At 72.0% G+C, this 55,916-nt stretch carries 50 protein-coding genes (2 of these 50 running past the window's edge); 33 read left to right on the top strand and 17 right to left on the bottom strand.

The window, feature by feature from the left end; all coding sequences use genetic code 11:
• The 5 genes in view from I3V78_RS28010 to hisIE are tightly spaced (at most 3 nt apart) and all read left to right on the top strand, a layout consistent with a single transcriptional unit that may run on beyond the window.
• Positions 1–305 carry the final stretch of a 1-(5-phosphoribosyl)-5-[(5-phosphoribosylamino)methylideneamino]imidazole-4-carboxamide isomerase gene (locus I3V78_RS28010; RefSeq protein ID WP_204491872.1) on the top strand. It extends 409 nt beyond the left edge of the window, so 305 of the gene's 714 nt are visible here — the last part of the coding sequence; the start codon falls outside the window, past its left edge; the stop codon is at positions 303–305.
• Positions 302–838, top strand: coding sequence for an imidazoleglycerol-phosphate dehydratase (locus I3V78_RS28005; RefSeq protein ID WP_204491870.1), 537 nt, complete (start codon positions 302–304; stop codon positions 836–838). The genes I3V78_RS28010 and I3V78_RS28005 overlap by 4 nt, the downstream gene beginning before the upstream one ends.
• Position 839: 1 nt before the next feature.
• Positions 840–1,598 carry an imidazole glycerol phosphate synthase subunit HisF gene (gene hisF / locus I3V78_RS28000; protein WP_204491868.1) on the top strand — a complete coding sequence of 253 codons (759 nt, stop codon included), beginning with the start codon at positions 840–842 and terminating at the stop codon, positions 1,596–1,598.
• A gap of 3 nt (positions 1,599–1,601) precedes the next feature.
• Entirely contained in the window at positions 1,602–2,378 is a 777-nt protein-coding gene (gene hisN, locus I3V78_RS27995) for a histidinol-phosphatase (RefSeq protein WP_204491866.1), read from the top strand.
• Complete coding sequence (hisIE, locus tag I3V78_RS27990) at positions 2,378–3,013, top strand: bifunctional phosphoribosyl-AMP cyclohydrolase/phosphoribosyl-ATP diphosphatase HisIE (protein ID WP_204491863.1); 636 nt, start codon at positions 2,378–2,380, stop codon at positions 3,011–3,013. The genes hisN and hisIE overlap by 1 nt, the downstream gene beginning before the upstream one ends.
• On the opposite strand, the gene I3V78_RS27985 is transcribed toward hisIE, so the two are convergent.
• Both I3V78_RS27985 and I3V78_RS27980 read right to left on the bottom strand, forming a co-directional pair.
• Positions 3,000–3,566, bottom strand: a complete 567-nt coding sequence (locus I3V78_RS27985; protein ID WP_204491861.1) for an imm11 family protein — start codon at positions 3,564–3,566, stop codon at positions 3,000–3,002. The genes hisIE and I3V78_RS27985 overlap by 14 nt on opposite strands.
• A gap of 11 nt (positions 3,567–3,577) precedes the next feature.
• Positions 3,578–4,939 (bottom strand): AHH domain-containing protein, encoded by a 1,362-nt coding sequence (locus I3V78_RS27980; protein WP_476756500.1) that lies wholly within the window; start codon positions 4,937–4,939, stop codon positions 3,578–3,580.
• A 126-nt stretch (positions 4,940–5,065) separates the two neighbouring features.
• On the opposite strand from I3V78_RS27980, the gene I3V78_RS27975 reads away from it, so the two are divergent.
• Positions 5,066–7,429 (top strand): carboxypeptidase-like regulatory domain-containing protein, encoded by a 2,364-nt coding sequence (locus I3V78_RS27975; protein ID WP_204491857.1) that lies wholly within the window; start codon positions 5,066–5,068, stop codon positions 7,427–7,429.
• A gap of 18 nt (positions 7,430–7,447) precedes the next feature.
• Here the strand turns inward: I3V78_RS27975 and I3V78_RS27970 are convergent, their stop codons facing one another.
• The gene (locus I3V78_RS27970; RefSeq protein WP_239576664.1) at positions 7,448–8,284 is read right to left on the bottom strand and encodes a hypothetical protein; all 837 of its coding nucleotides are present in this window, start codon (positions 8,282–8,284) and stop codon (positions 7,448–7,450) included.
• On the opposite strand from I3V78_RS27970, the gene I3V78_RS39505 reads away from it, so the two are divergent.
• On the top strand, positions 8,265–8,474 hold the full coding sequence (locus I3V78_RS39505; protein WP_239576663.1) for a hypothetical protein: 210 nt from the start codon (positions 8,265–8,267) through the stop codon (positions 8,472–8,474). The two genes, I3V78_RS27970 and I3V78_RS39505, sit on opposite strands and share 20 nt — an antisense overlap.
• 87 nt (positions 8,475–8,561) lie before the next feature.
• Here the strand turns inward: I3V78_RS39505 and I3V78_RS27965 are convergent, their stop codons facing one another.
• Positions 8,562–9,563: a WYL domain-containing protein gene (locus I3V78_RS27965; protein ID WP_204491853.1), complete on the bottom strand. Its 1,002-nt coding sequence runs from the start codon at positions 9,561–9,563 to the stop codon at positions 8,562–8,564.
• A gap of 117 nt (positions 9,564–9,680) precedes the next feature.
• On the opposite strand from I3V78_RS27965, the gene I3V78_RS27960 reads away from it, so the two are divergent.
• On the top strand, positions 9,681–10,055 hold the full coding sequence (locus tag I3V78_RS27960) for a GIY-YIG nuclease family protein (protein WP_204491851.1): 375 nt from the start codon (positions 9,681–9,683) through the stop codon (positions 10,053–10,055).
• A 169-nt stretch (positions 10,056–10,224) separates the two neighbouring features.
• Positions 10,225–12,399 (top strand): carboxypeptidase regulatory-like domain-containing protein, encoded by a 2,175-nt coding sequence (locus tag I3V78_RS27955; protein WP_204491849.1) that lies wholly within the window; start codon positions 10,225–10,227, stop codon positions 12,397–12,399.
• A gap of 3 nt (positions 12,400–12,402) precedes the next feature.
• Here I3V78_RS27955 and I3V78_RS27950 read toward each other — a convergent pair whose 3' ends face one another.
• The 3 genes from I3V78_RS27950 to I3V78_RS27940 are packed head-to-tail and all read right to left on the bottom strand — an operon-like array spanning position 12,403 to position 16,258.
• Complete coding sequence (locus I3V78_RS27950; protein WP_204491847.1) at positions 12,403–14,298, bottom strand: ribonuclease R family protein; 1,896 nt, start codon at positions 14,296–14,298, stop codon at positions 12,403–12,405.
• A gap of 13 nt (positions 14,299–14,311) precedes the next feature.
• Complete coding sequence (locus tag I3V78_RS27945; RefSeq protein ID WP_204491845.1) at positions 14,312–15,124, bottom strand: hypothetical protein; 813 nt, start codon at positions 15,122–15,124, stop codon at positions 14,312–14,314.
• 24 nt (positions 15,125–15,148) lie between these two features.
• A complete protein-coding gene (locus I3V78_RS27940; protein ID WP_204491843.1) occupies positions 15,149–16,258 on the bottom strand; it encodes a hypothetical protein in 1,110 nt (369 codons plus the stop codon).
• Between the two features lie 75 nt (positions 16,259–16,333).
• Here I3V78_RS27940 and lpdA point away from each other — a divergent pair, with 75 nt between their 5' ends.
• The 5 genes from lpdA to lipB all read left to right on the top strand — a co-directional run bounded on the left by lpdA (position 16,334) and on the right by lipB (position 22,635).
• A complete protein-coding gene (gene lpdA / locus I3V78_RS27935; RefSeq protein ID WP_204491841.1) occupies positions 16,334–17,731 on the top strand; it encodes a dihydrolipoyl dehydrogenase in 1,398 nt (465 codons plus the stop codon).
• A 246-nt stretch (positions 17,732–17,977) separates the two neighbouring features.
• Positions 17,978–18,913 carry a lipoyl synthase gene (gene lipA / locus I3V78_RS27930; RefSeq protein ID WP_204491839.1) on the top strand — a complete coding sequence of 312 codons (936 nt, stop codon included), beginning with the start codon at positions 17,978–17,980 and terminating at the stop codon, positions 18,911–18,913.
• Between the two features lie 27 nt (positions 18,914–18,940).
• Entirely contained in the window at positions 18,941–20,212 is a 1,272-nt protein-coding gene (locus I3V78_RS27925) for a dihydrolipoamide acetyltransferase family protein (protein ID WP_204491837.1), read from the top strand.
• Between the two features lie 21 nt (positions 20,213–20,233).
• Positions 20,234–21,559: a ClpX C4-type zinc finger protein gene (locus I3V78_RS27920; RefSeq protein WP_204491835.1), complete on the top strand. Its 1,326-nt coding sequence runs from the start codon at positions 20,234–20,236 to the stop codon at positions 21,557–21,559.
• On the top strand, positions 21,556–22,635 hold the full coding sequence (gene lipB / locus I3V78_RS27915; RefSeq protein ID WP_204491832.1) for a lipoyl(octanoyl) transferase LipB: 1,080 nt from the start codon (positions 21,556–21,558) through the stop codon (positions 22,633–22,635). The genes I3V78_RS27920 and lipB overlap by 4 nt, the downstream gene beginning before the upstream one ends.
• On the opposite strand, the gene I3V78_RS27910 is transcribed toward lipB, so the two are convergent.
• From I3V78_RS27910 to I3V78_RS27900, 3 genes are all read right to left on the bottom strand, one after another.
• Positions 22,625–23,464: an MBL fold metallo-hydrolase gene (locus I3V78_RS27910; protein WP_338023770.1), complete on the bottom strand. Its 840-nt coding sequence runs from the start codon at positions 23,462–23,464 to the stop codon at positions 22,625–22,627. The two genes, lipB and I3V78_RS27910, sit on opposite strands and share 11 nt — an antisense overlap.
• Before the next feature lie 25 nt (positions 23,465–23,489).
• A complete protein-coding gene (ribA, locus tag I3V78_RS27905) occupies positions 23,490–24,164 on the bottom strand; it encodes a GTP cyclohydrolase II (RefSeq protein WP_204491829.1) in 675 nt (224 codons plus the stop codon).
• A 69-nt stretch (positions 24,165–24,233) separates the two neighbouring features.
• Positions 24,234–25,460: a molybdopterin molybdotransferase MoeA gene (locus I3V78_RS27900; protein WP_204491827.1), complete on the bottom strand. Its 1,227-nt coding sequence runs from the start codon at positions 25,458–25,460 to the stop codon at positions 24,234–24,236.
• A 199-nt stretch (positions 25,461–25,659) separates the two neighbouring features.
• Between I3V78_RS27900 and I3V78_RS27895 the strand changes: the two genes are divergently transcribed.
• A complete protein-coding gene (locus tag I3V78_RS27895; RefSeq protein ID WP_204491825.1) occupies positions 25,660–27,051 on the top strand; it encodes a protease inhibitor I42 family protein in 1,392 nt (463 codons plus the stop codon).
• Between the two features lie 139 nt (positions 27,052–27,190).
• A complete protein-coding gene (rnr, locus tag I3V78_RS27890) occupies positions 27,191–30,457 on the top strand; it encodes a ribonuclease R (protein ID WP_338023769.1) in 3,267 nt (1,088 codons plus the stop codon).
• A 75-nt stretch (positions 30,458–30,532) separates the two neighbouring features.
• Here rnr and I3V78_RS27885 read toward each other — a convergent pair whose 3' ends face one another.
• The gene (locus I3V78_RS27885) at positions 30,533–31,288 is read right to left on the bottom strand and encodes a YceI family protein (protein WP_204491821.1); all 756 of its coding nucleotides are present in this window, start codon (positions 31,286–31,288) and stop codon (positions 30,533–30,535) included.
• 143 nt (positions 31,289–31,431) lie between these two features.
• Here I3V78_RS27885 and I3V78_RS27880 point away from each other — a divergent pair, with 143 nt between their 5' ends.
• The 8 genes from I3V78_RS27880 (at position 31,432) to I3V78_RS27845 (ending at position 42,724) form a co-directional block, all read left to right on the top strand.
• Positions 31,432–32,730 carry an MBL fold metallo-hydrolase gene (locus I3V78_RS27880; protein WP_239576659.1) on the top strand — a complete coding sequence of 433 codons (1,299 nt, stop codon included), beginning with the start codon at positions 31,432–31,434 and terminating at the stop codon, positions 32,728–32,730.
• 51 nt (positions 32,731–32,781) lie between these two features.
• Complete coding sequence (locus I3V78_RS27875) at positions 32,782–33,798, top strand: hypothetical protein (protein WP_204491819.1); 1,017 nt, start codon at positions 32,782–32,784, stop codon at positions 33,796–33,798.
• Positions 33,795–35,189: a cytochrome P450 gene (locus I3V78_RS27870; protein WP_204491817.1), complete on the top strand. Its 1,395-nt coding sequence runs from the start codon at positions 33,795–33,797 to the stop codon at positions 35,187–35,189. Before I3V78_RS27875 ends, I3V78_RS27870 begins: the two co-directional genes overlap by 4 nt.
• A gap of 72 nt (positions 35,190–35,261) precedes the next feature.
• The gene (locus I3V78_RS27865) at positions 35,262–36,485 is read left to right on the top strand and encodes a TolC family protein (protein WP_204491814.1); all 1,224 of its coding nucleotides are present in this window, start codon (positions 35,262–35,264) and stop codon (positions 36,483–36,485) included.
• The gene (locus I3V78_RS27860; protein ID WP_204491812.1) at positions 36,482–37,570 is read left to right on the top strand and encodes an efflux RND transporter periplasmic adaptor subunit; all 1,089 of its coding nucleotides are present in this window, start codon (positions 36,482–36,484) and stop codon (positions 37,568–37,570) included. The genes I3V78_RS27865 and I3V78_RS27860 overlap by 4 nt, the downstream gene beginning before the upstream one ends.
• Positions 37,567–40,668 carry an efflux RND transporter permease subunit gene (locus tag I3V78_RS27855; protein WP_204491810.1) on the top strand — a complete coding sequence of 1,034 codons (3,102 nt, stop codon included), beginning with the start codon at positions 37,567–37,569 and terminating at the stop codon, positions 40,666–40,668. The genes I3V78_RS27860 and I3V78_RS27855 overlap by 4 nt, the downstream gene beginning before the upstream one ends.
• Positions 40,665–41,345, top strand: coding sequence for a response regulator (locus tag I3V78_RS27850; protein ID WP_204491808.1), 681 nt, complete (start codon positions 40,665–40,667; stop codon positions 41,343–41,345). Before I3V78_RS27855 ends, I3V78_RS27850 begins: the two co-directional genes overlap by 4 nt.
• Positions 41,342–42,724: an ATP-binding protein gene (locus I3V78_RS27845; RefSeq protein ID WP_204491805.1), complete on the top strand. Its 1,383-nt coding sequence runs from the start codon at positions 41,342–41,344 to the stop codon at positions 42,722–42,724. Before I3V78_RS27850 ends, I3V78_RS27845 begins: the two co-directional genes overlap by 4 nt.
• Positions 42,725–42,731: 7 nt before the next feature.
• Here I3V78_RS27845 and I3V78_RS27840 read toward each other — a convergent pair whose 3' ends face one another.
• Together I3V78_RS27840 and I3V78_RS27835 are read right to left on the bottom strand one after the other, a co-directional pair.
• The gene (locus tag I3V78_RS27840; RefSeq protein WP_204491803.1) at positions 42,732–43,088 is read right to left on the bottom strand and encodes a hypothetical protein; all 357 of its coding nucleotides are present in this window, start codon (positions 43,086–43,088) and stop codon (positions 42,732–42,734) included.
• 71 nt (positions 43,089–43,159) lie between these two features.
• Positions 43,160–45,562 (bottom strand): endonuclease MutS2, encoded by a 2,403-nt coding sequence (locus tag I3V78_RS27835; RefSeq protein WP_204491801.1) that lies wholly within the window; start codon positions 45,560–45,562, stop codon positions 43,160–43,162.
• A gap of 78 nt (positions 45,563–45,640) precedes the next feature.
• Between I3V78_RS27835 and I3V78_RS27830 the strand changes: the two genes are divergently transcribed.
• The 8 genes from I3V78_RS27830 to I3V78_RS27795 all read left to right on the top strand — a co-directional run bounded on the left by I3V78_RS27830 (position 45,641) and on the right by I3V78_RS27795 (position 51,658).
• Positions 45,641–46,342, top strand: coding sequence for a tetratricopeptide repeat protein (locus I3V78_RS27830; RefSeq protein ID WP_239576657.1), 702 nt, complete (start codon positions 45,641–45,643; stop codon positions 46,340–46,342).
• A 60-nt stretch (positions 46,343–46,402) separates the two neighbouring features.
• Positions 46,403–47,614 carry an adenylate/guanylate cyclase domain-containing protein gene (locus I3V78_RS27825; RefSeq protein WP_204491799.1) on the top strand — a complete coding sequence of 404 codons (1,212 nt, stop codon included), beginning with the start codon at positions 46,403–46,405 and terminating at the stop codon, positions 47,612–47,614.
• A gap of 11 nt (positions 47,615–47,625) precedes the next feature.
• Positions 47,626–48,819 carry an exo-beta-N-acetylmuramidase NamZ family protein gene (locus tag I3V78_RS27820; protein ID WP_204491796.1) on the top strand — a complete coding sequence of 398 codons (1,194 nt, stop codon included), beginning with the start codon at positions 47,626–47,628 and terminating at the stop codon, positions 48,817–48,819.
• The gene (locus tag I3V78_RS27815; protein ID WP_204491794.1) at positions 48,816–49,499 is read left to right on the top strand and encodes a hypothetical protein; all 684 of its coding nucleotides are present in this window, start codon (positions 48,816–48,818) and stop codon (positions 49,497–49,499) included. Before I3V78_RS27820 ends, I3V78_RS27815 begins: the two co-directional genes overlap by 4 nt.
• The gene (nadD, locus tag I3V78_RS27810) at positions 49,496–50,068 is read left to right on the top strand and encodes a nicotinate (nicotinamide) nucleotide adenylyltransferase (RefSeq protein WP_204491792.1); all 573 of its coding nucleotides are present in this window, start codon (positions 49,496–49,498) and stop codon (positions 50,066–50,068) included. The genes I3V78_RS27815 and nadD overlap by 4 nt, the downstream gene beginning before the upstream one ends.
• A gap of 95 nt (positions 50,069–50,163) precedes the next feature.
• Positions 50,164–50,679 (top strand): RNA polymerase sigma factor, encoded by a 516-nt coding sequence (locus I3V78_RS27805; protein ID WP_420840431.1) that lies wholly within the window; start codon positions 50,164–50,166, stop codon positions 50,677–50,679.
• Positions 50,679–51,338, top strand: coding sequence for a DUF1109 domain-containing protein (locus tag I3V78_RS27800; RefSeq protein ID WP_204491787.1), 660 nt, complete (start codon positions 50,679–50,681; stop codon positions 51,336–51,338). The genes I3V78_RS27805 and I3V78_RS27800 overlap by 1 nt, the downstream gene beginning before the upstream one ends.
• Positions 51,335–51,658 carry a Carotenogenesis protein CarS gene (locus I3V78_RS27795; RefSeq protein WP_204491784.1) on the top strand — a complete coding sequence of 108 codons (324 nt, stop codon included), beginning with the start codon at positions 51,335–51,337 and terminating at the stop codon, positions 51,656–51,658. Before I3V78_RS27800 ends, I3V78_RS27795 begins: the two co-directional genes overlap by 4 nt.
• Before the next feature lies 1 nt (position 51,659).
• Here I3V78_RS27795 and I3V78_RS39995 read toward each other — a convergent pair whose 3' ends face one another.
• Positions 51,660–53,282 (bottom strand): CotH kinase family protein, encoded by a 1,623-nt coding sequence (locus I3V78_RS39995; RefSeq protein ID WP_204491782.1) that lies wholly within the window; start codon positions 53,280–53,282, stop codon positions 51,660–51,662.
• A 225-nt stretch (positions 53,283–53,507) separates the two neighbouring features.
• Between I3V78_RS39995 and I3V78_RS27785 the strand changes: the two genes are divergently transcribed.
• Entirely contained in the window at positions 53,508–54,134 is a 627-nt protein-coding gene (locus tag I3V78_RS27785) for a DUF47 domain-containing protein (RefSeq protein ID WP_204491779.1), read from the top strand.
• A 29-nt stretch (positions 54,135–54,163) separates the two neighbouring features.
• Here the strand turns inward: I3V78_RS27785 and I3V78_RS27780 are convergent, their stop codons facing one another.
• From I3V78_RS27780 to I3V78_RS27770, 3 genes are all read right to left on the bottom strand, one after another.
• On the bottom strand, positions 54,164–55,342 hold the full coding sequence (locus I3V78_RS27780) for a hypothetical protein (protein ID WP_204491776.1): 1,179 nt from the start codon (positions 55,340–55,342) through the stop codon (positions 54,164–54,166).
• Positions 55,339–55,785 carry a PIN domain-containing protein gene (locus tag I3V78_RS27775; RefSeq protein WP_338023768.1) on the bottom strand — a complete coding sequence of 149 codons (447 nt, stop codon included), beginning with the start codon at positions 55,783–55,785 and terminating at the stop codon, positions 55,339–55,341. Before I3V78_RS27775 ends, I3V78_RS27780 begins: the two co-directional genes overlap by 4 nt.
• Before the next feature lie 95 nt (positions 55,786–55,880).
• Positions 55,881–55,916 carry the end of a bifunctional metallophosphatase/5'-nucleotidase gene (locus I3V78_RS27770; RefSeq protein WP_204491774.1) on the bottom strand. The gene runs 1,560 nt beyond the window's last position, so only the last 36 of its 1,596 coding nucleotides appear in the window; its start codon lies beyond the right edge, outside the window — the gene reads right to left on this strand; it ends in the stop codon at positions 55,881–55,883.

Genomic DNA, 55,916 nt, shown 5'->3' with positions numbered 1-55,916 from the left:
CGCGCGGTTGGACGGCGGGCAGCGCGCGCGACATCGTCGCCGTGCTGGAGTCCCTGGAGCCCCTGCCGCTGCGTGGCCTGCTGGTGACGGCCGTGCACAAGGAGGGACAGATGGAGGGGGTGGACCTGCCCCTCATGGAGACGGTGTGCCGCGCGAGCCGCCACCCGCTGTTCGCCTCCGGCGGCGTGACGACGGTGGAGGATCTGCGGGCACTCGGGGGCGTGGGCGCCGCGGGCGCCGTCATCGGCATGGCGTTGTACACGGGCAGATTGGACGCGGGCCTCGTCGCCCAGGAGTTCGCATGACCACCATCGTTCGGGAAACCAAGGAAACCAAGGTCACGGTGCAGCTCGCCATCGGCAAGGGCGTGGCCCAGGTGGACACGGGGCAGCCCTTCTTCGATCACATGCTCGGCACCTTCGCGCGCTACGCGGGGCTGGACCTGACCCTGCACGCGCGGGGCGATCTGCGCCACCACCTCATGGAGGACGTGGCCATCACCCTGGGCACGGCCGTGCAGAAGATCATCCCCGCCACCGCCGCGCGCTACGGCGAGCGCACGCTGCCCATGGATGACGCGCTCGTGCAGGCGTGCCTCGACGTCGGCGGGCGCTTCTATTACCGGGGCCCGCTCAAGAACAAACTCTACGAGCACGTGATGCGCTCGTTCTGCGAGCACGCCAAGGTGACGCTGCACCTGCGCATCCTCCGGGGCAAGGACAGCCACCACGTGACGGAGGCGGCCTTCAAGGCGCTCGGCTTCGCGCTGCGCGATGCGCTGGTGGACTCGGGCGTGGTGTTCAGCACCAAGGGCGCCGTCGCCCTGGAGGTGACGTGACATGCTCACGCGGCGGCTGATCGTCTGTCTGGACGTGAAGGGCGGGCGCGTGGTCAAGGGCGTCCAGTTCGAGGGCCTGCGCGACGTGGGCGACCCGGTGGAACTGGCGCTGCGCTACGAGGACGCCGGGGCGGACGAGGTGACGTTCCTCGACATCTCCGCCACCCAGGAGGAGCGGGGCACGCTGTGGGACCTGGTGCACCGCACCGCCGAGCGGCTGTTCATCCCGCTCACGGTGGGCGGTGGGGTGCGCACGGTGGACGACGTGGGGCGGGCCCTGCGCGCGGGCGCGGACAAGGTGAGCCTCAACTCGGCCGCGGTGGCCCGGCCCGAGGTCCTCACCGAGTGCGCCGAGCGCTTCGGGGCCCAGTGCGTGGTGGCGAGCATCGACGCCAAGCGCGACGGCGCGGGCTGGCGTGTCTTCACGCACGGCGGCAAGAAGCCCACGGAGCTGGAGGCCCTCGCCTGGGCGCGCGAGTGCGTGCGCCGGGGCGCGGGGGAGATCCTCCTCACGAGCATCGATCGCGACGGGGCCCGTTCGGGATATGACCTGGAGCTGACCCGGGCCGTGGCCGAGGCGGTCCAGGTCCCCGTCATCGCCTCGGGAGGCGCGGGCAGCGCGGAGCATGTCCGGGCCGCGCTGAGCGAGGGGAAGGCGGAGGCGGCGCTCGTCGCGGGCATCCTCCACGACGGCGTGACCACGGTGCGGTCCATCAAGACGCTGCTGCAGGGCAGCGGCCTCGACATCAGGAGCCTCTAGCAAATGGATGCACGGTCATTGATGCAGGCGGCGGAGGAAGTGGCTCGCAAGTCGGGCGACGTGGCGCTGGGCTTCTTCCGCCAGGGCGTCCAGGTGCACACCAAGGGGGACGGCTCCCCCGTGACGGTGGCGGATCAGACGGCCGAGCGCACGGCGCGCGAGTGGATCGAGTCCCGCTTCCCCGAGGACGGCATCCTCGGCGAGGAGTTCGGCGAGACGCGGCCCGGGGCCCGGCGCCGGTGGATCCTCGATCCCATCGACGGCACCAAGACGTTCATCCGGGGCGTGCCGCTGTGGGGCACGCTGGTGGCGGTGATGGAGGGCGACACCATCCTCGCGGGCGCGGCGTACTTCCCGCCCGTGGGGGACATGCTGGTGGCGGCGCCGGGGCAGGGCTGCTGGTGGAACGGCAAGCTCACGTGGGTGTCCGCCGAGGCCGAGCTGTCGCGCTCGCTCGTGCTCGTCACCGACGAGCGCTTCCAGACGCACCCCGAGCGGGGCACGGGCTGGCGCGCCCTGTCGGCGAAGTCCTCCGTGGCCCGGACATGGGGGGACTGCTACGGCTACCTCCTGGTGGCCACGGGCCGCGCCGAGGTCATGGCGGACGAGCTGATGTCGCCCTGGGACGCGGCGGCGCTCTTGCCCATCATCGAGGAGGCGGGTGGGGTGTTCACGGACTGGAGCGGCAAGCGCACGGCGTTTGGCGGCAGCGCCATCGCCACCAACGCCGTGCTGGCGGAGTCGGTGCGCCAGGTGCTCGGCGCCACGAAGGGGCCGTGATGTTGGATCTCTCGACGCTGGACTTCGGCAAGGGCAACGGGCTCGTCACGGTGGTGACGCAGGACGCGCACACGGGCGACGTGCTCATGGTGGCGCACGCGGATCGCGAGGCGCTGGAGAAGACGCTGGCGACGGGCGAGATGCACTACCGCTCGCGCACGCGGGGGCTGTGGCACAAGGGCGGCACGAGCGGCAACGTGCAGCGCGTGGTGTCCCTGACGGCCGACTGCGACGCGGACGCGGTGCTCGCGCGGGTGGAGAAGGCGGGCCCGGCGTGCCACACCGGCGCGGAGACGTGCTTCGGCGTGGGGCCCGTGGATGCGCTCGTGGCGCTGGATCGCACCCTCACCGAGCGGGCCGCGACCGCACCCGCGCCAGGCGAGAAGCCCAGCTACACGCGGCGGCTGCTGGAGGACCGCAACCTGCGCCTCAAGAAGATTGGCGAGGAGGCGGCGGAGCTGGTCACGGCGTGCGCGGATGGGGACAAGGCGCGCGCGGTGGAGGAGGCCGCCGACGTGCTCTACCACCTGCTCGTGGCGGTGCGCCCGCTCGGCGTGACGCTCGCGGACGTGAAGGACGTGCTCGCCCGGCGGGCCGCGCCCCCGGCCGCGAAACAGACGCTCACACTTCCTTGAAGTTCACCCCCGTGGCCTTCAGGTCCTCCAGGGCCTGCTTGACCTCCTCGGAGACAATGAGGGCCACGGTCCAACCCCAGGGTCGGAAGATCTTCACCTCGCCGACCTTCGCCGGGTCGAGGCGCATGCCGTACACGGCACGATACTGTCCCGTCTTCTCGGGACGCTCATCCTCCGGCCGCCAATAGCGGACTTCCTCCGAGGCATGATCGTCAATGCACTTCACGGTCCTCGAGACATTGAGGAGGAGGTACTGCTCGGCATGCCCCTCGATGTCGACGGGGAAGAACTGCACGCAGTCCGTGGCCAGGTGCATGAAGCACTCCGCGATTCGGACGTGCACGATGGGGATGCCGAATGCCGCGTGAGAGAAGTCGAGCGCCGCTCCCACGCGTTTGACGGGCAACGTCATGCGGCCCTCCAGGTGGGTGGGCTCCCCTCGCATCAACGGCGCGGGCCAGAGCTCCTCTCCCCGAGAATCGTGGAGCTTGCCCAACTCCCAGCGGTCGGGATGCGCGATGTCGTCCGTCAGCTTGTAGTACCGGATGCCCATGTGCCGCCCTTCTACCGTGTGCTCCGGGTGACGAGCGTGTGAAGTCTCGAGCCCTCGCTGTGGAGTTCCACGGCCAGCGCGCGGAGTTCCGCGACCAAGGCCTCCTGGCACAGCCGTGTTCCACGGCATTCCAGTGTCGCCGCGTTCAATCGCTCGAAGACTTCCTCGTGATACGCCTGCGGATGAGGACCCTGGTGACCGGGGATGCGGATTCTGTTGGCGGGATCGTTCAAGGACATTCCCGCCCGGTCGAAGATGTCCTGGAATCGAGGCGTCCAAGGACCACCGCTGTGCGTGGCCTCCCACCATTTGTTCGTGGCGATGTGGTGCTCGGGGCCTTCCGCCTCCACGAGAGCGGAGACCGCGCCGCTTCCACTGCCTTGCGCGATGGTAGCGGCCATGGGCATGGCGAGCGTGAAGGTGGCGGCGTTCGCACTCACGACCACGCCTTCGACGTGCGCCACCTGGGGCAGCGCGATCCCCAGCCCCGAGCCCGCCGTCCCCGAGACTCGTGCCGCACCGGGCAGCGCGACCACCCTGGCGGAATAGCTGGAGGCCGTCTGGCCCATGGCCGCGGCGAGCAGCAGGGCAAACGCCCGCGCGGCGTTCTTCCCCATCACCTTGCCATAGGCCCCACCCGCTGTGCGGAGCTCTCGCATCGAGGTTGCGAGGTCCGCTGCCTGCACCAATCGCCTCCAGCCCTGGATGAGCGTCCAGAACGTGTCCACTCCGACGTAGCAGATGAAGCTGGCCGTCACGACGGCAGCCAGACCCTTGGAGAACACGGGTTCGGGTGCCATCCACATCGCCGCATAGAGGGTCATCGTCCAGAGGATGGAGGCGCGAATCGCTGCCGGGTCGGCCATGCCCTCGAACGCCTCCATCATCTCGGGGATGACCTCTTCGAGCGCGAAGGACATCGCGAGGGTGTAGCGGCCATCCGCGGTGAGCACGGGCCTGTTCAGCAGGACCTTCCGACAATCGCCCGTCTGCCCCAGGGACGCGCAGAACCGTGAGTACTCCCGGGTGATGCGCTCTTCCGCCGACGCCCATTCCCCGGAGGACGGATGTCCATTCAAGGCGATGAGTCCTTGCCGTGGCGTGTAGTGGTACCAGCCATCGCGTTGGGCGACGTCGAGGAGTTCTCGGGCGCTTGTCTCGGGATTCGCCGGGGGCTTTTTCCGTCGGACTTCCATCGCGAGGGCTTTGGTGAACGCCTCGTTTCCAAACGCGATCGGAACGAACTGGGTCGTGCGAGGGACCTGGACGAGGTGTTCTTCCCTCGCGGTGTCGGGACGCCCTCCGCGAGCGGTTCCACACGCCGTGAGCAGCACCAGGAAAAGCGAAACGAGGCTCGAACGATGGGCGACCAGAAGCCACCTCCTCGCGAGAATCAACGCGCGGCTTGAGACAGAGGACCGCACATCGAGCGCGGTGGTGGGGTGACACGCTAGACTGGGCACAGGGGGCTCTGGAAGCACCGCCCCAGGAGAGCGTGGATGCGGCTGCGCCAGGGGATGATCGCGGCACTCGTGGGAGCCCTGCTGGTGGCGGGGCTCCTTCTCTGGCGCACCTCCGACTCGACGACGGACGTCCCGCCCCCGCGGGCCTCGCCCCCGTCGGTGTCCGCCACCTCATACCGTCGAGTGCCCCTGGCCGCGCCCGTGCCGGAGGGCCCCTTCATCGCGGGCACGGTGCGCGGCGAGCGCGGGCCGGTCGCGGGCGCGGTGGTGTACGCCGTTCGGCCCTCCTCGGAGGGGTCCTTGATGGCGCCTTCGTGCCGGGACGAGTTCGGGCGGACGCGCCCCGAGCCCTTCCTCGAATGCGCGGGCACGGAGCGACTGCTCGCGTGGATGCGCGAGCGGGACGGCGAGGCCCAGGTGCTCGCTCAGGCCACCTCCGCATCGGACGGCTCCTTCCTGCTCCAGGGAATGGAGGCCGGTGCCTACACGCTCTGGGCGGAGAGCCCCGAGGGCGTGGCCCTGCGGCGGGGCGCCTCCACGGGCGAGCAGGGTGTGGACCTGGTGCTGCTGGCGGGCACGCGGTTGTCGGGACGGGTCACGGACCGGAAGGACGTCCCGGTGGCCGATGCGCTCGTCACCGCCGTGTTCGCCGCCCAGGGCCATTTCCTCGAGACCCGCACGGACGCACGGGGCCAGTACGCCCTGGGGCCCCTGCCTCGGGGGGAGTACCTCCTGCTGGCCACGCACGGCGACGCGTGCTCCAGACTGGAGACCGAGCGGCTCCATGGCGCATCCTCGACCGTGGACTTCGTCCTCCATGCCCCGTGGACCCTGAAGGGCCGGGTGGTGGCGGACGGCGAGCCCGCCTCGGGTGTCCGGGTCGAGCTGCGCGGCGTCGAGACACCGGAGGCGCGGGAGACCCTCTCGGATGAGCGAGGCCACTTCTCCTTCGATGCGCTGACGTTCGACGCGTCCTATGAGCTCAGCGCGCGTCAGGGCGCGCTCGGCGCCTGGCTGGACGTCTCCGCCAACGAGTCGTCCGAGGTGCTCCTGGAGCTGCGTCCCCGGGTCGAGTTGGAGGGCGTGGTGCGCGATGCGCGGGGCCGTCCAGTCGAGGGCGCGCGGGTCGAGGCCTCTCAGGAGTCCGACTTCCGGACGTCCCGCCTCACGACCCGAACGGATGCGCGGGGGCACTATCTCCTCGGGCCCCTGGCCGAGGGCGAGGTGGACCTCCACGCCTTCTCGCTGGACGAGCGCGAGAACGCCGAGCACCAGGCGAAGTTCTCCGCGGGTCGGCGCACCGTGGACCTCGTCCTGCGGCGGTTGGCCCTCGTCGAGGGCGCCCTGGTGGATGACCAGGGCGCGCCCATCGTGGGCGAGCATGTGGCCCTGCTCGACCCGGAGATCGAGGACGAGGTGGACACGGCTCTCTCCGGACCGGAGGGACACTTCCTGCTGGTGGCCCCCGAGGCGGGAGTGTTCGTGTTCCGCGTGGGCTCGAGCCAGCGGGAACTGTTGCGACGCGAGGTCCGCGCGCCCACGACCTTGAACCCGCGCCTCTCGCGCTCACCCCGGGTCCAGGGCCTGCTGGTGGACGAGCGGGGGCAGCCCGTGACACGCGCACGGGTGGGCCTCTGGCCCCTGGATGCCGGAAACGTGATCGAGAGTGGCGAGACCGACGACGAGGGACACTTCTCGCTCGCGGCGCCCCGGCCCGGGCGCTACGGGGTGAGCGCCGAGCTGGCGAGCGCCACCGACTACTCCCACTTCACCTCGACCGAGGTGGAGGTGCACGAAACGGGAGGCCAGGTGCGGCTCCAATTCCAGGCGGGCCACCCGTTCTCGGGCCGCGTGGTGAACACCCGAGGCGAGCCCCTGGAGAAGGTCGACGTCACGATTCGCCCCCATGGCTCCGTGGGCGGATACGGCGCGCCCGAATTGCGGACCCAGACCCTGGCCGATGGCCGGTTCTCCTTCGGGGAGGTCTCGGGTGAGCACCTCGTGCTGATGCTGGCGAAGCGGAGTTATGTCCTGGTCGATCCGCCACCACCGCCCCCTCCGTCCTACCGGATGATCATCCATGGGCAGCTCGACGAGTGGCAGCGGGTGGATCCACCCGCCTCGGCGAGGACGATGCACATCGTCATGGCCCGGCGCGCCTACCTCCGCGCGAAGTTCGTCCGCGCGGATGGCTCACCCATTCCCTATTTCTCCGTGAATGGCGAGCCCATGGATCAGGACCGGGAGGGCTACTTCTGGATGCCCATCGAGCAGACGGGTCCGCTCACCCTGACGCTGTCCGCCGCGAGCTCCGTGCCGGGCTCGGCGCCCCTCGTGCGGACCGTGGTCGTCCAGCGCGAGGTGGACCTGAACCTCGGAACGCTCACCCTGGAGGAATGAGCGCCCGGTGACCCCGACTCACTGGGGCTGGTTGATCTCCAGGTGGAAGGCGGGGTCCTTGTTGGAGGGATCCAGGACCCGTGAGACGGAGGGATGGTTCCGGGCCGCTTCCAGGAAGGCGGGCCGTTGGTCCCGGGCGATGGAGTCCGGCGAGATGTCGATGACGTTGAGCGCGGAGGGGTCGTTCGCCATGTGCCTCGAGACGTTGGCGGGCCCTTCCGCGTGGATCTGCGCCGTCATGGCCTGGAGGATTTCGTCCCGGGAGAGACCGGCCTCCTTGCCCGCCACGTAGGCGTCCACGACCCGGTCTCCGGGCGCTCCATAGAGCTCCTTCTGGGACGCGACGCCCTGGCTCTGGATGTTGTTGTACATCGCCAGCGCCTGTCGCTCGGGCGTCCGGGCCGTGCTGGTGATGCGCAGGTCCGCGACTCCCGCCTGGGCCATGATGTCCTGGAGCACCTGCCGCGTGTGCTCGCTGACCGCCGCCTGGTTCGCGTCCGCGCCGAAGCGGATGGTGCCCGCGCCGGCCGGGGTGCTCGGGGGGGCGCCCAGGTTCGCGGGCCGCTGCATCGGAATGGGCGCCTGGAGCGGCGCCTGGGTGCTCAGGTGCTCGGGCCTCGGCACGGGCAGGGGCACGGACGTGAGCTCGGGCGCGGCCTTGGGCACCGGATGGAAGGCGTCCGCCGGAGGCCCCACGGGCGCGAGCTGGCCCGAGGGCAGCCGCTCCGTGGGCTGGAACGTCGAGGGCGGGCCCATGGGGGAGGGCGCCGTCACGTCCTGCCCCGGCTCGGAACGCGTCAACTGGGCCCGCTGCGCCATGGGCGTGGGGTCCAGCATGGGGTTCAGCTCGGGCATCGTCGAGGGCGGCTTGAAGCTCGGCGTGAAGCTGCTCGCCTCGAAGTTCATCCGGGGCTTGGGCGGCTCGGGCGGCGGTGCACTGGCCTTGGGCTCGGGCGTGTTCGCGGACGTGCTGGACGTGCCACTGGACGAACTGGTCGTGGAACTGCGGCTGGAACTCCCAACAGAATCGACACCCATGCGATGACCCCTCGTTCGAGAGAGACGTAGGACTTTGAACTCAATCTATCCCGAAGCGGGACACAGAGTGAAATCGGGTCACCCGAGGGAGAAGTCAGGACGGCGCGCAGGGGGCGGCGTACAGCCTGGCCAGGCGCCTGACGCGCTCGGCGATCGTCTTTCTCAACGACGCGGGCCGGAGGACCTCGGCGTCCTCTCCGAAGCTCAGGACCCAGGCCTCGACCTCCGGACAGAGCGCGACGTCCAACGAGAGCCGCACCTCCTGGTCGGAGATCCGGACGCGCTGGGAGCGGTGCCAGCGATGACTCCGCACGTGGGTGGCCCACCGGGGGTGGAGCTTCAGCTCCACCTTCTCGACGCCCTGGGCCTCGTTCCCGAAGATGCCGAAGCTGTGCGCGAAGACCTGCTCCGGGTCGTACTCCGCCTTGCTCGGGTATTTGAACGCCCGGCCCTGGGCCTCGGTGGTGCGGATGCGCGCGAAGCGGAAGGACCGGACCGCGCCGTCGGGCTCGCGGCCAATGAGGTAGAGCTGATGCGTGTAGACGGCGAGCGACAGGGGCTCGACACACCGGGTGCTGACCTTGCCGGAGAAGTCTTCGTACACGAGCGCCACGGGGTGTTGCTCGAGCAGCGCGCCGAGGAGCTCCTCCAGGTTCGCGTCCTTGTCCGGCAGGGAGATCTCCCCGCCTTGTGACAGGAAGACGAATTTGCGCTCGACGTCCTGGAAACTGCCTCGGCGTCGGGACTGACGGAGGAGCCGGTCGCGCGCGTCATTCAAGGCCTTGCGGTAGGGCGTGCCCTCGAACAGGGGCGCGAGGCTCGCGCCGAAGCAGGCGCCGATGAGCACCGCGAGGGGAGGGGCCTCGGTGAGGGCCGTGGTGTCGAAGCGGAAGACCCGACGCCGGCCTTGCTTGACCGCCTTGACGCCGGGGAGCTTCTCGATGGCCCGGAGCTGCCGGTCCGCCGCGACGGGTTGAATGCCGAGTCGCTCGGCCGCGCTCTGGCGGTCATGCGCCTTGCCGCTCAGGAGATCCGCGACGAGCAGCACCGTGCGATTGAGCTGCGTGAAGCGGCGTTGCTCCGATGTGTGGGTCATGATCCTCAGAGGGGTGGATGATCCTCGAAGGATCACGAGCGGGGCGGTGCCTTGTTCTTCGACCAGACGAGCGTACAAAGGACGGGTGACCCTTCACGTGGCTGCCTGGAGGCCCGGTTGATCGAGGAGAACATCGTGCCCGCCCCCTTTCCGGCGGCGCTGGCCGAGCTGGAACAGAAGCTCAACGGGTACCGGTATGCGTGGAAGCGTGTCTATGTCGGGATCACGCGTTCACCCGAGGCCCGGTGGGAACAGCATGCCCAGGACGGATGGCACAAGATGGCCCTCGTCTATCGGGCCTTCAGTGGTGGAATCGCTCGCGACGTGGAGCGGCATCTGATCGACTACTCCAGACGGTGCGACTTCACGCTGGAGCTCACGAACCTGGGCCTGGGCGGCGAAGGGCTGCGCGATGCGCCCGGCATCTGCTTCGTCTACATCCTGGTGGCGGACCGCCGTGGGGTGACCCTGCGCCAGCGACGCGCGGGGTAGCGCGCGCGAGGGTGATGCAGGGGGGCGCATGTTAGACTCGCCTCCACACGAGGGGGTCGCTCTGCGAAGTCACCTGCGATGGGGTTGGGCTGTCGCGCTGCTCCTGCTCGTCGCTCCGACACGAGCGCGCTCCGGGCCGGGCGATGCGGCGCACGTCATCCACGGCATCGTGCGCGATGCGCAGGGGCCGGTGGCGGGCGTGCGCGTGCTCGCCACCCGGTCCGTGGCGGGCGAGTCCCTGTCGGAGCGTCCGTGCGTCTCGCGTTTCGGCCTGGCGAGCGATGGCCCGCGGCGGGCCTGCGTCGACGTGGATCGGATCGAGGAACTCGTGGCCCGTCGGGAAGGCGCGGTGCCCGTCCTCGCCGAGGTCCGTTCTCGAGCGGACGGCGCTTTCGTCCTGGAGGGACTGGCCGCCGGGGTCTACACGCTCTGGGCGGAGGGCCCCGAGGGCGCGGGCCTGCTGCGGGACGTGGCCACGGACACGCCGTCGGTGGAGGTGGTGTTCGGCCACGGCTCGCGGTTGTCGGGACGCGTGACCGACGCGCACGAGGCGCCCGTGGCGGGGGCCCGCGTCACCGCGGTCTTCACCGGGCACAGCCGCTTCTTCGAGACGCTCACGGATGCCCAGGGCCATTACTCGCTGGGTCCCTTGCCTCGGGGCGCGTACGGCGTGATCGCTTCCCACCCGAACCTGTCACCGGGTTCGGAAGCCGTGCGGCTCCACGCTCCGCGCGCGTGGCGGTCCATCATGCTGTTCGCCCCTTTCCGACTCTCGGGGCGGGTGCTGAACGTGAAGGGTCTTCCCGCCGTCGGGGCGGAGGTCCGGCTGCGCGGCGAGCGTGCCCACGACACGCGCACGGATGCCCAGGGCCGCTTCACCTTCGAGGGGTTGCCTCGCGATGTCTACGAGCTCACCGCGAGCCATGACGGCCTGCTGGCGCTCCAGAAGAATGTCTTTCCCGCCGAAGGGGACGGAAGGCCTCATGTCCGGGAGATCACCCTCACGCCGCGCGAGCCCCTCGCCGAGGTGGTGGGCGTGGTGCGTGATGAGCGGGGAGCGCCGGTCGCGGGGGCGCTCGTCCAGTTCTCCGACGACGGGGGATGTGTCGGACCGATGAATGTCCTGTTGACGCGGACCGACGCGCGAGGACGCTACCGCCTGGGGCCCCTGCCCTCGGGCGAGGGCGTGCTGCGCGCATTCACCGGGGACTCGCGGCTGTTCCAGCGCCGAACGCACACTGTCTCCAAGGGAAGGCGGACCCTGGACTTCACCCTCCAGCCCCAGTTCCCTCTCGAGGGCCAGTTGGTGGACGGGCGAGGGCTGTCCGTCGGGGGCGGGCGCGTGGCCGTCTTCGACGCCGTGACCCAGAGGCGTCTGGTGACTCAATCCGTGGGCGCCGACGGACGCTTCTCGTTCCAGATGCCGAACGCGGGCCCCTACCTGATCGGCGCGGAGGCGGACGGCCCCGGCGACCCGAGTCCCCTGGTGTCCGCCGAGCGGGTGACGGCCCCCGCCCTGGCTTTGCGGCCACGGCTCGTCCGGCCCTTCACGGTGGAGGGCGAGCTGCTGGATGACGAGGCGCGGCCCGTGGCCGAGGCGTGGGTGAGTCTGTGGGCCGAGGAAGACGCGGCGAAGCAGGAGGCCCTGGCGCGGGTGAGTACGGACGCGCGGGGCCGGTTCTCGCTCGTGGCCCCGGCACCGGGTCGCTACCAGGTCCGGGCGGAGCTGGAGGCCGACGCGTTCTCCCTGGTGACCGCGCGCACGGTGGAGGTGGGCGCGGAGCCGGTCCCGGTGCGGTTGCGCCTTGAGGCGGGACATCCGCTCTCCGGTCTCGTGGTGGACAGGCGGGGCACGCCCCTCGCTGGGGTGTCCCTCGCGTACCAGGCCCCGCGCCGCTCGGATCCCTTCGACACACCCCGGGCGTGGGTCAAGACGGGCCCGGACGGGCGCTTCTCCTTCGCCCATGTCGCGGGAGCGCCCGCCGCGCTGCGCGTGGACGAGGAGGTGTGCGACGAGCATTTTCACCTGGCGGTGTTTCGCGAGGAGGACCCCGCGTCGCTGATGCGGCTGGATCCCTCGGCGCGAGAGGTGCGGGTCGTGCTCGTCCGGACGGCGCGGCTGCGGGGACGGTTCGTGCGGGCGGATGGCTCACCCATCCCGCGCTTCACCGTGAATGGCGAGCTGACGTATGACGAGGAAGGCCACTTCGAGTGGCCCATCGAGCGGGAGGGTCCGCTCACCCTGGAGCTGTCGGAGGCGGACTCGCCCGGGGTCCGAGAGACCGTGTCCGTCCAGCTGGAAGTGGACCAGGACGTGGGAGACGTCGTGGCGGATGCGCCCTGACGGCTACTCCGCGAGCGCCAATTCCACCCGGCCGAGGCCCTCGTCCGTGGAGGCCACGCGCACCCGCAGCGGCAGCCCGAGCGAGAACGTCCGGGTCGCGCCCACCAGCGACGTCTCCCGCTCGTCCGGCGTGTAGGGTCCGCCTGGCAGCCCGTCCGCGGGCAGCAGTCCTTCCACGAGCGGACTGTCGAGCTGCACGAGCACGCCCGAGGTGCGCACCCGCGTGATGCGGCCGGTGAACACCTGTCCCACGTGCGCGGCCATGACCCGGGCCTCCAGGAGCCGCTGGCGCTCCTTCTCCGCGCGCTGGACCGCCCGGGAGCGCGCGTTGAGGTGCACGGCGAGCCGCTCGACCTCCGGGTCCTCGTGGAGCCAGTCGCGCTGGCCGTGCAGGTAGCGCTTGAGGGCGCGGTGGACGGCGAGGTCCGCGTAGCGCCGGATGGGCGAGGTGAAGTGCACGTAGGCCCGGGCCGCGAGGCCGAAGTGGGGGCCGGGCACCACGGTGTAGCGCGAGGAGCCGAGCGCCCGCCGCAGCACCGCGCGCAACGCGGGCTCCGCCGGGGTGCCCGTGAATTGCCGCTCGAACGCGGAGAGGGCCCGAGGCGTGGGCGCGCGGCCCAGGGCGGGAGGGAAACCCGCCTGCCGCGCGAAGGCCTCCAGGTCCGCGAGGCGCTGGGCATCCGGGCCCTCCTGGACACGGAAGAGGGCGGGCACGCCGCGCTCCACGAGCCAGCCCGCGAGGGCCTCGTTGGCGGCCACCATGAAGCGCTCGACGAGGGCATGCGCGGACGTGGGTCGCACGGCCTCGATGCCGGACACCTCGCCCGTGACGTCGTCGAAGGTGAAGTGGGCCTCGTCGCGTGTCATCTCCAGACCCCCCCGGCCCGCGCGCGCCGCCGCCAGCCGGGCCGAGGCCGCGCGCAACCACGGCAGCGCCTCGCGCACGGGGGCGAGGGACTCGGAGACCTCACCCGTGTCCAGCCACGCGGCGACCTCGGTGTAGTTCAGCCGCGCCCACGAGCGCAGGAGGCTCTCGTAGACATCCACGGAGGTGACGTGGCCCTCGGGGTCCAGTCGCAGCTCCACGGTGAGGCACGCGCGCTCCTCGTGGGGCTTGAGGCTGAGCCACTCCGCCGACAGCGCCTCGGGGAGCATGGGCAGCATGGTGTCGGAGAGGTACGCGTTGGTGGCGCGGGCGCGGGCCTCCAGGTCCAGCGCCGAGCCCTCGGGGACGAACGCGGCGGCGTCCGCGATGGAGACGAACACGCGCAGGGCGCCATCGCCTCCGGCGGGCAGTACGGACAAGGCATCGTCGATGACCCGCGTGGAGGGCGCGTCGATGGTCACCGTGGGAAGGCTCCGCAGATCCCTCCGGTGGCCCAGGGCATGGGGCGTGGCCAGGAGCGCGGGCAGCTCCGCGTGGGCCTCGGAAGGGAAGTCGCGGTGCAGGCCCTGGCGCACGAGCAGCCGCTCCAGGGCGCGGTCCACGCCCGGCTCCAACCGGCGCTCCAGACGGAGCGTGCCCGCGTCGACCCGCGCCACCACCGCGTCTCCGGCGTGCAACTCGACGCCCGGCGCCTCCAGGGGCCACTCGCCCCGGCCCACTTCCCGGTCGAGCTGGAGCAGCACGCGGGTGTCGCGGAGCACGACCTCGCCGTAGACCCGCTCGCGCGAGCGCTTCACCAGGGACAGCCCACTCGCGCTCCACCGGCCATCCTCCGCGCGGCGGGCGGTGGCCGAGACGAGGTCCTCGGCCAGGAAGGGCGAGAGCTCCGCCGGAGGGATGAAGGCGGAGAGGCCCGGCTCGCCCGCCGAGGGTTTCACGACGAGGAAGCCGAAGCCCTTGGGGTGGACCTCGACATGGCCGGTGACGCTGCGGGAGGAGGGGGTCGGGTCCATGGACCCGCGCATCCTACGGATTCGCCGGGCGGTGGGCGAACAGCGACACCAGATCCGCCTGGACGCCCACGAGCGCGAAGCCGAAGTTGGCCCAGTTGTAGATGTCCCGGCGGGCCACGTCCGCGCCGCCGCCGAGCCAGCGCAGGCGCGCGTAGGCGTTCACCTCGCCCCGGGTGTCGAGCGGCAGGCCCAGCGTGAGCGCCAGGTCGTAGATGCCGCCCGTGGTGTTGCCCACGAGCCCGAAGGTGGACAGGGCATCGGCCTCCAGGCCCGCCCACACCCGCGAGGGCAGCGTGTAGCGCAGCCGCGTCTTGAACGCGCCCACCACGCCGATGTCGCTCTCCTGCGCGTGGCGCGTGCCGTCCGCGCCGCTCAGGCCCACCAGGGCGTTGCGGATCTGCACGCTCGCGCCCACGTCCCACTGGAAGCGCTCGCCGTCGAGGAGCCGGAAGAGGTAGCTGGCCCGGTAGCCGTCGAAGAGGTAGCGGTGGTCCACCACCGAGCCCGAGGGAAAGAGCGTCCCCCGGAAGTCGAGGTCGCGCGTGAGCGTGGCGCGCGTGGAGACATCGAAGGGGGCATAGAGCAGGATGAGGCCATGGCGCGCGCCCAGCCGGGCCTCCACGGCCACGCGCCAGGTGCGGTACAGCGTGGCCGTCTGGTTCAAGTCCTGGGCCGAGTACTCCGTGCCCGTGGGGCCATAGCGGCCGTCGTTCTGGAAGATGGCGGCGGGCCCCGTCTCCGCCTCGGCGATCAACGCGCGGAGCGGACTGTCGGCGAGGGCGGGAGCGGCGAGCAGCAGGGAGGAAATCAGGAGGAGTCGTCGCATGGTGAAGCTCTTACGCGCGACGCCTCAACGCGTTCCTCGAATTTCCATTTCACCCAACACCAGTGAACGCTTGTCCGGAAAGACACTGATCGCCTCCACGTCCTGGAGCGTCACGGACGGGGTGCACGCCTCCCACTGGCCCGTGCCCTTGAAGCGGCAGACGAGGGGCAGCACGAAGCTCGCCTGCGTGTCCGGGTCGTGCAGCCCGAGGCCCGTGTCGACCCGCACCACGGCGCGCACGGCGCCCGGCCCCTGGGCCTTCACCCGCAGGCCGGACACCTCGCGGGCGGGGGGCGAGAACACGCCGCTCAGCGCGCCGTTCTTGCGCCAGGAGGGGTCCTGCTCCAGGCGCGACAGCTCCACGCCCGGGGCGTCCTGGTGATCGAAGGCGGCACTGCCCGTGGTGGGGCCGAGGAGCCGATCGGGCGTGAGCGGGACGTGCGCGGCGGACGGGGCCTCGGCGGCGAGCCAGTCGCGCGCGGGCACGGCGCCCTGGACCGCGGCGGCGCGGATCAGGGCAGAGGGCAGCAGGCCCGCGCGCGCGCAGATCGGCCCGAGCTCGCCGAGCAAGGTCCGCGAGGCCTCGGACAGCGGCCCCTCGTCGAGCGCGGCGGGGGCCAGGAGGCTCTGGGCGACCTCACTGCAGGCCTCGGGCATGCCCGGGCCGGCGCGCTCCAGGTGCCAGCGGGGGCTGGCGAGGGGCGACTGGCCGGTCGCGCTCACGGCCATCACCGTGCGCACCACGGCGCTCGCGCAGGGGTTGAGCCCGGCGGGGCAGCGTTGACACAGCGTGTCCAGCAGCTCGCGCAGGGGCTGGGGGCCGGCGTCGCCTAGGGGGGCTCGGGCATCCAGGGCCACCCCCAGCTCACAGGCCCGGGCGGGAAGGGTGGGACACGCATCGAGTTCTCGCCGGGCGGTGGTCCAGGCGGTGGCGCCCTGGGGGTCGCGCAGGGCGCCTTGCAGGGCGCGCTCCAGGGTGGGACAGGCCGACGCGGCCGGGGCGGGCGCACGTGCCTGCTCCGGGGGCGGGGGGGCGGCGGGCTTGGGTTCGCGGTGGGCGATGACGTACAGGCGCACGAAGGCCAGGAGGGCGAGCGCCATGAGGAGGAGGGTCCGGCGGGGGAAGCGGCGCACGTGCAAACTCCTTGATTCCAGCCAGGAGGGGTGGTTATCAGCGCCGCGTGGTTCCATCCACCCCGGAGGCATTCTTTGGCTGAGACTTTCGACGTGGTGATCATCGGTTCGGGCCCCGGTGGTTATGTCGGTGCGATCCGTGCCGCGCAGCTCGGCCTGAAGACGGCGCTCATCGAGAAGGACAAGCGCCTGGGCGGCACCTGCCTTCACCGCGGCTGCATCCCCACCAAGTCCCTGCTGTGGAGCGCCGCGCTGCTGCACCACATCCAGGAGGCGGCGGACTTCGGCATCGAGGTGCCCAAGCCGGTGGTGAACTGGGCCAAGGTCCAGGAGCACAAGCAGAAGGTGGTCACCAAGGGTGCCAATGGCATCGACTACCTGATGAAGAAGAACAAGATCACCGTCATCAAGGGCCACGGCCGCATCGCCGGCAAGGGCAAGGTCGAGGTCACGGCCGAGGACGGGTCCAAGCAGGCGCTGGACACCAAGAACATCATCGTGGCCACGGGCTCGGTGCCCAAGTCGCTGCCCAACGTGAAGGTGGACCACGAGCGCGTGCTCAACAGCGACTCCATCCTCACGCTCGACCGCATCCCCAAGAGCCTCATCGTCATCGGCGCGGGCGCGGTGGGCTGTGAGTTCGCCTCGGTGTTCAACCACATGGGCAGCCAGGTGGCCATCGTGGAGTACCTGCCCAACATCCTCCCCATCGAGGACGCGGACATCTCCAAGGAGATGGAGAAGCAGTTCAAGAAGCGCAAGATCGACCTGCACACCGGCGCCAAGGTGGAGTCGGTGGAGAACACCGGCTCGGGCGCCAGGCTCACCATGACGGTGGGCGGCGAGACGCGCACCATCGAGGCCGAGTACGTCCTGTCGGCCGTGGGCCGCGCGCCCGTGAGCGAGGACATCGGCCTGCAGCACACGTCCATCAAGGCCGAGCGCGGCTACATCAAGACGGACACGATGATGCGCACGACCGAGCCGGGCGTGTACGCCATCGGCGACGTCATCCCCACCGCGATGCTCGCCCACGTGGCCAGCGCCGAGGCGGTGCTGGCCGTGGAGCACATCGCCGGCAAGAACCCCGCGCCCATCAACTACGACCTGACGCCGTCGGCCACCTACTGCTACCCCGAGGTCGCCTCCGTGGGCCTCACGGAGAAGAAGGCCAAGGAGCGCGGCTACGACGTGAAGACGGGCGTGTTCCCGTTCTCCGCCGTCACCAAGGCCTCCATCTCCAACGAGGGCATCGGCCTGGTGAAGGTCGTGTCCGACAAGAAGTACGACGAGGTGCTCGGCATCCACATGGTGGGCCCTCACGCCACGGAGCTGCTCGCCGAGGCCTGCGTCGCGCTGCGCCTGGAGATCACCACCGAAGAGCTCGCGCACACCATGCACGCGCACCCGACGCTCTCGGAGATCGTGAAGGAGGGCGCCGAGGCCACCCTCGGTCACCCCATCCACATCTAACCGGCGCGTCCAGTCCTTCTGATTCAGCCCAGGCCGTCCGGGAGACTCCTCCCGGGCGGCCTTCGCCTGTCCGGGGCTCGCCCGCCCGGGGGGGAAGGGGGCCTGAATCGAGACACGGGGCTGCCCGCGCGGAGCGGACGCGTTAGAACAGGGACGTGCATTCCCCCGTGGGGGTGTGACGACATATCGCGTCACGGCTTCCCGCTTGACCCTCCTTTCGCCCCAACCGTAGAAGGCCCGCGACCCATGGCGACTCCCGATCGTTTCCCCCTGCCCCAAGTCTCCGAGTCCACCCGGAAGCCCGAGTGGTTGAAGGTGCGCCTGCCGCACGGGGAAGGGTACGAGCGGGTGAAGGCCATCGTGCGCCGCACGAAGCTGTCCACGGTGTGCGAGGAAGCGCGCTGCCCGAACATCGCCGAGTGTTGGGGCGGAGGCACCGCCACGGTGATGCTCATGGGCGAGGTGTGCACGCGCGCCTGCCGCTTCTGCCACGTGAAGGTGGGCGCGCCGCCGCCGTTGGATCCCATGGAGCCCATCCACCTGGCCCAAGCCGTCAAGGAGATGGACCTGGAGTACATCGTGGTCACCTCGGTGAACCGCGATGACCGGCCGGACGGGGGCGCGAGCCACTTCGCCTCGGCCATCCGCGAGCTGCGCCAGCACTCGCCCCGGACGATCGTCGAGGTGCTCATCCCCGACTTCAAGGGCGTGGAGCAGGACCTGGCCACCGTGGCCGAGGCGCGCCCGCACGTGGTGGCCCACAACGTGGAAACCGTCGAGCGGCTCACCCCCAAGGTGCGCGACCGGCGCGCCACCTACCGCCAGTCGCTCAAGGTGCTCGAGTACCTCAAGGCCCGCCCCGAGCGGCTCTACACCAAGACGTCCGTCATGGTGGGCCTGGGCGAGACCGACGCCGAGCTGGAGCAGACCTTCCGCGACCTGCGCGGCGTGGGCGTGGACGTGCTCACGCTCGGCCAGTACCTGCAGCCCTCGCAATACCACCTGCGCGTGGAGCGCTTCGTGAGCCCCGCCCAGTTCGAGGCCTACAAGCAGCTCGCCGAGTCCTTTGGCTTCCTGTACGTGGCGTCTGGACCGCTCGTGCGCTCCAGCTACCGCGCCGCCGAGTTCTTCATGAAGGGCCTCATGGAGCGTGAGCGCCTGGGACTCGCCAGCAACACCTGACGCCTTACCCACCGAAACGGACACCGAATGGCGATCTTCGAGTTGAAGCTGCCCGACCTTGGCGAAGGCGTGCAGGAGGGCGAGCTGGTCAAGTGGCACGTCAAGGCGGGTGACGTGGTGCAGGAGGACCAGACGCTCGCCGAGGTGATGACGGACAAGGCCACGGTGACCGTTCCCAGCCCCAAGTCCGGCCGCGTCGTGCAGACGCATGGCAAGGAAGGGGAGATGGCGAAGGTGCACCAGCTCCTCGTCACGCTCGAGATCGAGGGCGCCGCGCCCGCCCAGGCCCCGGCCCATGGCGCTCCGGCCGCCGCCGCCGCTCCGCCGGAGTCCCCGGCCGCCGCGGCGTCGGACGCCTCGGCCGCGGCCTCCAAGGTGCTCGCCACGCCGCTCACCCGCCGCATGGCGCGCGAGCACGGGTTGGACCTGTCGCGCATCGCCGGCTCCGGACCCCAGGGCCGGGTGATGAAGGCGGACGTGCGGGCGGCCATCGAGGGCGCCTCCGCCCCGCGCGAGGAGCCGAAGCCGGCTCCGGTCGCCGCCGCCGCGCCCGCCCGGGCTCCCGCGCCGCCGGTGGCCGCGGGCCGCGCCGACGAGCGCATCCCCCTGCGGGGCCTGCGCAAGAAGATCGCCGAGAAGATGGTGCGCTCGAAGTTCACCGCGCCCCACTTCGGCTTCGTGGAGGAGACGGACGCCACGGCGCTCGTCGCCCTGCGCAAGCGGCTCAACGAGAGCCTGGCGGCCACCGGGGACAAGACGAAGCTGTCCTTCCTGCCCTTCATCGTGAAGGCCGTCATCGCGGCGATGAAGAAGTACCCGCACCTCAACGCCCTCATGGACGAGGCGGCCCAGGAGCTGGTGGTCCGGGGCGAGTTCAACATCGGCATCGCCGTGGCCACGCCCGAGGGCCTCACCGTGCCCGTCATCAAGAACGCGGACCGGCTCACCCTGCGCGAGCTGGCGGACGAGGTCGTGCGCCTGAGCACCGCGGCGCGCGAGCGCAAGCTCAAGATGGACGAGCTGACGGGCGGCTCGTTCACCATCACCTCGCTCGGACAGACGGGCGGCATCTTCGCCACGCCCATCATCAACCACCCCGAGGTGGCCATCCTGGGCATCCACCGCATGCGCAAGCGGCCCGTGGTGGACAAGAACGATCAGGTGGTCGTGCGCGAGATGATGAACATCTCCATCTCCGCGGATCACCGTGTCATCGACGGGCAGATCGCCGCCGACTTCGTCTACGAGGTCATCAAGTACCTGGAGCACCCGGACATGCTGTTCCTGGCCATGGCCTGAGCCGGCCGAGGAGGACCGCCCATGGCGGACAACGTTCGCGACGTCATCCGGGCGGCCCAACAGGCGGAGCTCGGCGGGGACAAACGCCGGGCCATCGAGTTGTTCCAGCGGGCCGCCGAGCTGTGCCAGCGCACGGGCAACACGCCCCGTGCCACGCAGCTCCTGCGCTACGCGCTGCGGTTGGATCCCTCCCGCGCGGACCTGCGGGAGACGTTGGACCGCCTGGAGGCGGGTGAGGCCATCGCGGGGCCGCCGGGCGCCGCGCCGGACGACCCGAACGACGAGGACCTGCCCGACGCGCCCACGTGGGCCGTCGAGGAGGATGGCGCCTCGCTCCAGGACGCCCTGCGCGAGGCGGAGCTGTCCGTGGATCGCCGCGCCAACCCCGTGGCCCTGGCCGTGAAGGCCATGCGCTCGGCGGTGCTCAAGCCCCCGGCGGTCCGTCCGGAGGAGCCCGCTCCCGCGCCCGCCGCCCCCGACGAGGAGTCGGGACGGTTCATCGAGCGGGGCCCCACCCGGGCGGATCCCACGCTCGACGCCTGGTGCTCGTTCTGCTGCCGTCCCAAGACCGAGGTGGGTGCGCTGGTGGCGGGACCCGCGGGGGCCTTCATCTGCGCGACCTGCATCGCCGAATCCGGTGGCCTGCTGGGCGGCGCGGCACCCGCTGTCCCCATCACCCGGCCCCGCGCGGTGTCCCGCCGCGTCGAGGAGGCCGCGCTGCTCGGCCAGGACGCCGCCCGGGAGGCCCTGGCGCGAGGCCTCGCGGGGGGCGCGCGGCGGTTGCTGCTGCTCGGGCCCGAGGGCGCGGGCAAGAGCACCTGGCTGCGGGAGCTGGCGCGGCAGGGGCGGGGAGAGTTCGCCCCGCTCGAATCGCTCGAGCACGCCTCGGGGGACGCGGACTTGCCCCTGCTCGTGGAGGACGTGGATCGGCTGCCCGCCGCCGCCCAGGCCGCGCTGGAGGGCTTCCTGACGCGCCAGAGCCGGCGCACCGTGGTGCTGTCCTGCCGGGGCAGCGCCGTGGCGCGAGGCCCCTCGCTGGTGTCCGACGCGGGCCGGGTGCTCCTGCCCACGACGGCCGCGCTCGCCGAGGCCACCCGGGGCGCGCTGCCGCTCGGCCTGCTGGAGCAGGTGCAGTGGCTGGTGTCGCTCGAGGCGCCTGGCGTGGCGCTGCTGCGGGAGATCGCCCGGCGCGAGCTGCGGGCGCGCGAGGACGTCCAGGTGTCCGACGAGGTGCTGACCGCCCTGGCCGAGGAGGCCGCCGCCTCGCCCCGGCTCGGGCATGAGCTGAAGGCCCTGCTGGGGCGGCTTCCCCCGGGGCTGTGGCGCGTGGAGAGGGGAGTGCCGTGAGCACGCTGACGGTGTACCGGCTCGGCCGGGTCGAGTACGAGGATGGCCTGCAGCTCATGAAGCTCTTCGGCGAGGCGCGCCGCGAGGGACTCTGCGGGGACGTGCTGCTGCTGCTCGAGCACCCGGCGGTGCTCACCCTGGGCCGCGCCGCGGTGCGCGGCAACGTGCTCGCCAGCGACGAGCGGCTGGCCACGGAGGGCGTGGAGCTGTTCGCGACGGATCGCGGCGGGGACGTCACCTACCATGGGCCCGGCCAGCTCGTGGGCTACCCCGTCTTCCTCCTGCCCCCGGGGCGCCAGGACGTGCGCCGCTACGTGCGGGACGTGGAGGAATGCATGCACCGCACGCTCGCCGAGTACGGACTGGCGTCCACCACCATCCCCAAGTGGCCCGGGGTGTGGCTGGGCGAGGCGGACGCGCCCGATGCGCGGAAGATCGCCGCCATCGGCCTGCACCTGTCCAAGTGGCTCACGAGCCACGGCTTCGCGCTCAACGTCAACACGCACCTGCCGCACTTCAACTTCATCATCCCCTGTGGCATCCGCGAGGCGGGCGTCACCTCGCTGCAGCGCGAGCTCGGTCATGCCGTGCCGCTCGCCGAGGTGGAGACGAAGGTGGCGCGGCACTTCGGCGACGTCTTCGGGCTGCGGCTCGTGGAGCCCGCCACGCCCCCCACGCGCACGGTGAGCGTCACGCTGCTGCGGGGACGGGGCGAGGACACGCGGGTGTTGCTGCTGCGCCGGCGGCCGGAGCGCGGTGGGTTCTGGCAGATCGTCACGGGCCGGATGGAGCCCGGCGAGGCGCCGCGCGAGGCGGCCGCGCGCGAATTGCGCGAGGAGACGGGCCTCACCGCCGAGGTGGTGGACCTGGACTACCGCCATGCGTTCGCGGTGGGGTCCACGGTGCCGCCGCGGCTCGTCGAGGAGAACGCCTTCGCGGCGCGGTGTCCGGACGCGTTCGACGTGCGGCTGGGCGACGAGCACGACGCCCACGAATGGGTGGACGTGCCCACGGCGCTCGAGCGGTTGCCCTTCAAGGGCCTGCGCGAGGCGGTGGCGCGAGCGCTCAGAGCGTGATCGTCTGCGCCTCGATGGCGGCGATCGCCTCGGGGCGGTGCTTGCGCACCTCGTCGACGAACGCGTCCATGGCCGCGTCGTCGCGCGTGGGCTCGTGGTGGAAGAGCACCAGCTGCCGCACCTGGGCGGCGTTGGCGGTGTGCACCGCGGACTCCCAGGTGGAGTGGCCCCAGCCCAGCTTCGCGGCGCCCTTGCGGCCGTGGTACTCGTCCTCGGTGTACATCGCGTCGATGATGAGCACGTCCGCGCCGCGGGCGAACTCCACCAGCTCGAGGTCCTTCTCGCAGCCGGGCTCCACGTCCGTGGCGTACACCACCACCTTGCCCCCGCACTCCACGCGGTAGCCGAGGTTGCCGCCCGGGTGGTTCAGGTCCAACGCGCGCACCACGGCGGGGCCCACCTCCACCTGCTGCCCCGAGACGAGCTCCCGGTAGGTGAGCCCGGCGCGGACCACCTGCTGCAGCGTCACCGGGAAGTAGGGCGGCACCATCTGCCCGGCCAGCACGTCCTTCAACGAGCGCCCCTCGCGCACGGCGCCATGCAGGGTGAAGGCGAAGCGCGACTGGAACAGGGGCGTGAAGAACGGCAGCCCCTGGAGATGATCGTAGTGGTAGTGGGACAGGAAGATGGAGGCGCGCGACGGCGTGCCCGCGGCGCTCAGCGCATCGCCCAGTTCCCGTGCGCCGGTGCCGAGATCGAAGATGAGGAGCTCGTCCCCACACCGCATCTCCAGGCAGGGGGTGTTGCCACCGTAGCGCTGGGTCCTCGGGCCCGGTGCGGGCACCGAGCCACGCACGCCCCAGAAACGGACCTGGAAGGGCACGGGCACCCGGGCCCGGTCCTCCGCGGCGTCCTCAGCCGACCTTGGCTTCGCTGTCCTCGTCCTCGGCGAAGAGCTCAATCAAATGTCCCGTCCGCTCGCGCTTGGTCCTCAGGTAGTCGACGTTATGCGGATTGTGCTCCGTACGCGAGGGAATGCGTCGACGAACCGGAATTCCCTCGTCCACCAAGCCTGCAATTTTCAGCGGGTTGTTCGTGATGAGGTCCACCGAACGCACGCCGAGCAGCCGCAGCATCTCGGCCGCGATGTCGTAGCTGCGCAGGTCATCCGGGAAGCCCAGCTTCCGGTTGGCCTCATAGGTGTCCAGGCCTTGTGACTGCAGCGCGTAGGCCTTGATCTTGTTGCCCAGGCCGATGCCCCGGCCCTCCTGCCGCAGGTAGAGCAACACGCCCAGTCCGTTCTGGGTGATGAAGTCCAGGGCCTTGTCCAACTGCGCGCGGCAGTCGCACTTGAGGCTGCCGAAGACCTCGCTGGTCAAGCACTCGGAGTGAACCCGGACGGGCACGCCCTCCACGTCGTGGACCTTGCCCACCACCAGGGCCACGTGCTCGCGGCCGTTGCGCTTCTCCCGGAAGACGACCGTGCGGAGGACCCCCCGCTCGGTGGGCACCTCGGCCTCGGAGAAGAGCTCCAGCAGGGCGGCGCCCTTGCGGTGGGGAAGCATCTGGGGCGTGCGCGTCTCGGACATGGGGGCCTCGTTCTCTCGCAGATGCGGGTGGCTGTACACGGTTGGATGCAACACCCGGCCACGCGTTCTTCATGCCCCCCAAGACAGGGGCAATAACTCCACCCCGTCTCCAGTAGTCAGTCTACTGGCCTCCCGGGGGAAGTGGAGCAGGTGGGTCGCCGAGGCCGCGGAGCGCAGCACGCCCGACGTCTGTGTGGACAGGGGGCTCGCCCACAGCTCGCCCTCCTTCCACCGCGTGGTCACACGGATGAAGTGCGCCAGGCCCGGAGCCTTCTTCAGCTCGCCGGAGACCCTGCCGGGTACCCGGGGTGGTTCGACGTCGGCGTGGCCCAGCATGCGCCGCAGGGCGGGGCGCACGAACAACTCGAAGGTGACGAGCGACGAGGTGGGGTTGCCGGGCAGTCCGCAGTAGACGAGCCGGCCCTTGTGGCCCACGCCCAGGGGCTTGCCGGGCTTGATGGCCACGCGCCAGAAGTCCTGGCGCACGCCCCAGCGCGACAGGGCCTCGCGCACGAAGTCGTGCTCGCCCACGGACATGCCCGCGCTGGTGAGGAGCAGGTCATGCCCCTCGGCGCCCTCCAGCAGGCGCGACACGTCCTCCAGGGTGTCCCGGGCGATGCCGAGCAGCGTGGGCACGCCGCCCGCCCGCCGCACCGCCTGGGCGAGCACCGGCGCGTTGGCGTCCACGATGCGCCCCTCGGCGGGCGCGTCCAGCCGACACAGTTCGTCTCCGGTGGAGAGGATGGCCACCCGGGGCCGCCGGGGGACCGGCACCAGGCTCCGGCCCTGTGCCACCAGCAGGCCCAGCTCGGGAATGCCGAGCGGCGTGCCCCGCGGCAGCAGCACCTCGCCCTCGCGCGCGTCCTCGCCGCGGGGCCGCACGAAGTGGCCCGGGCCCACCGCCTCGAGGATGTCCACGGTGTCCGCCTCGGGACCCGGCCGGGTGCGCTCGCGCATCACCACCGCGTCGGCGCCCGGGGGCAGGGGCGCGCCCGTCATGATGCGCGCGCAGCCCCCCGGCACCAGCCCCTGGCGCGGCGTCTGCCCGGCGTAGATCGTCTCCCCCACGCGCAGGCGCACCGGCGCCGGGCGCGTCAGGTCCTCGCTGCGCACCGCGTAACCATCCATGGCCGAGTTGTCCCAGGGCGGCAGGGTGCGCTGCGCCCGCACGTCCTCGGCCAGGGCGCGCCCGAGGGCGTCGTCCCAGGGCACCCATTCGGTGGGCAGGGGCTGGACGAGGGCGAGCGTGCGAGCACGGGCCTCCTCCGCGGGCAACAGCTCCGAGTCTTCCTTCATGGGCAGGGCCTTCCCGGGCGCGACAGGGATGTAGCGACGCGTGTCTTGTTGGATCAAACTCCCCAGGAAATTCAAGAGTTTGTTTGACAGGCCTGCTGATCACCGTTACAAGCCGTCATGATCGCCAGGCCGTGGAATCGGTCGAGAGCAGGTACGCAACCCGTTGAGATGACACGGGAATTCTAAGGAGACAGCGTCGATGGCCAAGCCCAGGTCTGGGGCCAAGAAGGCGACTCCCGCTGCGAAGAAGGCCAAATCGAAACCGGGTGTGCTCAAGAGCGCGTCCAAGCGCGTCGCGAAGGCCGCTTCGAAGTTGGTGACGAAGGCAGCCGGAACCGCGAAGGTGGGCAAGAAAGCCCCGGTGGAACCCAAGAAGGTCGCCGCGAAGAAGTCCGCCGCCGCCCCGGTCAAGAAGGCCGTGGAGAAGGCAGTGGAGAAGGTCGCCGAAAAGGTCACCGAGAAGGCCGCCGCCAAGGTGAAGCAGGTGGCGGGGGTGGCCAAGAAGGCCGTGGAGAAGGTGGCCACCCAGGTCAAGGAAGTCACCAAGGCCGTCAAGGGTCGGGAGGGCGGCTCGGGCCGGGTGGAGACACCGGTGGTCGAGAAGCCGCGTCCGCGCGCCACCAAGCTGCCCCCTCCGGGAGAGCCGCTCAACAAGCGCGACATGGAGCAGTTGCTCACCGCCGGCCAGGGCCGCGGCGTCGTGGGCGAGGGCAGCCTCAAGGGGCGTCTGACGCTCGTGGAGGGGCTGCCGGGCTTGGTCGTGGTGGGCCGCGACAAGCGCGAGCTCGTCTTCGTGCTCCAGGGGCCGGACCAGGAAGTGCTCCCCGCCTACGTGGACCACAAGGTCTCCGTCAGCGGGCTCATCAAGAAGACCACCAACTACGGCGGCACGGTGGACGTGCGGAAGTTCTCCGCCAAGAAGCCCGAGGCCGAGGAGCCCGCTCCCGCGCCCGTGGAGGTGGAGAACCGCCTGCGCTACCTGTCGCCGGGCGAGGTGTCCCAGGTCATCTCCGCCGGCATGGGCGCGGGCATGAAGGGCTTCGCCTCGCTGCGCGGCAACCTGGAGATGACCGGCGAGGAGTTCGTGCTGGTGGTCTCCAACGCCGGCACCCGCCAGCAGGTGTCCTTCATCCTCGAGGGCAAGGGAAGCAAGGGCCTGCGCCGCTTCCTCGGGCAGACCATCGCCGTCACCGGCGTGGCGGACAAGTCCTCGGGGTGGGGCGGTCGCATCGACGTGGAGAACGTCGAGGTGCGGCCCGCCGAGGCCCGCCCCATCTCCCGCGAGGGGCTGGAGACGGTGCTCGTGGAGGGCGAGCTGTCCGCCAACATCGACGTGCGGCTCAACCACGCCTTCATCGTCCGCCTGCAGGAGCAGCCGGGTCTGTCCTGGGCCATCGAGCCCACGGCGGCCAAGCGGCTGGGCCTGCGCGAGTCCAACTTCGAGCCTGGCTCGGAAGGGAACGCCACGCGCGAGTTCTTCTTCACCCCGCGCAACCCCGGCTCCTCCGACGTGGAATTCTTCCTCGCCAAGGCCTTCAACCCCGGTCAGGTCGAGCGCTCGTTCAAGCTCAACGTGACCGTGCGACTCTGAGGGACCCTCTGGTCGACCAGAGCCCACTCCTCATCCCGTCAAGCCCGGGGGTCCCCAGTGGGACCCGCCGGGCTTATTTTCTTCTGGGCCCAATTGGCGCCCTGTCATGGGATCTTTCGTGACCGATATTCCTCAAGATGTGAAGCGTCTCCTCGCCGAGTCCAAACACCCGCTCGGCGTCAAGGAACTGCTCAAACTCACCCAACTGCACCCGGGCCAGCAGACCCAGCTCAAGCGTGTCCTCCGGGACCTGGTTCGCGACGGCGCCCTGCTCAAGGAGGGCAAGCGCTTCCGCCTGAGCCAGGCGCGGCCCTCCGAGCCCCTGCCCGTGAAAGAGGGCGGGGGTGGGGGCGGGGCCCGGCCTCCCTTCCGCCGCGAGCGCCCGGAGTCCTCCGGGTCCGCACGCGCCGAGCCGCCCCGGAACGAGTCGTCCTCGGCTCCGGCCTCCCCGTGGCGCTTCGCCGCGAAGGGCGGCTTCTCGCGCGAGCCGCGCGCCGAGCCCCGGGGCCGCTTCGTGCGCGATGGCCGCATGGAGCAGCCCAAGCGCCGCTTCGAGGAGCAGCGCGGCGCGCCCCCGGGCCGCGGCGCTCCGCCCGAGCGCTTCGCCCGGGACGAGCGCCGCCCCGGTCCCCGCATGGATCGCTCCGAGCGCGAGCGCCGCCCGGGACAGGAGCGCGTGCTGGTGGACGGCGTCTTCCACGCGCACCGGGACGGCTACGGCTTCGTGCACCCGCTGTCCGGCGAGGGCGACAACATCTTCCTGCCGCCCCACGAGGCGGCGCGCGCGCTCGACAATGACCGCGTGCAGGTGGAGGCCTGGGGCCGTCCCGGACGCATGGAGGGGCGGCTCGTGCGCGTGGTGGGCCGGCTGCGCCAGCTCGTCGTGGGCACCTACGTGGCCGGTGGCCGGCGCGACACCCGCGTGCTGCCCTCGGACAAGAACCTCCAGGCCCAAGGGGCCATCCGCGTGCCGCCCACCCAGATGGCGCGCGATGGCGACCTGGTGAAGGTGCGCCTGGGCGTGGGCGCCGACCTGCTGGAGCCCGGCGAGGGGCTCTACGGCGAGGTGGCCGGCTCGCTCGGCAAGCCCGGGGATCCGAGCGCCGAGGTGCTCTCCATCGCCTACTCCCAGGGCTTCTCGGACGAGTTCCCCCCGGACGTCATGGACGAGGCGGACGCCATCCTCACCACCGTCTCCGAGGCCGAGGCCCGGGGCGAGGCGCGCCGCGACCTGCGCTCGCTGGCGCTCGTCACCATCGACGGTGAGGACGCGCGCGACTTCGACGACGCCGTCTACGCCGAGGAGGTGGCCCAGGGCTGGCGGCTCGTGGTGGCCATCGCGGACGTGACGCACTACGTGCGCGAGGGCACCGCGCTGGACGCCGAGGCCCTGCGCCGCGCCACCTCCGTCTACCTGCCCGACCGCGTGCTGCCCATGCTCCCCGAGCGCCTGAGCAACGGCATCTGCTCGCTGCGTCCCGACGAGGACCGGCTGTGCATGGTGGCCGACATGGTGCTCGACCGGCAGGGCAAGCTCGTCTCCAGCGAGCTGTACCCGGCCGTCATGCGCAGTCAGGCCCGCTGCACCTACAACGAGGTGCAGGACGTGCTCGACGGCACGGACGTGCCGCACCGCAACGCCTTCAAGCCCCACTTCGAGCGGCTCCAGGCCCTCGCGCGCGTGCTCACGCGGATGCGCAAGGAGCGCGGCGCCATCGACTTCAACCTGCCCGAGCACAAGGTGCTCATGGGCGAGGACGGCCTGCCCCTGCGCATGGAGAAGCGCGAGCGCAAGGACAGCCACCGGCTCATCGAGGAGTGCATGCTCGCCGCCAACGAGGCGGTGGCGAAGTTCTTCGCGGACCTGGGCCTGCCCAGCGTCTACCGCTACCACGGCGAGCCCGACGAGGAGAAGCTCGCCCTCTTCGCGCAGATGGCCCAGGCCTACGGCTTCAAGCTCAACGCCGAGGACATCACCCCCAAGGCCCTCAACGACTTCATGCGCCAGTTGCAGGGCCACCCCGAGGAGCGCGCCCTCAACCAGCTCCTGCTGCGCTCCATGATGCAGGCCGTCTACACGTCCGGGGACATGGGCCACTACGGCCTGGCCGCCGAGTACTACCTGCACTTCACCTCGCCCATCCGCCGCTACCCGGACCTGCTCGTGCACCGGCTGCTCAAGGCGCACTGGAACCGCCAGGGCCAGCGCCGTCCGGAGGGCGTGGTGGAGCGCGAGGAGCGGCGGCTGGAGGACATGGCCGCCCAGAGCTCGGACCGCGAGCGCGCCGCCATGCAGGCCGAGCGCGAGACCGTCTCCTTCTACGCCGCCCTGATGATGAAGGACCGGGTGGGCGAGGAGTTCGCCGCCACCGTGGCCGGCATCGCCGAGTTCGGCTTCTTCGTGGAGCTGGACACGGTGCACGTCGAGGGCCTGGTCCGCGCGGACTCGCTCGGGGCCGGTGCCCGCTTCGACAAGGCGCTGCTCGCGCTGCTGCTGCCGGGCGGCTTCCGCGTCCGCGTGGGACAGAAGGCCCGGGTGCGGCTGACCGGCGTGAACGTCACCCTGCGGCGCATCGACTTCGAGGCCCTCGAGGTCGCCGGCCACGCCGTGAAGGGCCTGCAGGCCGTGTCGCGGCAGGAGCACGAGCAGCGCCGCCGCGAGGCCAAGGAGGATCGCAAGAAGACGGCCCGGCTCGCGCGCGATCAGACGCGGCGCGAGAAGTGGGGCACGCCCCGGAGCGACACGGGCGAGCACGAGCGCTCCCTGGCCGAGGCCGAGGAGGCCCAGCGCCGTCTGGTGGCCGACGCGCCCCCGACGGTGGAGATGTCCGCGGAGGTGCTGGCGCAGTTCTCCGACGACACCCTGTCCGAGGGCGCCACGCCGCCTCCGGCCGCGCCGTCGGCCTTCGAGCGTCTGCGCACCCTCGCGTCCCAGACGGCCCCCGCCGAGCCGACCCCGGCCCCCGAGGCCGTCACGGCTCCGGTGCCCACCACGCCCGAGGTGACCCCGACGCCCCCGCGTGCGAAGTCGCGGGCCTCGGAGGGCAGCCGCCAGAACAAGGCGCCCGCGAAGAAGGCCGCCGCCCAGAAGGCTCCGGCCGCCAAGAAGACGCCCGCGAAGAAGGCCGCCGCCCAGAAGGCTCCGGCCAAGAAGGCGTCCGCGAAGAAGGCCCCGGCCAAGAAGGTGACCGCGAAGAAGACGCCGGTGAAGAAGGCCCCGGCCAAGAAGGCGACCGCGAAGAAGACGCCGGTGAAGAAGGCTCCGGCCAAGAAGGCCCCGGCGAAGAAGGCCGCCCAGAAGGCTCCGGCCAAGAAGGCCGCCGCCAAGAAGGCTCCGGCCAAGAAGGCTCCGGCGAAGAAGGCGACCGGGAAGACGGCCGCCTCCCGTCGCGGGAAGAAGCCGTAGGCCTTCCGGAGCGCCTTGGGCCCGAGGACGGTGCTCCCCGAGGGGAGCGCGGCGCCTCGGGCCCCGGGCGGTGTGTTACGGCGCGCGCTGGCCGCGCACGTCCAGCACGAAGTAGATGTCCTGCTTGTTCTGGGCCAGTCCGCCCAGCGTCGAGTAGGGCTCGAAGCCGAAGTCCGCGTGCCGCGCGACCATGATACCCCGGCCCGCGAGCGACTTGTCGTCCACGGACACCTCCAGCGGCAGCATGACTTCCTGCGTGGCGCCCCGCACGGTCAGGTCACCCTTCACGTCCACCTTGGGGTGGCCGCCCTCGCCGCGCTCCGCGGAGAGCGTGCAGCTCTTCGACGTGAACTGGATCGTCTTGTGCTTCTCGAAGTCGAGCTGCTCCGGGGTCCGCAGGTGCTCGCGGATGGTGTTGCGGCTGCTCTCGTCCACCTTCTTGAAGCCCGCCAGCTCACGCATCTCGTCGCGCTCGGGATCCAGGCCCTCCACCTGCACCGTCACCGACACGGCGCAGCCTTCCAGGTTCGAGGGATCGAACTGGGCGGTGCCCGACCAGTTGGTGGCGCGCACGATGTGGTTGTCGCCCAGCGAGCCGCCCGCGAAGATCTGGACATACAGGTGGCTCGTCTCGAGCGCGGAGTCCAGGTTGTAGGTGCGCGTGCCCGCGGGCAGCGTCTTGAGGCTGCTCGAGCCGGCGGGGAAGTCGTTGCGCGCGGGGAAGGTGACGCGGGAGAGGTCCGCGCCCTTGACCTCGTCATCGCCACACGCGGTCAGGCAGGCCGCGCCGAGCAGGGTCGTGGTGACGAAGCGGGACAGTTTGCTGTGCATGAATCGAATCCTTGCTGTTCGGAGGATGGGGGGGAACGGCGCGGGGACTCTATCATCGCGACGTGCCGCGTCCCTCCTCCCTCCCCGGGCCGCCAGGCCCGCCCCCCGACCGGCACGACACCCACCTCCTCTAGACTGGGGACATGGATGACTCCTCCGACTGGGGCCGGCTGTATGTGAACCGGCGGTGCTGCGGCGCCGCGACGTGCCGCAACCTCGCCCCCGAACTGCTGGGCGAGGTGCCCACCCCAGCGGGCCTGGACGCCAGGGGACCGGCCGTGCTGCCAGGCTCGTACGCGCCCGGGGCCTTTACTGGCGTGCTGCGTCAGCCGCGCGATCGCGAGGAGTTCCTCGCGGCCCGCGCGGCGGCCGCCGCGTGTGCGTTCGGCGCCATCGAGATCGAGCGGCCTCGGGCGCTCTCGCCCCACGACCGGCTGGCGGCGCCCTGGGCGGACTGGCCCCGGCGCATCGAGGAGAATGTCTGGGTGCTGGGCCACCCGTCGCCGCGCAGCGTCGGGGCGTTGAGCTACTTCATCGAGCGGCCCGAGGGCGGCGTGCTGGTGGATCTGCCCAAGCCGGACGAGGCGCTGTGGGCGTGGCTGGAGGCGCACGGCGGCGTGCGCTGGGTGTTCGTGACCCATCGGGACAACGCCCAGCACCTCGAGGAGCTCCGGGCGCGCTTTCCCGCCTGCCAGGGGATCATCGGCGCCGCGGACGTGAACGCGAAGGCGAGCGCCTACTTCTCCGTCACCTCCGGCCTGGAGGTGCAGCTGGACGCGGCGGCGGGACCCTGGCGGCTCGATGGCTCCCCGTTGGCGGAAGACGCGCGGGCCGGGGCCGAGTTCGTCATCCTCCCGCAGCCCGGGCACACGCCGGGCACCCTGTGTCTCTTGTACCGGGGCCGCTTCCTCTTCACGGGCGATCACCTCAGCCATTCCCGGCGCCTGGGACACCTCGTCGCGCACCGCCTGCAGTGCTGGTTCGATTGGGACCTGCAATGCGCGTCGGTGGGCCGGCTGGTGACCTGGGCCGAGGCGGCGTGGCTGCGCTTCACGTGGATCCTCCCCGCGCACGGCGACTGGCATCGTCTGGAGGGGCAGGGGGACGCGGCCACCACCGCCGCGCGTCTGCGCGAGGGCCTCGCCTGGATGCGTCGGCAGCCCTCCGGCAAGGTCTCCCTCCTGCGCTTCGTCTCCTACGTGGCCACGCGCAAGGCGCCCGAGGGCCGACTCGCGCGTGTCATGCGGGCCCTGGGCGGGGAGGGCGGTGAAGCCTTGCTCCTGCCCGCGCCCGTGCGCCGCTACTTGAGCCATCCCACGCCCGCGCGGGCCCGCGCCGCCGCGCGGCGGCTGCTCGCGGTTGGCTGCCTGGTGCTCGTCACCGCCTCGGGTCTGACATGGCTCGGGGTGCGGCTCGTCGGATCACTCGGGGTGCGGCCCTGAGTGGGGGCCTTCCCTCCTTCTCGATCCTTGAGACATGATGAAAGGACTCCCATGTCCACTCCTGAAGTCTCCCATTCCGTCGACTCGTCCGGTTCGTCCCCCCAGCACGCCCTGAATGCGCCGCTCTGGCCTCAGTCGGGATTGGACCTCACCACGCCCCGGCATTTCCTGTTCATGGCGATCAGCTTCATCCTGGGGCTGATCTGCTACAGCCAGGGCTACACGTTCGACGGCGGCACGCTCGTCTTCCTGGCGCTGGTGGTCATCTTCTCGCGGACCTACTACACGCGCGCCTACAAGGGATTGGCCTACTTCCTGGTGTTGATGTGCATCATCCCCCCGGCCAACGTGTTGCAGAACAAGTTCATCGCCGCGGGGCAGATCACCTGGCGGCCGGATGCGCTGTACCTCCTCGGCCGGGTCACCGCCGAGGGAGATGGCCCCTTCAAGTGGACGCGCTTCCTGTTCACCGGCCAGGAGCAGCCGTCGCTGGACGGCTCGGTGGACCACCTGCTGCTCAGCTACATGTACTGCGTGTCCTTCATCATGCTCATGCATGCCCTGCCGGCGCGCTTCAAGCGCCCGAGCCGCGCGAGCCAGGTGGGCTTCTATGCCCTGTTCGTCGCCGTCACCGCGGCGTTCTTGAGCCTGCCCTTCGTGTCGCCCTCGCCCACGGGCCAGCTGGACTGGATGTGGGCCATGACGTCGATGAGCTTTGGCTTCACGTGGTTGGGCATCCTGCTGAGCAAGTCCTATCGCAAGCTGACGCGCACCCCCGCCATGCTGCTGTGGATGGTGTTCATGGGCGTCATCGTCGCCCCCATCTTCGACACGCTGCACACCTGCATCAACAACGACTATTGGCTGCCGGTGGCCAACAACATGAAGCCCCTGCTCATGTGCGGCGAGATTCCCCTGCCGGGCCTCATGCCCTACTACTGCCTGGGTTTCGCCGCCCTGTACCCGGCCCTGCTCGGCCTGTTCCAGGACTTCCTGGGCAAGTGGGTGGTGCGCGACGAGCGCTACACCTATCCCGGTGAGCTCAAGGCCGCCGAGGACGCCTCGTGAGCGCCCCGGTTCCGGCCCCCCGCGCCCAGGGCAAGCGCGCGCCCGGACCGAGCAACTGGCGGATGTTCCACCTGTTCTCGGACTTCGCCCGCGACAGCATCGCCACCCTGCACTCCATGCGCGAGCGCTACGGGGACGTGGTGCGCTGGCCCATGCCGCACGACACGGTGCACGTCGTCTACCACCCGGACGGCGTCAAGCACCTGCTCCAGGACAACTACCGCAACTACATCAAGGGCCCCGCCTACCTCGCCATGAAGCCCTTCATCGGCGAGGGCCTGCTCCTGGCCGAGGGCGACAACTGGCTGAGGCTGCGCCGGCTCACCCAGCCGCCCTTCCACCGCCACAACCTGAGCCGCTTCGTGGACACCATGGTCCACTTCGCCTCCACCACCTTCGACCGGTGGGAGGAGGTCAACCGCCAGGGCGGCACGCTCGACGCCGAGAAGGAGATGATGGAGCTCACGCTCGTCATCGTGGGCGCGACCCTGCTCAGCGCGCACCTGAGCGACAGCGCCTCGCACATCGGCCACTCGGTGTCGGACATGCTGGAGGTGATCGAGCGCCGGGTGAACTCCGTGCTGCCCATGCCGCTCGCGATCCCCACGCCCAACAACCGCCGCTTCCTGCGCGCCAAGAAGACGCTGGACGCGGTGGTGGCCGAGGTGCTCGAGCGCAAGCACCGCCTCGGCCCCGAGAAGGAAAACGACATGCTCAGCATGTTGATGCAGGTGCGCGATCAGGACACCGGCGAGGGCATGAGCGACTCGCTGCTGCACGACTCGGTGATGACGATGATCATCGCCGGGCACGAGACGAGCGCGAACACGCTCGCCTGGGCGTGGTACCGGCTCTCGCGCCACCCGGACGTGGAGCAGCGCGTGTTCGAGGAGCTGGAGCAGGTGCTCGGCGGCCGCCCGCCCACCCTGGAGGACATGCCCAAGCTCAAGTACCTCCAGCGCGTGCTGGAGGAGATCCTCCGGCTCTACCCGGCCGCGTGGATGCTCGCGCGCCGGGCGCTGGAGGAGGACGTCATCTCCGGCTTCCACATCCCCAAGGGCAGCCTCATCTACTTCTCGCCCTACATGGTGCACCGCCACCCGGACTTCTGGCCGGATCCCGAGCGCTTCGATCCCGACCGCTTCCTGCCGGAGAACCAGGAGGGCCGCACCCGCTTCTCCTACTTCCCCTTCGGCGGCGGGCCCCGGCAGTGCATCGGCTACCAGTTCGCGATGATGGAGATCATGCTCATCCTCGCGGTGGGCCTGCAGCGCTTCCGGCCCCGGCTGGCCGAGGATCATCAGGTGGGCATCCGCCTGGTCATCACCATGCGCCCGCTCAACGGCGTGAAGCTGCGGCTGGAGCCGCGCGTGCGCGCCCAGGCGGCCTGAACCCCGGGACTCTGAGCGTCTTCTCAGAGTCCTCTCAAACAGGCCCGCCGCACCGCCCATAGGGTGGGCGGCATGTTCGTCTTGCTCGCCGCACTCGCCCTGGCCGCCGCGCCGGTGGAGGTCACCCCGATGACCTTCGCCCAGGCCGTGGCACTCGCCGGGAGGACGCCGGGGGCGGAGGGGGCCGCGCGCGCCGTGGAGGTCCAACGCGCCGAGCGGGCCCACCTGTCCGCCCTCGTCCTCAACCCCCAGGTCGTCCTGGAGCCCGGCTACCGCCAACTGGAGGCCCAGCGGGGCGCCGACCTGCGCCTGGGCGTCAGCCAGGGCTTCAACCTCTCGGGCCAGGTGCCCGCGCGCACGCGGGCGCTCGACGCGGAGGCCACGGTGCTGGAGGCCGAGGCGCGGGCGGTGCTGCTCGCGCGCCGGCTCGCCATCGCCGAGGCCTGGCTGCTCTTGTGGGCCGCCGAGCAGGCCGAGCGGCAGAGCGCCCTGGAGGTGACCCTGGCCACGTCCTTCCACGCGGCCGTGGAGGGCGCGCGGGCGCTGGGGGCCGCCACGGCCCTGGAGGGCGCCGAGGCCTCCGCCTACCTCGCCGAGGCCCGGCTCGCGGCGCTGGACGCCGAGGGGCGGGTGGCCGAGCGCCGGGTGGGGCTGAGCCAGGTGCTGGGCGAGTCGCCCACGCGTCGGCTCCAGGCCGGGGGCGCGCTGCCCGAGGTGGGGCTGCCCCCGGACAGCACCTGGGACGGCCTCGTGGAGCAGGCGGCGCGGCTGCCCGAGGTGGTGGCCCTCGCCCTGGGGGCCGAGGCGGAGCGGGCGCGGGCCGCCGAGCAGCGCGCGTCCCGGGGCCACTGGTTGCAGGTGGGCGTCGCCGGCCTGCGGGAGTTCGACGGCGCCACGGGCGGGGCCCTCACGCTCACCTGGACGCCGCCCCTGTTCGAGCGCGGAGGCCGCGAGCGCGCGAGCCAGCTCGCCAGCGCCACGCGGCAGGAGGGCGAGGCGCGCGAGGCGGGGCGGTCGGCCGGGGCCGCGCTGGCGCTCGCCTTCCACGAGGTGGTGCACGCGCGCGAGGGGCTCGACACGCTCCAGGGCCAGCTCTTGCCCGCCACCGAGGAGGCGGCGCGGCTGCGCGAGTTCCTCTTCCAATCCGGCGAGTCCACCGTGCCCGAGGTGGTGTGGGCCCGCCGCGCCCTGGCCAGCGCCCGCGTCCGTCAGGGCCAGGCCCAGGCCGCCGCGTCCCTGGCCCGGGTCCGGGCCCGCTTCTTCCTCGACGCCCTCTCCGGAGTCTCCCCCCCATGAGCCGTCCCGTGTCGCTCGCCGTCCTCCTCCTGTTGGGCACGGGCCCGGGGTGCTCCGCGCCAGCCCCCGCCCCGGCTCCGACGCCGCCCCCCGCGGCCACCGCGCGCTCCAGCGCCCGCACGGCCTGGGTCCACCCCCGCGCCCCCCATGGCCTGCCGCTCACCGAGGCGCCCGCCCACGTGCTGCCCCATCCCGAGGGCGCCGCGGCGCTCGGGCTGCCCTTCCGGGGCAATGTCGCGCGCATCGCGGTGCGGCCCGGCCAACGGGTGCGCAAGGGCGAGGTGCTCGTGGAGCTGCTCATGCCCGAGGTGGTGCGGGCCGCCGGGGACTACGAGGCCGCCACGCTGCGCCGCGAGGCCTGGCAGCGCCGCGCCACCCAGTTGGAGGCGCTCCAGGCCCAGGGCATGGCGCGGGTGTTCGAGCTGACCGAGGCCCAGGCCCAGCTGGCCGAGGCCCGGGCGCAGCAGCAGAGCGCGCGGGCCCTGCTCAAGGCCGCGGGCGTCGAGGGCGCGGAGGCGGCCGGGGTGGCGCAGCGGGGCACGGTGCCCCTGCGCAGCCCGGTGGAGGGGCTCGTCACGGCGGTGGACGCGGTGCTGGGCGAGTCGCGGGAGACGGGCTCGGCGCCGCTCGTGCGCATCTCCGGCGAGGGCCCCGCGCGCATCGAGGCCCGCCTGTCGCGCGCCTTTCCCGCCGAGGCCTCCCTCGAGTTCCTCGTGCCGGGTCAGGCGCCGCTGCCGGTGCGGCTGGTGGATCGCGCCCCCTCGGTGGACGGGCGGGATGGCACCACGGCGGCGTGGTTCGAGCCCGAGCCCGCCCGGGCGCTGCCCTCGGGGCTCCAGGGCACCGTGCGGGTGGGGGCGGACGGGCTGCCCCGGGTGAAGGTGGTGCCCGCGCGCGCGCTGGTGCTGGAGGGCGACGTGGTGTCGGTGCTCGTGCGCGAGGGGGAGGGGTACCGGCGCGAGCGGGTGCGGGTGCTCGGCCAGTCCGGCGCGGACGCGCTGGTGGACGGCGCCCTCGCGGAGACGGACGAGGTGGCGGCGGACGCGGCGCGGCTGCTGCCCGCGGGGGTGGGGGAGGGCTCATGATCACCCAACTGGTGCGGGCCTCGGTGCGGCACCGCACGTGGACCCTGGGCCTCACGGGCCTGTTCGCGCTGCTCGCGGCGGTGCTGACGGTGCGCATGGAGTTGGACGCGCTGCCGGACATCACCACCAACCAGGTGCTCGTCCTCACGCGCGCCCCGGGGATGACGCCCGAGGAGGTGGAGCGCCTGGTGACGCGGCCCGTGGAGACGGCGCTCGGGGGCATTCCCGGCCTGGAGACGCACCGCAGCCTGTCGCGCTACGGCATCTCCTCGGTGACGGCCGTGTTCGAGGACGACGTGGAGCCGATGCGCGCGCGCCAGTGGGTGCAGGAGCGCCTGGCGGGGCTCGCGGACGGACTGCCGCCGGGAGTGGAGGCGCCCCAGCTCGGCCCGCTCACGGGCGGCCTGGGGGAGATCTTCCACTTCACGCTCAACGCCTCGGGGCGCACGTCGGCGGAGCTGTTGGAGCTTGCCGAGTGGCGCGTGGCGCCGCTGCTCCGCGCGGTGCCCGGGGTGGTGGAGGTGAACAGCTGGGGCGGCCAGCAGCGCACGCTGGAGGTGCGCGCGGACGCGGTGAAGCTGGCCCAGCGCGGGCTGACGCTGGAGCGGCTGCGCGGGGCGCTGGTGGACACCTCGGGCAGCGTGCCGGGGGCGAGCCTGGGGGCGGGGGACCGGCAGGTGCTGGTGCGCGCGGTGGCGCGTCCTCCGGGCCCGAGCGAGCTGGGCGGCGCGGTGGTGCCGGGCCCGGACGGGCACGCGGTGCGGCTGGCGGACGTGGCGGAGATCGTCCCCGGGGCGCTGCCGCGCATCGGCACGGCCACCTCCAATGGCCGGGGCGAGACGGTGTACGTGATGGTGCAGATGCTGCGGGGCGCCAACGCGCTGGACGTCATGGCGGCGCTGCACGGGCGCATGGACCGGGTGCGCGAGGCCCTGCCGCCGGACGTGCGCCTGGACGAGGTGTATGACCGGAGCGAGCTGGTGCGCGGCACGCTCGGCACGGTGGCCAAGAACCTGCTGGAGGGCGGCCTGCTGGTGGTGTCGGTGCTCTTCCTGCTGCTCGGCAGCTTCCGGGCGGGGCTGGTGGTGGCCTCGGCCATTCCCCTGTCCATGCTGGGCGCGAGCGTGGGCATGGTGCTGCTCGGCATTCCCGGCAACCTGATGAGCCTGGGGGCCATCGACTTCGGCCTGCTGGTGGACGGCGCGGTGGTGATGGTGGAGGCCGTCTTCCACGCCCTGGGCCACGAGCGCGCGGCGCCGGGCTCCTGGCGCGAGAAGGTGTCCGAGGTGACGGCCTCGGTGGCGCGGCCGGTGTTCTTCTCGGTGCTCATCATCCTGCTCGTGTACGTGCCGGTGCTGGCGCTCAGCGGCGTGGACGGCAAGATGTTCCGCCCCATGGCGCTCACGGTGATGATGGCCCTGGCCACTTCGCTCGTGCTCTCGCTCACCTTCATTCCGGCGGCGGTGAGCCTCGTGCTCCGGCCCCAGGACGTCCCCGCGCATCCGCCCCTGCTCGTGCGCCTGTTCGACCGGGGGTACCGGCCCCTGCTCGAGCGCGTGGTGCGCCACCCGCGCGCGGTGGGGCTCGCGGCGGGGGCGCTGCTCGTCGTGGGCGCGGTCCTGTTCCTGCGCGCGGGCAGCGAGTTCGCCCCGCAGCTGGACGAGGGGGACATGGTGGTGCAGACGACGCGGGCCGGCGACATCAGCCTGGAGGCGGCCACGCGTGACGCCCAGGTCCTGGAGACGGTGCTGCTGCAGCACGTGCCCGAGGTGACGCAGGTGGTGTCGCGCGTGGGCAGCCCCGCGGTGGCCACGGACATCATGGGGTTGGATCAGGCGGACGTGTTCATCCGGCTCAAGCCGCGCGCCGAGTGGCGGCCCGGGCTCACCCGCGATGCCCTCATCCGGGAGATGGCGGCCGTGCTCGAGCGCGACGCCCCGGGCAGCGGCCCCGCCTTCACCCAGCCCATCCAGATGCGCTTCAACGAGCTCTTGGGCGGCTCGGTGACCGACGTGGCGCTGAGCGTGTACGGCGAGGACCTGGGGGAGCTGCGGCGGCTGGCGGACGCGCTCGCCGCCCAGGTGGCCCAGGAGCCCGGGGCGGCGGACGTGCGGGTGCTCGCGCCGCCCGAGGTGTCCATGCTGGAGGTGGTGCCCCGGCCCCTGGACGCGGCGCGGCTGGGCCTGAGCGTGCGCGAGGTGCTGGAGGCCGTCCAGGCGGTGCGCACGGGCCTGGAGGTGGGCGCCACGTATGACGGCGCGGTGCGGGTGCCCATCGTGCTGCGGCTGGCGGGCACGGAGGGGGCCTTCTCGCTCGCCGAGCTGCCCCTGCCCGTGGCCTCCGGAGGCGTGGTGCCCCTGTCGCGCGTGGCCGACGTGAAGCTCGTGTCCACGCCGGGCCTGGTCAACCGGGACGAGGGCCAGCGGCGCCTGGTGGTGGGCTTCAACGTGCGCGGCGCGGACCTGGGCTCCGTGGTGGAGCGGGCGCGCGCGAGGGTGGGCTCGGCGCTCCGCCTGCCCGTGGGGTATCGCTTGGAATGGGGCGGCCAATACGAGACGCTCACGGAGGCCACGCGGCGGCTGTCGCTCGTCATCCCCGCCGTGCTGGTGCTCATCGTGCTCGTGCTCTGGCTCACCTTCCAGCGGCTGCGCCCCGCGCTCATCATCTTCACCCACGTGCCCTTCGCGTGCGTGGGCGGGGTGCTGGCGCTGCTCGCGCGGGGCATGCCGGTGTCCATCTCCGCGGCCATCGGCTTCATCGCGCTGTCGGGCATCGCGGTGCTCAATGGCGTGGTGCTCATGGCGCGGCTGCTGCACCACGAGGCGGAGGGCGTGCCGGTGGGGCGCGCGGTGCGGCTCGCGGCCCAGGAGCGCTCGCGGCCGGTGCTCATGACGGCGCTGGTGGCGGCGCTGGGCTTCGTGCCGATGATGCTCGCCACCGGCGTGGGCGCCGAGGTGCAGCGGCCCCTGGCCACGGTGGTGGTGGGGGGGCTCGTCACCTCCACGCTGCTCACGCTCGTGCTGCTGCCCTCGCTCTACCCGGCCCTGTCCGCCCGCCGCGCGCGCCCCGTGCCCCGCGCCGAGGAGGCCCCCGCGTGAAGCTCTTGCTCATCGAGGACGAGGAGAAGATGGCCCGGCTGCTGCTGCGGGGCCTGTCCGAGGCGGGCCACCGGGTGGACGCATGCGGGCGGGGCGAGGACGCGCTGGAGCAGGCGCTCACCATCACCTACGACGCCATCCTCCTGGACTGGAACCTGCCGGACCTCGATGGGCTGGCGGTGCTGCGGCGCTGGCGGGAGCGGGGCCTGCGCACCCCGGTGATGATGCTCACCGCGCGCGGCACCGTGGGCGAGAAGGTGATGGGCCTGCGCGCCGGGGCGGACGACTACCTCGTCAAGCCCTTCGCCTTCGAGGAGCTGCTCGCGCGGCTGGAGGCCCTGCACCGGCGCGATGACGCCCAGGGGCTCGCGCGCACGGTGGGCCCGCTGGTGCTGGACGCGCGGCGGCGGGTGCTGCGGCACGGCGAGCGGGAGGAGGTGCTCACCGGGCGCGAGTTCACGCTCTTCTCCGAGCTGGCGAGCCATGGGGGCGAGGTGCTCGCGCGCTCCACGCTGCTCGGCCAGGTGTGGGGCGAGGCCTTCGACGGGCCCCCCAACATCGTGGACGTGTACGTGGGCTACCTGCGCGGCAAGCTCAAGAAGCTCCAGGCCGAGTCGGTGTCCATCCAGGTGGTGCGCGGCGTGGGCTTCCGCCTGGTGGTGGAGGGGCCCGGGTGAAGCTGGCGACACGGTTGTGGCTGCTCGGCGCGGTCGTCCCCATGGTGGGCATGCTCGTGGCGTTGCTGCTCGCGGACGTCTTCTTCGAGGCCCTGCTCGCGCGCGAGGTGGACCGGGCCCTGCTCACCCAGGCGGCGGTGGAGTCGGTGAGCCTCTTCGACGGGCCCCGGGGCGAGCCGCACCTGCACATGCTCGGCTCGCCGCTGGAGCGCGCGGTGCGGCCCTTCGCGCCCGACGCGGAGCTCTTCTCCCCCGAGGGCCGCCGCCTGGCCGTCTACCCCGCCCACCGGGACGAGGGCGTCGGCGGGGTGCCCGCCACGCCTCCGCCGGGTGAGCCCGTGCTCGAGACGGTGCGGGGCGCGGATGGCGTGCGCACCCGCCGGCTCACGCTGGGGGTGCTCGCGCCGACGGGTGGGGTGTACACGCTGCGGCTGACCGCGTCGCTCGCGCAGCAGGACGCGGCGGTGCGCACCTTCGGCTCGGTGACGCTGGCGGCGGCGGCGCTGCTCGGCGTGGGGCTCTTCGCCCTGCAGACGTGGCAGGCGCGCTGGCTCGCGGGGCGGCTCGGGCAGTTGCGCGGGCTCATCGGCCGGATGCGCGAGGGCGTGCCGACGGAACGCGAGGCCGGGCGGCGCGGCGCGGACGAGGTGGCCGAGGTGGAGGGCGCGCTGCACGAGGCCTCGGCGCGGCTGGGCGAGGCGCGCGCGGCCCAGGAGCACCTCATCGCCCGAGCGGCGCACGAGCTGCGCACGCCGCTCGCGCTCATGCGCACGAGCCTGGACCTGGCGCTGTGGAAGGAGCGGGACCCCCAGGCGCTGCGCGAGTCCCTGGAGGAGACGCGGCGCGAGGTGGTGCGGCTGAGCGCGCTGGCGGGCAACCTGCTGGACCTGGCGTCCTTCGGGCAGGGCGGGTGGGAGGTGCGCGCGGGAGACTTGCGCGAGGTGGTGGACGACGCGGCCTCGGCGGCGCGGGCGGAGGCGGAGGGGCGGGGCGTGTGGATCACCGTGGAGGGCCCGGAGCCGGCGCCTTGCGCGTTCCACGCGGCCTCGGTGCGCCAGGCGATGGACAACCTCCTGGCGAACGCGCTGCGCTACGCGCCCTCGGGCACGGAGATCTCCGTGCGCCTCGCGCACGCGGGGGCGGGGTGGCGGCTGTCGGTGAGGGACCGGGGGCCGGGCATTCCCGCCGAGCACTGGGACACCGTCTTCCAGCCCTTCTTCCGGGCGGAGCCCAAGGGGGCGGGGACGGGACTGGGTCTGGCGGTGGTGCGCGAGGTGGCCCACCGCCACGGAGGCCGCGTTCAGGTGGTCCCGGTCGAGGCCCCGGGCACCGAGGTGGTGCTGGAGTTGCCCGAGGCGGGACCGGCGCGAACGTCCTGACGCGCGCTCAGGGCGCGGCCACGAGGTGGGTCCGGTCGATCCATCCCCGCTCGGGCGTGGAGTCGAAGCTCTTGCCGTAGTCCGCCAGGAAGCGCCCGTTGGAGGGACAGGCCTGCACGAGGTTCGCCACCCAATAGGCGCCGCCACAGGGGATGCTGTCGATGGCCGTGGTGCTCGTGGCCGTCTTGTAGACGCGCACGGTGGTGCACGGGAACGTGTAGTCGCGCTTCGTGTCCTGGCAGGCGTTGGTGAGCGCCTCGCCCGAGGTTCCCACCGCCGCGGCTTCGTCCGGCGCCTCCAGGGGCCCACAGCCCACGCAGAGACCCACCGCCAGCAACCACCCACTTCGAGGGGAGAACCGCATCGGACGCTCCTGTGTTCGGCGACAGAGAAGCGTCCGATTCTGCCTGGATCCCTCGTTTTCGGACATGGGGCTCACGCCCGGAAGGCGACCACCGTCACGCCGTCACCGCCCTCGTGGTTCTCTCCCGGACGGAACATGCGGATGTAGGGCGAGGCCGCGAGGTAGTCGCGGATGGCCTGACGCAGCGCGCCCGTGCCGTGGCCGTGGATGATGATGGCCGCCTCCTCGCCGCTGCGCATGCCCCGGTCGAGGAAGGACTCCAGCTCGCCCAATGCGTCCTCGGCCCGCATGCCGCGCACGTCGCAGCGGTAGTTCGTCGCCGGCACCGACTCGGGGGCCGCCGCCTTGGCGCGCTGCAGTTGCTGGGCCTGCTTGTTGCGATCGGGGAACTTGGACTCCTTGGGCTTGCCGCCGCGCGTGCCGGACAGCTCGCTCACCGGCACCCGCATCTTCAGGATGCCCGCGGCCACCAGCGCCTGCTCGCCGTGCAGCTCGAGGATCTCCACGTCCTTGTTGAGGCCCGAGTGCCGTGCCCACGCGCCCACCCGGAGATCGGCGGGGGCGGGGGCCTCCACCTGGAAGAGCTCCGCGCGCGCCGCCTTGGCGCGCTGGTTGGCTTCGTCCATGCGCTGGAGCAGCTGCGAGCGGGCCTCGCTCGCCGCCTTCTCGTTGGACTGGGCCCGGAGCACCTTGAGCAGCTCCTGCACCTCGGCCGCGGCCTGCTCGCTCGCGGCGGCCACCTCCTCGTTGAAGCGCATGAGCCGCGCCTTGCGCTCGCGCTCGAACTGGACCTTCTGCTCCTCCAGCTCCTTGCGCAGGCGCTCGGCCTCGACGGCGGCCCCCTTGGCGCGCTCCAGCTCCTCGGTGAGCTTGCGGCGCTCCTCCTCGGTGGCGGTGAGCGCCTTGGCCAGCGCGCCGCCGGCGTTGAGCGCCAGGTCGCGCGCGCGCTCGCAGATGTGTGAGGGCAGGCCCATGCGCGCGGCCACCTCGATGGCCGACGACGCACCGGCCGCGCCCAGCTGCAGCTTGTACGTGGGCGCCATGCGCTTGGCATCGAAGCCCACGCGGGCGTTGAGGAAGCGCGGGTCCAGGTGCGCGAGCGCCTTGAGCTCCTCCAGGTGCGTGGTGACGAGCACCACCGCGCCCTTGCCGAGCAGCTCCTCCAGCACGGCGATGGCGATGGCGGCGCCCTCGCGCGGGTCCGTGTCGGCGGCGATCTCGTCGATGAGCACGAGCGAGTTCTTCGTCACCGACAGGGAGATGTCGCGCAGGCGCACCACGTGGGCGCTGAACGTGGACAGGCCCTGGGACAGGTCCTGCGCGTCGCCCACGGTGGAGTGCACCGTCTGGTACAGCGGCATGCGCGAGCCCTCGCCCGCGGGGATGGGTAGACCCGCGCGCAGCATCAGCGCGCACAGGCCCACGGCGGTGAGCGTCACCGTCTTGCCGCCGGCGTTGGGGCCGGACACCACGAGCGCCCGGGCCTCGCCCTTCATCTCCACGTCGTTGGGCACCACCTCGGCGTCGCGCAGCACGAGCCGCGGGTGGCGCAGCCGCACGAGCGCCAGGTCCTCCACGCCGGAGAAGTCGGGCGTGGAGGCGCGCAGGTCCGCCGCCAGCACCGCCGCCGCCTCCGCCTCGTCCAGCTCCGCCACCGCCGCGATGCCCTCGAGCGCCTTGTCCGACTCGCGCCCGAGCAGGTTGGTCAGCTCCTGGAGGATGCGCCGCTCCTCCTCGGTCACCAGCGACTGGGCGATGGCCAGGTCGTTGCCCAGGCCGACGAGGCCCTCGGGCTCCACGAACAGCGTCTGGCCCGTCTGGCTCGCGTTGTGGACGATGCCGGGCACCTCGCCGCGGTAGTTGGAGACCACGGGCACCACGTACCGGCCATTGCGGATGGTGTAGTAGTTCTCGCGCAGCTTGGGCGTGAAGCCCTCGTCATGGAGCAGCTCGTCCAGCTGGGCCTTGATGCGCCGGTGCAGGCCGCGCACCCGGTCGCGCGCCTCGCGCAGCGCGGGGCTGGCCCGGTCGGAGATCTCCCCGTCCGCCTCGAAGCTGCGATCCAGGCGCGTGGCGAGCGCCTCGAGCTGGGGCAGCCGCTTGGAGATGGCCGCGAGCCGGGGCACCGCGTGCTGGCGCTCCTCCAGGGCCTCGCGCGTGCGCACGAAGGCGAACAGGAGCTGGGCCGCGGCGATGAGCTGGCGGGGCTCCAGGAGGCCGTGCTTGGCGGCGAGCTCCAGCGCGCTCCGCAGGTCCGTCACGCCGCCGAGCGGCAGGGAGAATTGTTCCTGGGCCAGCCGCCGCGACTCGGTGACGAGCGCGAGCGCCTCGGCCACCGCCTCCTCGGTCCCCAGGAACGGGCGGGCGAGCGCGCGCTCCCTCCCGGGTTCGGTCCGACAGCGGTGCGCCAGGGCGCGAAGCACTTCCGCATAGCCAAGGTCTTCGAGTGTTCTCTGAGCGATCTGCACGGTCATGGGTTTCATGCGCGGCCGGTCGGCCGTCAAGAGGAAGTAGGGTTGTCGGGGCCGTTGCCGCTCTGCTATCAGCCAACCATGCTGCTCTGGCTCCTGGTCGCGGGCGCGCTCGCGGCGCCCATGGACGTGCCGGTCTCCGGAGACCTGACGCCGGCGCTCGCCCGAGAGGCCGAGGGGGACAGCGAGGGCGCGCTGGAGGGCGTCCTGGTCGTCCTGCGCGCCTGGCCCACCCAGCCCTTGCCACGGTTGGAAGCCGCCCGGCTGCTGCTCAAGCTGGGGGGAGACCTCACGCAGGTGCGCACCCACCTGGACGTCGCCACCGCGGGTGCGCCGGACAACCCCCGGCTGCACTACCTGTGGGGTCTGTACTGGGAAGAGCAGGGCGAGCTGTTCCAGGCGGCCCGGTCCTACGAGCGGGCCGTGGCCCTGCGCTCGACCTACGAGGATGCCCGCTTCCGGCTGGGCGGCGCGTGGGCGGCCGCGGGGGACTGGCTCAAGGCGGAGATGCACTACCGGCTGCTCGCCCGCGCGCGGCCGGAGTGGGTCCAGGTGCGTCTGCAACTCATCCACGTCATCGAGCAGCAGGGCCGCCGGGAGGACGCCGAGCGGGAGCTGCTCCAATTGCGCGCCGAGCAGCCCGGCAACGTGCTGGTGCTCAACCAGCTCGCGGCCCTCTACGAGCGCACGGGCCGCGCCCGGCAGGCGGCCGAGGTGCGCGCCCAGTCCAAGCCGCCCGCCCCCCCCAAGAAGATGCGGCCCTTGCGCCCGTCCCGCCGCTAGCGCGACAAGGGGCCTCTGGCGCATTGCGTGAAAGGCGCCGCTGCATACACTGCGCCCGCCTTGAAGACCGCCAACCTCGCCATCGTGTTCACCGACATCCAGGGCTTCTCCGAGCGCACCAGCCGGCAGACCCTGGAGGAGAACCAGCGCCTGCTGCGGGTGCATGGCGATCTGCTCATTCCCATCTTCCGCTCCTTTGGCGGGCGCATCATCAAGTCCATCGGGGACGCGTTCCTCGTCACCTTCGAGTCGCCCACCCAGGCGGTGCTCAGTGGCATGGCCATCCAGGACAGGCTCTGGAGCTACAACCGGAGCGCCCCGGACGCCGAGCGGCTGGACGTGCGCGTGGCCATCAACGTGGGCGAGGTGCGGCTGGAGTCCCAGGACGTCTTCGGCGAGCCCGTCAACATCGCCGCGCGCGTGGAGTCCATCGCCGAGGCGGGCGAGGTCTTCTTCACCGAGGCCGTCTACCTCGCGATGAACAAGGCGGAGGTGCCCTCGCGCGAGGTGGGCACCTTCGAGCTCAAGGGCATTCCCGGGAAGATCCGCGTCTTTCGGGTGCCCCGGGCGCCCTATCGCGTGGAGACGCCGGCCCCGGAGCAGGCCCGCGCGGAGCCCCCGGCGTCCCCGGAGCAGCCGCCCTTTGGCAACCTCGCCCTCTCGCGCGTGCCGGAGGTGGCCCTGACGCCCCCGTCCCACGTGGCCGAGCGGCTGGTGCGCGGCACCCGCACGGCCCTGCTCGCGGTGAAGTCCCCGCGCGCCTGGCCGCTGCCGCCTCGGGTGCTCGCCCTGGGCGGCGCGGCGCTGGCGCTGGTGCTCGTGGTGGGGCTCGGGCTCTTGCTGCGCGGCTCGCCGGTGGCCTCCGCCATCACCTTCGTCGCCGAGGCCCCGACGCCCCGCGAGAAGGGGGAGCGGGCGGAGGCGGCCCGCCGGCTCATCGCCGAGCAGGACGCGGGACCGGGGGAGCGCGAGTGGTGGACCGGCCAGCTCGAGGAGGCCCTGGATCGCCCCCGGGAGGCCATCCGGCACTACACCGCCGCGGCCAAGGCGGGCGAGACCCAGGCCCCCGCGCGGCTCGTGGAGCTGCTCGGAGACAAGGGGTGCACGGCGCGCGTGGAGGCCGCGGAGGCCCTGGGCGCGCTCAAGTGGCGCCCGGCGCGCTCCGCCCTGGAGACGCTCGCCAAGGAGGGGGGGCCGGGGGATTCCCGGGGCCTCTTCGGGTGCAATTCACGCGGCGCGGCGGAAGACGCGCTCAAGCGGCTCGGACGGTGAGAGGGACTGTGATGACACGGGTGAAGACGGGATTGGATGTGTGGGTGGAGCGCGGGTTCGCGCCGCTCGCGGGCAAGCGGGTGGGGGCCATCGTCAACCCCACGAGCGTGGACGCGGACTTCCGGCACCTGGCGGACCTGCTCGCGCGCGCCCCCGGCGTGACGCTGGCGGCGCTCTTCGGTCCCGAGCACGGCATCCGCGGCGAGGCCCAGTACATGGTCGCGGTGGACGACGCGCGCGACCGGCGCACGGGCGTGCCCGTGTACAGCCTCTATGGCTCCACCTTCGAGTCGCTCTCGCCGCGCCCCGAGTGGCTCGAGGGCCTGGACGCGCTCGTCTTCGACATCCAGGACGTGGGCAGCCGCTACTACACCTACGTCTACACCATGGCCCTGGCCATGAAGGCCGCCGCCCAGGCGAAGCTGCCCTTCTACGTGCTGGACCGGCCCAACCCCCTCAACGGCGTCACCGTCGAGGGCAACCTCGTGGGCGAGCGCTACCGCTCCTTCGTGGGGCTCTACCCCCTGCCCAACCGCCACGGCATGACGGCGGGGGAGCTCGCCCGGCTCTTCAACGAGGAGCAGGGCTTCGGGTGTGACCTGACGGTGGTGCCCATGGAGGGCTGGCGCCGCGAGCACTTCTGGAGCGACACGGGGCTGCCCTTCCTGCCGCCCTCGCCGAACATGCCCACCGCGGACACGGCGCTCGTCTACCCCGGCATGTGCCAGGGCGAGGGCACCAACGTGTCCGAGGGCCGCGGCACCTGCCGTCCCTTCGAGCAGTTCGGCGCACCCTGGGTGGATTCGGATGCGCTCCTCGCCCGGCTGGCCCGCGAGCGCCTGCCCGGCGTGGGCTTTCGCGCGGTGGGATTCACCCCCACCTTCGACAAGTACACGGGCCGCTCGTGCAGCGGGGCCTTCATCCACGTGACGGACCGGCGCGCCTTCCTGCCCTTGCGCACGGGAATCGCCATCTTCCAGGCCCTGTACGAGCTGGGGCAGGGGCGGGGCTTCGCCTGGCGCGAGGACGCCTACGAGTTCGTGGACGACGTGCCCGCCTTCGATCTGCTGTGCGGCACGGACCAGGTGCGCCGGGGCATGGAGGCGGGCTGGCCCCTGGATCGTTTGCTGGAAGGCTTCGAGGACCAGGCGCGGGACTTCACCCGGCGACGCGAGCGCCACCTGCTGTACGCTCACGGCCCGTGAGCCAAGACGTCATCGGGATTCTCTCCGACAGCCATGGAGACCTGGCCGCCTTCGATGCGGCCTATGAACTGCTGCGGGCCAAGGGGGCCCAGCGCTTCCTCTTCCTGGGCGGGCGCTACTCCGACCTGGACGAGTGGATCCTGGATCGGCGCGAGCGCGGCCGGGGCGGGCGCGAGTACTCGGGCGCGGACTTCCTCCAGGACGTGTCCCAGTGGCTGGCCGTGGCGGACCAGAAGCCGCGGCCCCGCTCGCTCTCGGGCAGCTTCGCCGCCATCAAGGCCCCCGAGGGCGATCCGCTCCTCGTGCGCGAGAGCTTCCTGCGCGCCCCCGAGCGCGACTGCCTCCAGTACCGCGACCCCGCCATCCCCCGGAAGGTGCTGGACATGGTGGGCGACACCCTGTGCTGCGCCGTGCACGACAAGAACGACCTGGAGCGCGACGATCTCATCAACGCGACGCTCTTCTTCCACGGCCGGGAGTCCGAGCCCAAGCGCGTGCAGATCGGCCCGCGCTTCTTCCTGTCCCCGGGGCGGCTGGCGGGCGCCGCGGAGCAGACGTGCGCGCTGCTCGAGCGCGAGGACCGCGAATTGCGCTTCTCCGCCTGGCGGCTGGATGGCAAGGCCGTGCTCGAGCCCGAGGTGCTGCCCGTGGAGCGGCGCACGAAGGTGTCCGCCAAATGAGCCCGTCGTCGGGGACGTCGCTCCGGGTCGCGCTCCTGGGCGGCTCCTTCAATCCGCCGCACGTGGGGCACCTCATGGCCGCCCACTACGTGCGCGCCACCCAGGAGGTGGACGAGGTGTGGCTCATGCCCACCTTCCGGCACCCCTTCGGCAAGGTGAGCGCCCCCTTCGAGCACCGCGTGCGCATGTGCGAGCGGATGTGCGAGGACGCCGCGGGGTGGCTCAAGACGTCCCCGGTGGAGCGCGAGGTGGGCAAGGACGGGCGCACCGTGGACACCCTGGACTTCCTCCAGGCGCGCCACCCCGGCCACCGCTTCTCGCTCGTCATCGGCTCGGACATCCTCAAGGACCTGCCGCACTGGAAGGACTTCGAGCGCATCCAGCGGCTGGCGCGGGTGGTGGTGCTCTACCGCGCGGGCTATCCGGCGCCGGGCACCGTGGGGCCGCCCCTGGCCGAGGTGTCCTCCACGGACATCCGCGAGCGCCTGGCTCGGGGCGAGCCGCCCACGGACCTCGTCCCCCAGGTGGTGCTCGCCTACGCCCGGGAGCACCACCTGTACGCCTTCTGAGCCCGGTCGGTGGGCGGGCGAGCGGGCGCTGAAACGCATTTCGGGCTGGGCCGTACGTGAGCCAGGGGATGGGGATCACGACGGACGAACAGCTCATGGAACGTTTCTGCGACGGTGATCAGACGGCTTTCGAGGCCCTCTTCACCCGGCATGCCGGGGGTGTGCAGGGCTTCCTGACGCGCATGGTGCACGACGCGCCACTCGCGGAGGACCTGCTGCAGACGACGTTCCTGTCCGTCGTGCGCTCGCGCGGCCGGTACACGCGGGGCACCCGCTTCACGCCCTGGCTGATGACGATCGCCGCCAACGCCGCCCGGGACGCGCTGCGCCGCCGCCAGCACCGCGAGGCGTACTCGCGCCAGGCCTCCGCCGAGCCCGTGTCCTCCGAGCCGCCCGCGGTGGGCGACCCCGGCATGCGCAAGCACCTGGAGGTCGCGCTCGCGCAGCTGTCCGAGGATCAGCGCGAGGCCATCCTCCTGCACAAGCTGGAGGGCTGGTCGTTCGAGGAGATCGCCACCCTGCGCGGCATCAGCGTGAGCGCGGCGCGGGTCCGGGCCCACCGGGGATACGAGAAATTGCGGCACCTGTTGGACGGAGTGGGGGACTTCTGATGGGCACGCCGTTGGATCCACTGTTCACCCGGGACGTGCCGGTCGCGGAGGCCGCGCGGGCGCGGGTGCTGGCCGCGGCGCACGCGGAGCTCGCGCGGGCCCCCCGGACGCGGAGCTGGCGCACCGAGGCCCTGGCGCTCTTCGCCGCGCCGACGCTCCTGTCCCTCGCCGTGGCGGGGGTGCTGTGCGTCCTGGGCCGCACGTCCCTGACGACCGTGTGGGAACACGCTCCCGCGCTCGGGCTGCTCTGGCTCGCGAGCGCGCTGTGTGCCTGGGGCGCGCTCTCTCCCCGGCTCCGGCGGCTGCCGCTCGCGGCGCTGGGCGGGGCGGGCGGGGCGGCCGCGACGCTCGTGCTCACCCGGGGCCCGGCCCACGGCGTCACCACGCTGCCCGAGTGGGTCTGCACGGTGAGCCACGTGGGCGTGGGCCTGGTGCCCGGCGTCGTGGCGGTGCTGCTCTTGCGCAACGCCGCCTTCCAGCCCCGCCGCGCCTTGCTCGCGGGCCTGTCCGTGGGCACCGCGGGCGCCTTCCTGGGTGAGCTCGCGTGCTCGCTCGGCCCCGGGCACGTCCTGGGCTACCACCTGTCCGCCTGGGCGTTCGCCGCCGTCGCGACGCTCGGCATGGCTCGTCTCCTCCCACCCCGGTCCTTCGCCCCATGAACCCTGACACTGGCCTGATCTTCCTCGAGGATGTGAAGGGCGCGCCCGTGCGCGTGGGCGAGCCGGTGTGCGTGCTCGGCGACACCCTGGATGGCTCGTTGGACGCGCGCTTCGTGGGCCGCCGGGGCACGGTGGTGGCGCTCGTGTACGACGAGCCGCGCACCCAGTACCCGGCGGACCCCCTCATCCAGGTGCGGGTGGAGGGCCTGGGCGAGGATCTCTTCTTCGCGAGTGAGCTGGAGCGGGCCCCGGAGTGGGCCTGGTTCATGGCCCTGGAGCCCGCGGACGAGGACCTCCGGGGCCTGGAACTCGCGCCCTGACTTACGGTGACGTGCCGAGGGCCGCGCGGACCTCGCCCTGGCGCCGGGCGGCGAAGCCCATCAGGCCGTTGGCGCCGCTGACCGCCTCCTCGAAGGCCTGGGGCGAGGCGAGGAACGTGTAGCCGGTCTGCTCGGGCGTGCTGCCCACCACGTAGGGCGCGATGAGCGCGTGCGCCGCCTGGAGCCGGGCTTGGAGCGCCGCCGGGGCCACGAGCCCGTTGGCCGCGTCCAGGGCGTACCGCGTGTAGAGCGCGGCGTAGGTGGGGTCGTCCAAGAGGAAGCGGATGAGCGGCCAGGTCGCGTCGGCGCTCGACTGGTCCAGCGCGGCGGCCTGTCCCATGGCCTGCCCCATGGCGCGGTCGTGGTCCCAGGTGATCCAGTGCAGGCGCTGGTTGTCCTGGGGGTCCGCGTACAGGAAGTAGTTGTGCGCCATGGCGCCGTAGGCATCCCAGTTCTGCAGCACGGTGTTCACCGCGAGCCACTGGAGGAAGCCCGGCACGTCCAGCTTCGCCTCGAGGCCCGCGCGCCACGCCGCCGCGTCGGTGCGATCCGCGTGGAGCGCGGCGATGGCCTCCTGGACGGGCGCCCAGCCCATCCCGGTGTCATCCGCCTGGATGTCGAAGGACGCCTCGTCGAAGGCCCCCCAGCGCGCGCCCGTGCCATCCGCCTCGTAGAGCGCGCCCTTGTGGTTGCCGAAGTGGCGGTCGAGCAGCGCGTTGTTGTCCGGATCCTCGTCGAGCGTGTAGAGGCCCCAGTACTGGGCGCCCTCGCCATGGTCCACGTAGAGGGCCACGAAGGCGGTGCTGGGCGCGGGCACGCCGGACTCGCGGAAGATGTCCGAGGCGACCTTGTCCCGCATCAGCGACGCATCGGCCGCGCCATTGCCGAGCGACAGCTTCTTGAAGCCGTAGAAGCGCTGGTCCAGCGTCTCCGGGTGGTCGTCCTCGAACTTGTCGAAGTGCAAGCGCAGCGGCAGCTTGCCCACGCCCGAGCGCCACGTCTCGGCCAGCGAGGAGTTGCCCTTCATGCGCACGCCAATGGAGGGCCAGGCCTTGTCCCCGAAGCGCAGGGTGGCGGGGACATACACGGGCGTGTTGGGGATGAGGTCCGCCGCGCCTCCGCCAGGCCCGCCGCCACCGCCTCCGCCGGGGCCGCCCTGGGGCTGGCACACGAGCTGGGCGCCGCCCATGAAGGTGCCGCAGGTGCTGGTGAAGGTGCCGCCCATGAAGGTGGCGGTGCAGGCGTCCCCCGCGGCCTTGCCCTCGCAGGGCTGGGTGAGCTCCGCGGGCACGCCGCCGCCGCCCGGGGCGCCACCGCCCCCCCCACCGGGCGCGCCCCCGCCGCCGCCGCCCGGGGCACCGCCGCCCGGGCCGCCCCCGGCGCCGAACGCGCCGAGCATGCCGGTCATGTCGTCCTGCATGGTCCGCCAGGCCTCCGGCGTGAGGGTGAGCTCGAAGCGCAGCACCTGGGCCGAGGGGAAGACGACGTCATATGCGGGCGAGGCGTTCTTGCCGTGGGAGGCCTCGCTCCAGCCCTCGGGGAGCGCCTCCCCCGTCACGCCACAGGCGGAGGTCAAGGCAAGGGCGAGGCTGGCGAGGGCACGCAGGCGCGGAGGTCGGGTCATGGGGGGGGCTTTCGTTGGGTTTTTGGATGTCGGTGCCGCGAGCAGGCACCCTGAAAGCCCTCCGTGACTTGATCTTTACGGAATCGTGACGAGATGTTTTCGCAAGGGTCCTCGGGGTCGCAATCTTTCGTCACAAATGGGTAACGACCGTGAAAGAAGGCGGCGGTTGCATGCGAGTTGCTGACTCGTGGCACATGCGCCCCCCCGGGGCGAGCTGGAGGCTGGATGTTCGAGAAGCTGATGCCCAGGACGGACGGTGTCTTCAACGCATTCGATGCCCAGTGCGCCATCACGCTGGAGGGCGTGCGCATCCTTCATGAGCTGATGAGCGACTACCGGGACGTACCCGCCCGGGTCGAGGCGCTCAGCCGGGTGGGGGCCGAGGGCGACTCGGCGGCGAACGTGGCCATCGAGCGGCTGCACGCGGCCTTCATCACGCCGTTCGATCGCACGCACATCCACTCGTTGCTGTCGCGGATCGACGAGGTGCTGGACTTCTCGCGGGCGGCGGCGGCGCGGCTGCAGTTCCACGAGCTGCCCGAGCGCCTGCCCGAGGCGGCCGAGCTGACGGGCCTGTTGCTGCTGACCACGGACAAGGTGCGCGAGGTGGTGGGCACGCTGCGGCGCATCCAGCAGCCCGAGCCCATCCTCGCGGGCTGCAAGGCCATCAAGCAGCTGGTGTCCAAGGCGGACGAGACGCTCGCGGCGGGCATGGGCCGGCTCTTCAAGAGCGGCATGGACCACCTGACGGTGCTCAAGTGGCGCGAGGTCTACGAGCTCATCGAGACGGCCACGGACAAGTGCCGGGACGCGGCCAACGTGGTCGAGGGCGTGGTGCTGGCCTACGCCTGAGCGGCTGGGTCGTGCGCGTGTCGTCCAGGTCAGCGAGGGGCGGGGTCGGCCTCCGGGGCCGACCTCTCGGCGCCCGTGTCCGAATTCGAGGGATACGGCCAAAAAGAGACATGGGACACGCCGTCGAGCGACCGCCGGTGCTTCCGGGCCTGCATGTCGTATAGCCGCGCCGCCCCCCGGGTGGTGACGAGCAGGGCATTGCCGCGCGCCTCCAGGACGAGCGAGGCGTCGGTGGGCAGGGCGAGCTTCTCGGGCGCGACGAACGTGCCGTCCACCTTCCAGCGCAGGGGAGGGGAGGCATTGGTGCCCTCGGTGGGCTCCGCCCGGTAGTAGAGGTCGCCGCCCGAAAGGCGGCCACGCACCCAGGTGCTGTCCTCGAGCAGATCCTCGCCGCGGGGGCCGATGAGCTCCGCCTCGGCGGACGCGTCGAGGGCCGTCTGCTCCTCGGGGGTGACGCTCTCCGGCCGCGGGCCCGCCTTCGCGGTGGGAGCCGTGGTGGGGCCCAGCGTCTTGGCGAGCGCGAGGCTCCGGGTCTTCTCCGCGCCATCCGAGCCGTAGTCCGTGACGCGCGTCTCCACGTGCGTCCACGTGCCGCCCTCGCGGCGGTAGGCATGGGCCAGACCGAACTCGCCGGGCTGATCGATCGGGTACGGCTTGCCCTCGAACACGAAGGCGCTCTGCCCGTCCTTCTCGACCCGCTCGGGCGGTTTCATGTGGGGCCCGTCATGGTGCGCGACCAGTGCGACGAGGCGGCCCTGGGAATCGAAGCCCAACTCCGTGGTGCGTCCGACCTCGGGAAGCGGCAGGGCCGCGCCCTGGCCCGCGAGGAGATCCACCTTCCAGGCGAGGGGCGCGCGCGCGTCCGCGAAGGACTGGAGGACGGCACCCTGGCGTCCATCGGGGCTCCACGCGAACCAGGCGCTCTCACAGGGGCCGTCGAAGGTGAAGAGGACCTGACGGCCGCCCTTCGCGCCCTCCAGGCGCACCCACGCGCACTGGCCCTTCTCCGGCTGCGCCACGGAGAGGGTGTCGTCGGCGACGGCAGGCGGCTCGGCGGGCTGGGTCGCGGAGGCGGCAGTGGGCGCGGGAGGCGGATCTTGGTGTTTGGACTTGCACGCCGTCACGCCGAGCGAGGCGGCGAGGAGAACGAAGAGGCCGGTCTGGCGGAACAGGGAGGGCTCCAGGGGACGGGAGGACGAGCGTTTCATCCAGTCCGCGCGGGGGGAAGGTGACGGGACAGATGCCGGGAGGCGAGGATGCCGAAGGGCAGGCCCACCCGGTCCGCCATGGACAGCACGCGCTTGTCCTTGCTCACGAGCCACGTGGCGCGCACGCGCGCGGCGAGTTCGAGGAACTTCTGGTCCGCCCGGTCGCGGCAGCGGGGCAGGGTGGACGGGGGCGCGGGGTCCTCCACCACACGCACGAGCCGCAGGTAGCGCGCATAGGCCGCCGCCTGGGCCTCGGGGTCGAGCGCGAAGGAGGGATAGGCGAGCACGTACTTCAACTCTCCGAGCGTGGCGGCATCGGCCCAGGCGGTGACGTCCCCGGCCTCTAGCGCGCCCACCAGCGGCCTCACGGCGGGGTCATCGAAGACGAGCAGATCCAGCGCCACATTGGTGTCGAGCACCAGGGTCATCGGAGACGGGGCCACGGGTCCTCCTCTCGGTCCGGCCAAAAATGAAAACCGCCCCCTCCGTGTACGCGAAGGGGGCGGGGGTCGTTCCACGGGGCGAGGCGCCCGCGCGGCTACTTGACGGCCTTCTCCAGCGGCTTGGCCTCGGT

The organism is Archangium primigenium, from assembly GCF_016904885.1.
In the GTDB taxonomy this organism is placed as follows: domain Bacteria; phylum Myxococcota; class Myxococcia; order Myxococcales; family Myxococcaceae; genus Cystobacter; species Cystobacter primigenius.
The sequence above is the reverse complement of the archived record's forward strand: the minus strand, read 5'-3'. Positions and strand labels throughout refer to the sequence as shown.

What these genes read in the sequence shown, in the direction of transcription:
- hisF (WP_204491868.1), top strand. Translation starts at nt 840, where the DNA reads ATGCTCACGCGGCGGCTGATCGTCTGTCTGGACGTGAAGGGCGGGCGC.
- I3V78_RS27865 (WP_204491814.1), top strand. Translation starts at nt 35,262, where the DNA reads ATGTTCGTCTTGCTCGCCGCACTCGCCCTGGCCGCCGCGCCGGTGGAG.
- I3V78_RS27985 (WP_204491861.1), bottom strand. Translation starts at nt 3,566, where the DNA reads ATGGGCATCCGGTACTACAAGCTGACGGACGACATCGCGCATCCCGAC.
- I3V78_RS27800 (WP_204491787.1), top strand. Translation starts at nt 50,679, where the DNA reads ATGGGCACGCCGTTGGATCCACTGTTCACCCGGGACGTGCCGGTCGCG.
- I3V78_RS27975 (WP_204491857.1), top strand. Translation starts at nt 5,066, where the DNA reads ATGCGGCTGCGCCAGGGGATGATCGCGGCACTCGTGGGAGCCCTGCTG.
- nadD (WP_204491792.1), top strand. Translation starts at nt 49,496, where the DNA reads ATGAGCCCGTCGTCGGGGACGTCGCTCCGGGTCGCGCTCCTGGGCGGC.
- I3V78_RS28005 (WP_204491870.1), top strand. Translation starts at nt 302, where the DNA reads ATGACCACCATCGTTCGGGAAACCAAGGAAACCAAGGTCACGGTGCAG.
- I3V78_RS39505 (WP_239576663.1), top strand. Translation starts at nt 8,265, where the DNA reads ATGGGGTTCAGCTCGGGCATCGTCGAGGGCGGCTTGAAGCTCGGCGTG.
- I3V78_RS27945 (WP_204491845.1), bottom strand. Translation starts at nt 15,124, where the DNA reads ATGCGACGACTCCTCCTGATTTCCTCCCTGCTGCTCGCCGCTCCCGCC.
- I3V78_RS27840 (WP_204491803.1), bottom strand. Translation starts at nt 43,088, where the DNA reads ATGCGGTTCTCCCCTCGAAGTGGGTGGTTGCTGGCGGTGGGTCTCTGC.
- I3V78_RS27920 (WP_204491835.1), top strand. Translation starts at nt 20,234, where the DNA reads ATGGCGGACAACGTTCGCGACGTCATCCGGGCGGCCCAACAGGCGGAG.
- I3V78_RS27965 (WP_204491853.1), bottom strand. Translation starts at nt 9,563, where the DNA reads ATGACCCACACATCGGAGCAACGCCGCTTCACGCAGCTCAATCGCACG.
- I3V78_RS27855 (WP_204491810.1), top strand. Translation starts at nt 37,567, where the DNA reads ATGATCACCCAACTGGTGCGGGCCTCGGTGCGGCACCGCACGTGGACC.
- I3V78_RS27830 (WP_239576657.1), top strand. Translation starts at nt 45,641, where the DNA reads ATGCTGCTCTGGCTCCTGGTCGCGGGCGCGCTCGCGGCGCCCATGGAC.
- I3V78_RS27795 (WP_204491784.1), top strand. Translation starts at nt 51,335, where the DNA reads ATGAACCCTGACACTGGCCTGATCTTCCTCGAGGATGTGAAGGGCGCG.
- I3V78_RS27950 (WP_204491847.1), bottom strand. Translation starts at nt 14,298, where the DNA reads ATGGACCCGACCCCCTCCTCCCGCAGCGTCACCGGCCATGTCGAGGTC.
- I3V78_RS27820 (WP_204491796.1), top strand. Translation starts at nt 47,626, where the DNA reads ATGACACGGGTGAAGACGGGATTGGATGTGTGGGTGGAGCGCGGGTTC.
- I3V78_RS27880 (WP_239576659.1), top strand. Translation starts at nt 31,432, where the DNA reads ATGGATGACTCCTCCGACTGGGGCCGGCTGTATGTGAACCGGCGGTGC.
- I3V78_RS27875 (WP_204491819.1), top strand. Translation starts at nt 32,782, where the DNA reads ATGTCCACTCCTGAAGTCTCCCATTCCGTCGACTCGTCCGGTTCGTCC.
- I3V78_RS27895 (WP_204491825.1), top strand. Translation starts at nt 25,660, where the DNA reads ATGGCCAAGCCCAGGTCTGGGGCCAAGAAGGCGACTCCCGCTGCGAAG.
- I3V78_RS27860 (WP_204491812.1), top strand. Translation starts at nt 36,482, where the DNA reads ATGAGCCGTCCCGTGTCGCTCGCCGTCCTCCTCCTGTTGGGCACGGGC.
- ribA (WP_204491829.1), bottom strand. Translation starts at nt 24,164, where the DNA reads ATGTCCGAGACGCGCACGCCCCAGATGCTTCCCCACCGCAAGGGCGCC.
- I3V78_RS27925 (WP_204491837.1), top strand. Translation starts at nt 18,941, where the DNA reads ATGGCGATCTTCGAGTTGAAGCTGCCCGACCTTGGCGAAGGCGTGCAG.
- I3V78_RS27970 (WP_239576664.1), bottom strand. Translation starts at nt 8,284, where the DNA reads ATGCCCGAGCTGAACCCCATGCTGGACCCCACGCCCATGGCGCAGCGG.
- I3V78_RS27885 (WP_204491821.1), bottom strand. Translation starts at nt 31,288, where the DNA reads ATGCACAGCAAACTGTCCCGCTTCGTCACCACGACCCTGCTCGGCGCG.
- I3V78_RS27900 (WP_204491827.1), bottom strand. Translation starts at nt 25,460, where the DNA reads ATGAAGGAAGACTCGGAGCTGTTGCCCGCGGAGGAGGCCCGTGCTCGC.
- I3V78_RS27835 (WP_204491801.1), bottom strand. Translation starts at nt 45,562, where the DNA reads ATGACCGTGCAGATCGCTCAGAGAACACTCGAAGACCTTGGCTATGCG.
- I3V78_RS39995 (WP_204491782.1), bottom strand. Translation starts at nt 53,282, where the DNA reads ATGACCCGACCTCCGCGCCTGCGTGCCCTCGCCAGCCTCGCCCTTGCC.
- I3V78_RS27785 (WP_204491779.1), top strand. Translation starts at nt 53,508, where the DNA reads ATGTTCGAGAAGCTGATGCCCAGGACGGACGGTGTCTTCAACGCATTC.
- I3V78_RS27780 (WP_204491776.1), bottom strand. Translation starts at nt 55,342, where the DNA reads ATGAAACGCTCGTCCTCCCGTCCCCTGGAGCCCTCCCTGTTCCGCCAG.
- lipA (WP_204491839.1), top strand. Translation starts at nt 17,978, where the DNA reads ATGGCGACTCCCGATCGTTTCCCCCTGCCCCAAGTCTCCGAGTCCACC.
- I3V78_RS27805 (WP_420840431.1), top strand. Translation starts at nt 50,164, where the DNA reads ATGGAACGTTTCTGCGACGGTGATCAGACGGCTTTCGAGGCCCTCTTC.
- hisIE (WP_204491863.1), top strand. Translation starts at nt 2,378, where the DNA reads ATGTTGGATCTCTCGACGCTGGACTTCGGCAAGGGCAACGGGCTCGTC.
- hisN (WP_204491866.1), top strand. Translation starts at nt 1,602, where the DNA reads ATGGATGCACGGTCATTGATGCAGGCGGCGGAGGAAGTGGCTCGCAAG.